This is a genomic window from Candidatus Pelagibacter sp. (genome assembly GCF_052049855.1).
Lineage (GTDB): Bacteria > Pseudomonadota > Alphaproteobacteria > Pelagibacterales > Pelagibacteraceae > Pelagibacter.
In genome coordinates this window covers 127,844-185,514 of sequence record NZ_JBNGZE010000003.1, presented here as the reverse complement: position 1 = coordinate 185,514, position 57,671 = coordinate 127,844, and the positions used below count along the sequence as shown (strand labels likewise).

Annotated in this window: 60 protein-coding genes (2 of these 60 running past the window's edge); 35 read left to right on the top strand and 25 right to left on the bottom strand. The window is 29.0% G+C overall.

Annotation, left to right across the window (positions count from 1 at the left end):
- The 5 genes from mnmE to ACTT9X_RS06465 all read left to right on the top strand — a co-directional run.
- Positions 1-166 carry the 3' end of a tRNA uridine-5-carboxymethylaminomethyl(34) synthesis GTPase MnmE gene (gene mnmE / locus ACTT9X_RS06485; RefSeq protein WP_440934822.1) on the top strand. It extends 1,166 nt beyond the left edge of the window, so 166 of the gene's 1,332 nt are visible here — the last part of the coding sequence; its start codon lies beyond the left edge, outside the window; its stop codon occupies positions 164-166.
- A 117-nt stretch (positions 167-283) separates the two neighbouring features.
- A complete protein-coding gene (gene mnmG / locus ACTT9X_RS06480) occupies positions 284-2,155 on the top strand; it encodes a tRNA uridine-5-carboxymethylaminomethyl(34) synthesis enzyme MnmG (RefSeq protein WP_440934821.1) in 1,872 nt (623 codons plus the stop codon).
- The gene (locus ACTT9X_RS06475; RefSeq protein WP_440934820.1) at positions 2,155-2,799 is read left to right on the top strand and encodes a 16S rRNA (guanine(527)-N(7))-methyltransferase RsmG; all 645 of its coding nucleotides are present in this window, start codon (positions 2,155-2,157) and stop codon (positions 2,797-2,799) included. The genes mnmG and ACTT9X_RS06475 overlap by 1 nt, the downstream gene beginning before the upstream one ends.
- 22 nt (positions 2,800-2,821) lie before the next feature.
- On the top strand, positions 2,822-3,616 hold the full coding sequence (locus ACTT9X_RS06470) for a ParA family protein (protein ID WP_440934819.1): 795 nt from the start codon (positions 2,822-2,824) through the stop codon (positions 3,614-3,616).
- A complete protein-coding gene (locus ACTT9X_RS06465) occupies positions 3,616-4,458 on the top strand; it encodes a ParB/RepB/Spo0J family partition protein (RefSeq protein ID WP_440934818.1) in 843 nt (280 codons plus the stop codon). Before ACTT9X_RS06470 ends, ACTT9X_RS06465 begins: the two co-directional genes overlap by 1 nt.
- Positions 4,459-4,463: 5 nt before the next feature.
- Here the strand turns inward: ACTT9X_RS06465 and holA are convergent, their stop codons facing one another.
- From holA to ACTT9X_RS06445, 4 genes are read right to left on the bottom strand one after another with little or no spacing between them, the layout of a single operon-like run.
- The gene (gene holA / locus ACTT9X_RS06460; RefSeq protein ID WP_440934817.1) at positions 4,464-5,447 is read right to left on the bottom strand and encodes a DNA polymerase III subunit delta; all 984 of its coding nucleotides are present in this window, start codon (positions 5,445-5,447) and stop codon (positions 4,464-4,466) included.
- Between the two features lie 2 nt (positions 5,448-5,449).
- Positions 5,450-5,899 (bottom strand): hypothetical protein, encoded by a 450-nt coding sequence (locus ACTT9X_RS06455; RefSeq protein ID WP_440934816.1) that lies wholly within the window; start codon positions 5,897-5,899, stop codon positions 5,450-5,452.
- The gene (gene leuS, locus ACTT9X_RS06450) at positions 5,900-8,434 is read right to left on the bottom strand and encodes a leucine--tRNA ligase (RefSeq protein ID WP_440934815.1); all 2,535 of its coding nucleotides are present in this window, start codon (positions 8,432-8,434) and stop codon (positions 5,900-5,902) included.
- 28 nt (positions 8,435-8,462) lie between these two features.
- Entirely contained in the window at positions 8,463-9,035 is a 573-nt protein-coding gene (locus ACTT9X_RS06445) for a DUF3576 domain-containing protein (protein ID WP_440934814.1), read from the bottom strand.
- A gap of 208 nt (positions 9,036-9,243) precedes the next feature.
- Here ACTT9X_RS06445 and ACTT9X_RS06440 point away from each other — a divergent pair, with 208 nt between their 5' ends.
- Positions 9,244-10,209 carry a porin gene (locus tag ACTT9X_RS06440; RefSeq protein WP_440934813.1) on the top strand — a complete coding sequence of 322 codons (966 nt, stop codon included), beginning with the start codon at positions 9,244-9,246 and terminating at the stop codon, positions 10,207-10,209.
- 49 nt (positions 10,210-10,258) lie between these two features.
- Here the strand turns inward: ACTT9X_RS06440 and ACTT9X_RS06435 are convergent, their stop codons facing one another.
- Positions 10,259-10,777 (bottom strand): thiamine phosphate synthase, encoded by a 519-nt coding sequence (locus tag ACTT9X_RS06435; RefSeq protein WP_440934812.1) that lies wholly within the window; start codon positions 10,775-10,777, stop codon positions 10,259-10,261.
- 6 nt (positions 10,778-10,783) lie between these two features.
- On the opposite strand from ACTT9X_RS06435, the gene ACTT9X_RS06430 reads away from it, so the two are divergent.
- On the top strand, positions 10,784-11,443 hold the full coding sequence (locus ACTT9X_RS06430; RefSeq protein ID WP_440934811.1) for a YggS family pyridoxal phosphate-dependent enzyme: 660 nt from the start codon (positions 10,784-10,786) through the stop codon (positions 11,441-11,443).
- Here ACTT9X_RS06430 and ACTT9X_RS06425 read toward each other — a convergent pair.
- On the bottom strand, positions 11,440-11,934 hold the full coding sequence (locus ACTT9X_RS06425; protein WP_440934810.1) for a L,D-transpeptidase family protein: 495 nt from the start codon (positions 11,932-11,934) through the stop codon (positions 11,440-11,442). The two genes, ACTT9X_RS06430 and ACTT9X_RS06425, sit on opposite strands and share 4 nt — an antisense overlap.
- An 11-nt stretch (positions 11,935-11,945) precedes the next feature.
- Between ACTT9X_RS06425 and ACTT9X_RS06420 the strand changes: the two genes are divergently transcribed.
- Complete coding sequence (locus ACTT9X_RS06420) at positions 11,946-12,509, top strand: winged helix-turn-helix domain-containing protein (RefSeq protein ID WP_440934809.1); 564 nt, start codon at positions 11,946-11,948, stop codon at positions 12,507-12,509.
- Between the two features lie 102 nt (positions 12,510-12,611).
- Here ACTT9X_RS06420 and ACTT9X_RS06415 read toward each other — a convergent pair whose 3' ends face one another.
- From ACTT9X_RS06415 to ACTT9X_RS06390, 6 genes are all read right to left on the bottom strand, one after another.
- On the bottom strand, positions 12,612-13,541 hold the full coding sequence (locus ACTT9X_RS06415) for an adenosine kinase (RefSeq protein WP_440934808.1): 930 nt from the start codon (positions 13,539-13,541) through the stop codon (positions 12,612-12,614).
- A gap of 1 nt (position 13,542) precedes the next feature.
- Positions 13,543-14,196, bottom strand: a complete 654-nt coding sequence (gene nth, locus ACTT9X_RS06410) for an endonuclease III (RefSeq protein WP_440934807.1) — start codon at positions 14,194-14,196, stop codon at positions 13,543-13,545.
- Positions 14,196-14,972 carry a 4-hydroxy-tetrahydrodipicolinate reductase gene (gene dapB / locus ACTT9X_RS06405; protein WP_440934806.1) on the bottom strand — a complete coding sequence of 259 codons (777 nt, stop codon included), beginning with the start codon at positions 14,970-14,972 and terminating at the stop codon, positions 14,196-14,198. The genes nth and dapB overlap by 1 nt, the downstream gene beginning before the upstream one ends.
- 36 nt (positions 14,973-15,008) lie before the next feature.
- Positions 15,009-16,136: a molecular chaperone DnaJ gene (dnaJ, locus tag ACTT9X_RS06400; RefSeq protein ID WP_440934805.1), complete on the bottom strand. Its 1,128-nt coding sequence runs from the start codon at positions 16,134-16,136 to the stop codon at positions 15,009-15,011.
- Positions 16,137-16,165: 29 nt separating this feature from the next.
- Entirely contained in the window at positions 16,166-18,091 is a 1,926-nt protein-coding gene (gene dnaK / locus ACTT9X_RS06395; RefSeq protein WP_440934804.1) for a molecular chaperone DnaK, read from the bottom strand.
- Between the two features lie 62 nt (positions 18,092-18,153).
- The gene (locus tag ACTT9X_RS06390) at positions 18,154-18,807 is read right to left on the bottom strand and encodes a nucleotide exchange factor GrpE (protein WP_440934803.1); all 654 of its coding nucleotides are present in this window, start codon (positions 18,805-18,807) and stop codon (positions 18,154-18,156) included.
- Positions 18,808-18,843: 36 nt separating this feature from the next.
- Here ACTT9X_RS06390 and rdgB point away from each other — a divergent pair, with 36 nt between their 5' ends.
- A complete protein-coding gene (gene rdgB, locus ACTT9X_RS06385) occupies positions 18,844-19,446 on the top strand; it encodes an RdgB/HAM1 family non-canonical purine NTP pyrophosphatase (RefSeq protein ID WP_440934802.1) in 603 nt (200 codons plus the stop codon).
- Here the strand turns inward: rdgB and ACTT9X_RS06380 are convergent.
- Positions 19,430-20,584, bottom strand: coding sequence for an ABC transporter substrate-binding protein (locus ACTT9X_RS06380; protein WP_440934801.1), 1,155 nt, complete (start codon positions 20,582-20,584; stop codon positions 19,430-19,432). The genes rdgB and ACTT9X_RS06380 overlap by 17 nt on opposite strands.
- A 34-nt stretch (positions 20,585-20,618) precedes the next feature.
- Here ACTT9X_RS06380 and rsmI point away from each other — a divergent pair, with 34 nt between their 5' ends.
- Both rsmI and ACTT9X_RS06370 read left to right on the top strand, forming a co-directional pair.
- On the top strand, positions 20,619-21,482 hold the full coding sequence (gene rsmI, locus ACTT9X_RS06375) for a 16S rRNA (cytidine(1402)-2'-O)-methyltransferase (RefSeq protein WP_440934800.1): 864 nt from the start codon (positions 20,619-20,621) through the stop codon (positions 21,480-21,482).
- A complete protein-coding gene (locus ACTT9X_RS06370; protein WP_440934799.1) occupies positions 21,472-22,065 on the top strand; it encodes a BON domain-containing protein in 594 nt (197 codons plus the stop codon). Before rsmI ends, ACTT9X_RS06370 begins: the two co-directional genes overlap by 11 nt.
- Here ACTT9X_RS06370 and ACTT9X_RS06365 read toward each other — a convergent pair whose 3' ends face one another.
- The gene (locus ACTT9X_RS06365; RefSeq protein ID WP_440934798.1) at positions 22,066-24,351 is read right to left on the bottom strand and encodes an NADP-dependent malic enzyme; all 2,286 of its coding nucleotides are present in this window, start codon (positions 24,349-24,351) and stop codon (positions 22,066-22,068) included. It lies immediately after the preceding gene.
- 52 nt (positions 24,352-24,403) lie between these two features.
- Here ACTT9X_RS06365 and murJ point away from each other — a divergent pair, with 52 nt between their 5' ends.
- The 4 genes from murJ to ACTT9X_RS06345 are packed head-to-tail and all read left to right on the top strand — an operon-like array spanning position 24,404 to position 28,605.
- Positions 24,404-25,933 carry a murein biosynthesis integral membrane protein MurJ gene (gene murJ, locus ACTT9X_RS06360; protein ID WP_440934797.1) on the top strand — a complete coding sequence of 510 codons (1,530 nt, stop codon included), beginning with the start codon at positions 24,404-24,406 and terminating at the stop codon, positions 25,931-25,933.
- Between the two features lie 4 nt (positions 25,934-25,937).
- Positions 25,938-26,939 carry a tryptophan--tRNA ligase gene (trpS, locus tag ACTT9X_RS06355; protein WP_440934796.1) on the top strand — a complete coding sequence of 334 codons (1,002 nt, stop codon included), beginning with the start codon at positions 25,938-25,940 and terminating at the stop codon, positions 26,937-26,939.
- Positions 26,940-26,991: 52 nt separating this feature from the next.
- Complete coding sequence (locus ACTT9X_RS06350; protein WP_440934795.1) at positions 26,992-27,534, top strand: NifU family protein; 543 nt, start codon at positions 26,992-26,994, stop codon at positions 27,532-27,534.
- 6 nt (positions 27,535-27,540) lie between these two features.
- Positions 27,541-28,605 carry a glucosaminidase domain-containing protein gene (locus ACTT9X_RS06345; protein ID WP_440934794.1) on the top strand — a complete coding sequence of 355 codons (1,065 nt, stop codon included), beginning with the start codon at positions 27,541-27,543 and terminating at the stop codon, positions 28,603-28,605.
- On the opposite strand, the gene ACTT9X_RS06340 is transcribed toward ACTT9X_RS06345, so the two are convergent.
- Entirely contained in the window at positions 28,602-29,663 is a 1,062-nt protein-coding gene (locus tag ACTT9X_RS06340) for a polysaccharide deacetylase family protein (protein ID WP_440934793.1), read from the bottom strand. The genes ACTT9X_RS06345 and ACTT9X_RS06340 overlap by 4 nt on opposite strands.
- Here ACTT9X_RS06340 and ACTT9X_RS06335 point away from each other — a divergent pair.
- From ACTT9X_RS06335 to pnp, 12 genes are all read left to right on the top strand, one after another.
- Positions 29,656-29,997 carry a peptidase M22 gene (locus ACTT9X_RS06335; protein ID WP_440934792.1) on the top strand — a complete coding sequence of 114 codons (342 nt, stop codon included), beginning with the start codon at positions 29,656-29,658 and terminating at the stop codon, positions 29,995-29,997. The two genes, ACTT9X_RS06340 and ACTT9X_RS06335, sit on opposite strands and share 8 nt — an antisense overlap.
- A gap of 9 nt (positions 29,998-30,006) precedes the next feature.
- Positions 30,007-30,420, top strand: coding sequence for a Fur family transcriptional regulator (locus ACTT9X_RS06330; protein ID WP_440934791.1), 414 nt, complete (start codon positions 30,007-30,009; stop codon positions 30,418-30,420).
- 1 nt (position 30,421) lies between these two features.
- The gene (gene miaB / locus ACTT9X_RS06325; protein WP_440934790.1) at positions 30,422-31,750 is read left to right on the top strand and encodes a tRNA (N6-isopentenyl adenosine(37)-C2)-methylthiotransferase MiaB; all 1,329 of its coding nucleotides are present in this window, start codon (positions 30,422-30,424) and stop codon (positions 31,748-31,750) included.
- A gap of 3 nt (positions 31,751-31,753) precedes the next feature.
- Positions 31,754-32,749 (top strand): PhoH family protein, encoded by a 996-nt coding sequence (locus ACTT9X_RS06320; RefSeq protein ID WP_440934789.1) that lies wholly within the window; start codon positions 31,754-31,756, stop codon positions 32,747-32,749.
- Positions 32,742-33,203: an rRNA maturation RNase YbeY gene (gene ybeY, locus ACTT9X_RS06315; protein ID WP_440934788.1), complete on the top strand. Its 462-nt coding sequence runs from the start codon at positions 32,742-32,744 to the stop codon at positions 33,201-33,203. Before ACTT9X_RS06320 ends, ybeY begins: the two co-directional genes overlap by 8 nt.
- Position 33,204: 1 nt before the next feature.
- Positions 33,205-34,749: an apolipoprotein N-acyltransferase gene (gene lnt, locus ACTT9X_RS06310; protein ID WP_440934787.1), complete on the top strand. Its 1,545-nt coding sequence runs from the start codon at positions 33,205-33,207 to the stop codon at positions 34,747-34,749.
- On the top strand, positions 34,742-35,911 hold the full coding sequence (gene metK, locus ACTT9X_RS06305) for a methionine adenosyltransferase (protein WP_440934786.1): 1,170 nt from the start codon (positions 34,742-34,744) through the stop codon (positions 35,909-35,911). The genes lnt and metK overlap by 8 nt, the downstream gene beginning before the upstream one ends.
- 99 nt (positions 35,912-36,010) lie before the next feature.
- On the top strand, positions 36,011-37,564 hold the full coding sequence (gene nusA, locus ACTT9X_RS06300) for a transcription termination factor NusA (RefSeq protein WP_440934785.1): 1,554 nt from the start codon (positions 36,011-36,013) through the stop codon (positions 37,562-37,564).
- A 10-nt stretch (positions 37,565-37,574) separates the two neighbouring features.
- On the top strand, positions 37,575-39,794 hold the full coding sequence (gene infB / locus ACTT9X_RS06295; RefSeq protein WP_440934784.1) for a translation initiation factor IF-2: 2,220 nt from the start codon (positions 37,575-37,577) through the stop codon (positions 39,792-39,794).
- Positions 39,794-40,162 (top strand): 30S ribosome-binding factor RbfA, encoded by a 369-nt coding sequence (gene rbfA, locus ACTT9X_RS06290; RefSeq protein WP_440934783.1) that lies wholly within the window; start codon positions 39,794-39,796, stop codon positions 40,160-40,162. The genes infB and rbfA overlap by 1 nt, the downstream gene beginning before the upstream one ends.
- Before the next feature lie 12 nt (positions 40,163-40,174).
- Positions 40,175-40,423: a 30S ribosomal protein S15 gene (rpsO, locus tag ACTT9X_RS06285; protein WP_440934782.1), complete on the top strand. Its 249-nt coding sequence runs from the start codon at positions 40,175-40,177 to the stop codon at positions 40,421-40,423.
- A 57-nt stretch (positions 40,424-40,480) separates the two neighbouring features.
- On the top strand, positions 40,481-42,553 hold the full coding sequence (gene pnp / locus ACTT9X_RS06280) for a polyribonucleotide nucleotidyltransferase (protein WP_440934781.1): 2,073 nt from the start codon (positions 40,481-40,483) through the stop codon (positions 42,551-42,553).
- Positions 42,554-42,603: 50 nt separating this feature from the next.
- Here pnp and ACTT9X_RS06275 read toward each other — a convergent pair whose 3' ends face one another.
- The 4 genes from ACTT9X_RS06275 to fabA all read right to left on the bottom strand — a co-directional run bounded on the left by ACTT9X_RS06275 (position 42,604) and on the right by fabA (position 46,238).
- Complete coding sequence (locus tag ACTT9X_RS06275; protein WP_440934780.1) at positions 42,604-43,674, bottom strand: hypothetical protein; 1,071 nt, start codon at positions 43,672-43,674, stop codon at positions 42,604-42,606.
- A 63-nt stretch (positions 43,675-43,737) separates the two neighbouring features.
- Positions 43,738-44,523: an enoyl-ACP reductase FabI gene (locus tag ACTT9X_RS06270; protein ID WP_440934779.1), complete on the bottom strand. Its 786-nt coding sequence runs from the start codon at positions 44,521-44,523 to the stop codon at positions 43,738-43,740.
- 3 nt (positions 44,524-44,526) lie between these two features.
- On the bottom strand, positions 44,527-45,738 hold the full coding sequence (gene fabB, locus ACTT9X_RS06265) for a beta-ketoacyl-ACP synthase I (RefSeq protein WP_440934778.1): 1,212 nt from the start codon (positions 45,736-45,738) through the stop codon (positions 44,527-44,529).
- Positions 45,738-46,238 carry a bifunctional 3-hydroxydecanoyl-ACP dehydratase/trans-2-decenoyl-ACP isomerase gene (gene fabA, locus ACTT9X_RS06260; protein WP_440934777.1) on the bottom strand — a complete coding sequence of 167 codons (501 nt, stop codon included), beginning with the start codon at positions 46,236-46,238 and terminating at the stop codon, positions 45,738-45,740. Before fabA ends, fabB begins: the two co-directional genes overlap by 1 nt.
- A 93-nt stretch (positions 46,239-46,331) precedes the next feature.
- Here fabA and ACTT9X_RS06255 point away from each other — a divergent pair, with 93 nt between their 5' ends.
- From ACTT9X_RS06255 to ACTT9X_RS06240, 4 genes are all read left to right on the top strand, one after another.
- Entirely contained in the window at positions 46,332-46,769 is a 438-nt protein-coding gene (locus ACTT9X_RS06255) for a Fur family transcriptional regulator (protein ID WP_440934776.1), read from the top strand.
- Positions 46,770-46,865: 96 nt separating this feature from the next.
- On the top strand, positions 46,866-47,282 hold the full coding sequence (locus ACTT9X_RS06250) for a rubrerythrin family protein (protein ID WP_075485664.1): 417 nt from the start codon (positions 46,866-46,868) through the stop codon (positions 47,280-47,282).
- A 64-nt stretch (positions 47,283-47,346) separates the two neighbouring features.
- Positions 47,347-48,678: a (Fe-S)-binding protein gene (locus ACTT9X_RS06245; protein ID WP_440934775.1), complete on the top strand. Its 1,332-nt coding sequence runs from the start codon at positions 47,347-47,349 to the stop codon at positions 48,676-48,678.
- A gap of 2 nt (positions 48,679-48,680) precedes the next feature.
- On the top strand, positions 48,681-49,274 hold the full coding sequence (locus tag ACTT9X_RS06240; protein ID WP_440934774.1) for a DUF3501 family protein: 594 nt from the start codon (positions 48,681-48,683) through the stop codon (positions 49,272-49,274).
- On the opposite strand, the gene ACTT9X_RS06235 is transcribed toward ACTT9X_RS06240, so the two are convergent.
- The 6 genes from ACTT9X_RS06235 to ubiE are packed head-to-tail and all read right to left on the bottom strand — an operon-like array spanning position 49,271 to position 54,388.
- Entirely contained in the window at positions 49,271-49,726 is a 456-nt protein-coding gene (locus ACTT9X_RS06235) for an SH3 domain-containing protein (RefSeq protein ID WP_440934773.1), read from the bottom strand. The two genes, ACTT9X_RS06240 and ACTT9X_RS06235, sit on opposite strands and share 4 nt — an antisense overlap.
- Positions 49,701-50,468, bottom strand: coding sequence for a HesA/MoeB/ThiF family protein (locus tag ACTT9X_RS06230; RefSeq protein ID WP_440934772.1), 768 nt, complete (start codon positions 50,466-50,468; stop codon positions 49,701-49,703). Before ACTT9X_RS06230 ends, ACTT9X_RS06235 begins: the two co-directional genes overlap by 26 nt.
- Positions 50,465-50,902 carry a dUTP diphosphatase gene (dut, locus tag ACTT9X_RS06225; protein WP_440934771.1) on the bottom strand — a complete coding sequence of 146 codons (438 nt, stop codon included), beginning with the start codon at positions 50,900-50,902 and terminating at the stop codon, positions 50,465-50,467. Before dut ends, ACTT9X_RS06230 begins: the two co-directional genes overlap by 4 nt.
- On the bottom strand, positions 50,902-52,107 hold the full coding sequence (coaBC, locus tag ACTT9X_RS06220; RefSeq protein WP_440934770.1) for a bifunctional phosphopantothenoylcysteine decarboxylase/phosphopantothenate--cysteine ligase CoaBC: 1,206 nt from the start codon (positions 52,105-52,107) through the stop codon (positions 50,902-50,904). Before coaBC ends, dut begins: the two co-directional genes overlap by 1 nt.
- A gap of 8 nt (positions 52,108-52,115) precedes the next feature.
- Positions 52,116-53,684 carry a 2-polyprenylphenol 6-hydroxylase gene (ubiB, locus tag ACTT9X_RS06215; RefSeq protein WP_440934769.1) on the bottom strand — a complete coding sequence of 523 codons (1,569 nt, stop codon included), beginning with the start codon at positions 53,682-53,684 and terminating at the stop codon, positions 52,116-52,118.
- The gene (ubiE, locus tag ACTT9X_RS06210; protein ID WP_440934768.1) at positions 53,684-54,388 is read right to left on the bottom strand and encodes a bifunctional demethylmenaquinone methyltransferase/2-methoxy-6-polyprenyl-1,4-benzoquinol methylase UbiE; all 705 of its coding nucleotides are present in this window, start codon (positions 54,386-54,388) and stop codon (positions 53,684-53,686) included. The genes ubiB and ubiE overlap by 1 nt, the downstream gene beginning before the upstream one ends.
- 29 nt (positions 54,389-54,417) lie before the next feature.
- Here ubiE and mutM point away from each other — a divergent pair, with 29 nt between their 5' ends.
- The 4 genes from mutM to dnaN form a co-directional block, all read left to right on the top strand.
- Positions 54,418-55,281 (top strand): bifunctional DNA-formamidopyrimidine glycosylase/DNA-(apurinic or apyrimidinic site) lyase, encoded by an 864-nt coding sequence (gene mutM, locus ACTT9X_RS06205; protein ID WP_440934767.1) that lies wholly within the window; start codon positions 54,418-54,420, stop codon positions 55,279-55,281.
- 50 nt (positions 55,282-55,331) lie between these two features.
- Complete coding sequence (rpsT, locus tag ACTT9X_RS06200; RefSeq protein ID WP_440934766.1) at positions 55,332-55,592, top strand: 30S ribosomal protein S20; 261 nt, start codon at positions 55,332-55,334, stop codon at positions 55,590-55,592.
- A 313-nt stretch (positions 55,593-55,905) separates the two neighbouring features.
- Positions 55,906-57,324 carry a chromosomal replication initiator protein DnaA gene (gene dnaA / locus ACTT9X_RS06195; RefSeq protein WP_440934765.1) on the top strand — a complete coding sequence of 473 codons (1,419 nt, stop codon included), beginning with the start codon at positions 55,906-55,908 and terminating at the stop codon, positions 57,322-57,324.
- A protein-coding gene (gene dnaN / locus ACTT9X_RS06190) for a DNA polymerase III subunit beta (protein ID WP_440934764.1) crosses the window boundary here: on the top strand, positions 57,314-57,671 show its 5' portion. Its footprint extends 755 nt past the window's final position; only the first 358 of its 1,113 coding nucleotides appear in the window; it begins with the start codon at positions 57,314-57,316; the stop codon falls past the right edge of the window. Before dnaA ends, dnaN begins: the two co-directional genes overlap by 11 nt.

Genomic DNA, 57,671 nt, shown 5'->3' with positions numbered 1-57,671 from the left:
CCTGGATCATCTAAATAACTTTAATCAAAAAAAAGAAATTGAAGACTTTGATAAAGCTGCAGAAGATTTAAGATTAGCTACAAGACATTTGGGTATGATAGTTGGAAAAGTTGATGTAGAGGAGATATTAGGTAGTATTTTCAACGATTTTTGTATCGGCAAGTAATACCCTATTTTGCTGGTTTTTTGCACTGTTTTTATCAAAAAACGTTGATAAATAAGGTTTATTTCCAAAAAATTAAACCTATCTTGTAAATTATATAATCACATATAGATTTGGATTATGAAAAATGATTTGTCATTTGATGTAGTTGTAATTGGAGGAGGACATGCTGGATGTGAGGCTGCAGCAGCTTCTGCTCGTCTTGGAGTGAACACTGCCCTATTTACTCATAAAATAGAAACTATCGGTGAGATGTCTTGCAACCCGGCAATCGGAGGTTTAGGTAAAGGTCATTTGGTTAGAGAAATAGATGCCCTTGATGGTGTTATGGGAGATGTAGCAGACAAATCGGGTATACAATTTAGATTATTAAATAGAAGCAGAGGTCCAGCAGTCAGAGGACCACGAACTCAATCAGACAGATCACTTTATCGTAAGTATATGCAAGAAAAATTGCTAAACTATTGTAATTTAAGTGTTTTTTCAGACCCTGTCATAAAGTTTATTTTTAATAAAAATTCAATAAGTGGGTTTCAAACTAAAGAAGGAAAGAAAGTTCTATCAAATAAGATAATACTCACTACAGGGACTTTTTTGAATGGTTTGATACATATAGGTGATCAAAGAACACCTGCTGGTAGGTACGATGAAAAACCTTCGACAGGTTTAAGTGAACAATTGGCTAAATATAATTTTAAAATTGGAAGATTAAAAACTGGAACACCACCAAGGTTAGATTCAAGAACAATTAATTTTGAAAACTTAGAAGAACAATTCGCAGATGACGATCCTTATTTTTTTTCATTCTTAACAAAAAAAAATTTAAATAAACAAGTGTCATGTAGAATGACATATACAAATGAAAAGGTTCATAAAATTATAGAAAAGAATTTATCAAAGAGTGCTATGTACTCAGGTAGTATAAAAGGAGTAGGCCCAAGATATTGTCCATCAATAGAAGATAAAATAGTAAAATTTGCAGATAAAGCTCGTCATCAGATATTTTTAGAACCAGAAGGTCTAAACGATCACACAATTTACCCAAATGGTATTTCCACGTCACTTCCAGCTGAAGTTCAACTAGAAATATGCAATAATATCAATGGTTTAGAAAATGCTACTATATTAAGACCAGGATACGCAATAGAATATGATTATATAGATCCACGTGAATTATTCTTAACTCTTGAAACTAAGAAGATAAGCAACCTTTATCTAGCCGGTCAGATTAACGGGACAACAGGATATGAGGAAGCTGCTGCACAAGGTCTTATAGCGGGAGTAAATGCTGCCTTGTCTGTTAAAAAATTAGAACCATTCATACTTGATAGATCTGACGCCTACATTGGAGTAATGATAGACGATTTGGTGACAAAAGGAGTAGCTGAGCCATATCGAATGTTTACATCAAGAGCAGAATATCGATTAACTTTGAGATCTGATAATGCTGATCAAAGATTAACTGCAAAGGGAATTGATATGGGTTTAATAGGTGATGAAAGAAAAGATGTATATTTGAGTAAATTTGAACAAATCAGTCAAATTAATATAAAAATGAGCGAGTCCAAGATTTCACCATCAAAAGCCGAAAAATTTGGAATAAAAATAGCAAAGGATGGAATATTGAGATCCTCAAGCGAAGTTTTAACCCAAAAAGGGGTAAATATGAGTAAAATTAGAGATATATGGTCTGATATACCTTTCTTTAGTAAAGAAATTGACGAACAGGTAGAAATAAATGCACATTATAGAGGGTATTTAAAGAAGCAAAAAGCTGATATTTTAGCATTTAAGAGGGATGAAAATCTAATTATTCCTGATAAAATTAATTATGATGGACTATCAGGTCTGTCTAATGAGGTAAAAGCAAAATTTAAAGAAATAAAGCCCAAAACAATGGGTCAAGCTCTAAGAATTGACGGAATAACTCCTGCGGCTGTATATATTTTGTTGTCACATGTAAAAAGAAAGTCTATTAAGCATATAGCTTAATGGATCAGGAAATTTTAAATTCTTATTCAAGAATCAATCACTTAAATGTTTCACGTGAAACGTTTTTGGACTTTGAAAACTATATATCTATGATTCTTGAAAAAAATAAAAAAATTAACGTAATCAGCCAAAATACAGCGTCGAAAAAAGGTATAATTGACCGTCATATTATCGATTCAGCACAAATAATTGATTTTGTTGATTTAAATAGTAATACAACCACAGATATAGGTTCAGGAGGGGGTATGCCAGGCATAATCGTGGCAATTATGTTAAAAAACATGAAAAATAATATGAATGTGCACCTTTATGAAAAAAGCTACCATAAAAGCCATTTTTTAAAGGAAGTTTCAAAAAAATTAAATTTAAACACAAAGGTTTTTCAAAAAAATATTTTTGAAATAAAAAATTTAGAAACAGGAACAATAATGTCCAGAGCATTTAAACCAATGCCAGTAGTTTTAGAATTAGTATATGAAAATTTTTCAAAATATAAAAATTTAATTTTTTTTATGGGGAGGAGTGGAAAAAAAATTTTTGAAAATTCTAAAAAAATTTGGGAGTTGGAGTATGTAGAAAAGAAAAGCTTAACAAGTAAAGATTCGTTTTTGATAAATATTAAAAAAATTAAAAAAAAAAATTAAAAGGATTGTAAAAAATATTTAAATGCAAATTATTTCAGTCATAAATCAAAAGGGTGGGGTTGGAAAAACTACTACTGTGATAAATCTTGCAGCAGGGTTATCTCAAATAGATAAAAAAATATTAGTTATTGACCTAGATCCACAAGGTAACGCTACAACAGGTTTAGGATTATCAAATATGGATAACTCAAGTGATACAATTTATGGAGTTTTGAATGGAACTAAAAAAATTAGTGAGGTAATTAAAAAAACACAGTTTGAAAATTTAGATATTATCACATCCAATGTAGATTTATCAGGCTTAGAAGTTGAGACGGCTGATGATAGTAATAGGGCTTTTATACTAAAAACCAAATTAGCCGCTTATTTAAACAATTCTAGAGGACAATACGATTATGTTCTGATCGATTGTCCGCCTTCGTTGAGCTTGTTGACAGTAATGGCTCTTGTAAGCTCAAACTCATTATTGGTACCACTTCAAACTGAATTTTTTGCTTTAGAGGGATTAACGCAGCTAATGAAAACAATCGAGAGGATTAAAGTAAGTTTAAATCCAGATTTGAAGATTAGGGGTATACTTCTAACTATGTATGACAAAAGAAATAAGCTTTCTTCACAAGTTGAGAAAGAAGCGAGAGATTACTTTAGTGATAAAGTTTATTCAACCGTGATACCAAGGAACGTCAGATTGTCAGAAGCACCTTCACACGGTATACCAGTATTAATTTATGACAAGACGTGTCCTGGTAGCAAATCTTATTTTAGTTTTACTGATGAGTTTATGAGTCAAGAGTCAAAAGTTGGGAGTGCTGCTTAATGGATAAGATCAAAAAGGGTTTAGGGAGAGGACTGTCATCATTAATTGGAGAAACAAAAGTCGAGATTCAAAAAAACCAATTAGCTATTAGTGAATTAATACCAAACAAGTATCAACCAAGAAAAATTTTTGATGAAACAAGTATGGAAGAGTTATCAAATTCAATCAAAGAACGTGGAATGATCCAGCCTATCATTGTCAGAAAATCAAATGAAAATAAATCTAAATTTGAGATTATTGCAGGCGAACGAAGATGGCTTGCTGCTCAAAGAGCAGGTCTCCATAAGGTTCCTGTTGTAGTTACAGAGGCTGACGATCTGAAATCTTTGGAATTTGCAATTGTTGAAAATGTCCAAAGGCATGACTTAAATCCACTCGAAGAAGCTCAAGGATATAAAAGATTAATTGAAGAATTTTCTTATGATCATGAAAAAGTATCAAAATTTATCGGAAAAAGTAGAAGTCATATAACAAATTCTTTAAGGATTTTAACATTACCAGAAGACGTAATAAAACTAATTGAAACTCAAAAATTAACTGCTGGTCATGCTAAAATTCTAGTTGGTCTCAATAATGCCAGCTTTGTAGCAACTAAAATTGTTGAGAAAAAACTTTCTGTTCGACAAGCTGAAAATTTTGTTAAAATTTTTAAAAATAAAAAACAGAAGTCAAATATATCCAAAGATACTAATATTATCGCACTTGAATTATCAGTTTCAAATATAATTGGGTTAAATGTCGAAATTAAAAATAACAAAAGAAATAAGGGAAAAATTAGTTTTGAATACAAGGATCTTGATCAACTAAATAAAATAATTGATATTATTAAATCGCATTATTAGTTGAGTTAGACAGATGACTTCTCTAATATAAAATCTATAACTATATTTACAGCATTGTCATAGTTTTTTTTAACCTGCAATTCAATTTCACTAATCTCATATATTAATTGATTGATTTGATTTATTTTCCATTTCTCTATTTGAGATTTCACTATATTTTTATCTTTCCAAAATATTGGAGGTCTTGCGTCTGAAATTGTTTTATTTAAATCTTTATTTTTAGCATAAGACTTAGATAAATTTTTAATTCTTTTCAATTTTTGTAAAAAAGTCCTTGAAATTATAACACAATCTTCGTTACTGAAATTATTCTCATTTAATATTAATATTGTTTTTTTATTATTCTTTGCCAAGCAATTATCCACCAATTCCGAGTAGCCATAGTTTTCAATTAAATTTGTTAACTTAGACAAATTCTCTGTATTAATTTTTTTACCACCTAATGAAAATAAATAAATTTTGTTTAACTCACTTTTTAGAAATCCTCTGTCTCCATTTGATCTATTTATAATTAAATTTATATTTGATTGAGAAATTATTAATTTTTTCTCTTTAACGTAATCACTAGCCAATTTAGATAACGTTTGATGGTCATCCGAATAAAAAGGTATACATAAATAATTTTTATTTTTTTCAAAAAAGTTGCGAAGTTTAGATTTCTTTTCCAAAATGGATGCTTCTAATATTATTAATATTCCATCCAATTCTTTGTTTTCTAGGTATTCAATTATTTTATATATTTTGTCTGTTGATCTACTAATAAGTATAATTTTTTCACTTTCAAAAAGTGATCTTGATAAAATATTGTCATACAAAATATTTGTGTTCTCTAATATATCTTTTTCATCATATTTCTTTAATGTTTGGGCTTTTCCAGCTATTATTTTTGAGATTATTTCCTCTTTTGCTCCTTGGTTTTGCCCATATAATAAAATTATTTTAGTTTTATTTAATTTAATTTTATTTATTTCGTAGGATTTAATTATCATTCTTATTTATATAATTTTAAAGATAATTTTCTAACAATTGATGTCACAAAATTTTCTTTAATAATATTTTCATAATTTGTTTGTTGGAATAGATCAGATATTTTTTTCATATTTTGTTTTTCTTTAAAGCTCATTGATTTATTAAGTTCCTCACCATTTATTTCGAAACTTATTTTAGCTGATAGTTCGAATTCTAATGGTGATCCTTTACTATCTTTAGAAATAATTATTTTATCAAATTTTGAATTAACTTTGATTTTATATTCATTCAAAGAATTATTGTTTGAAATTCTCTTTAGTTCTCTGTTAACTAAATTATTAAGAATTACGTCACCTTTATTTTCTAAAATAGTAATTTTATAATTTGATGTGTCTTTATTTGAATAAATAGGTTCGAAACCACATCCATTAAGTATAAAAATTAAAAAAAAAATTAGAAAACAATTTTTCATTTAAGTAATAATATTCATTAATTTATCTTTAATATAAATTTTTCTTTTTATAATTTTCTTCTTTAAAAATTTTGATAATTTTTCGTCTTTATTAATAATTTCGAGTAAAGTTTCCTCAAACATATTTGGTTTTGTTGTTATCAGTCCTCTTTTCTTCCCATTTATTTGTATAACTATATTAACTATATCATCTTTTATTAATGTCTCATTATAATCTGGCCAATTAATTTTTTTGGAATTGATTAAATTTAAGCATTCACTAGCAAAATGTGGAATTATAGGAAGCATTGTTATTAATATGTTTTCATAATTTTCTAAAATAATTTTTTTTTCATAATTTTTATTTATCTCTTTGATTAAAAAAGTGTACACTTCATGTAAGTTGGCTATAATTTTATTGTAACTAAAATCCTCAAGATTATCAGTTACTTTCTTTAAATATTTATTTGTGTATTTTGTCATTTCATCGATTTGATTTGTTTGATGATCTTTGTTTATTTCATCTAATATAATAGAATTTAAATTCCATAATCTTTGAATAAACTTAAAAGATGACGCTATACCTTCCTCAGACCACTGCACGTCTTTTTCTGGAGGACTGTCTGATAAGATAAATAATCTAGCTGCATCTGCACCATAATTTGAAATAATATCTTCAGGATCAATCGTATTTTTTTTTGATTTTGACATAGACTCAGATGAGCCAACGGTAATTAATTTAGATTTATCTTTTTTAAGATATTTTTTTCCGTCTATAGTTACTATTTCTTCTGGGGATACCCAATTATTTTCCGGATCTTTATATGTCTCATGACAAACCATCCCTTGTGTAAATAGACCTTTAAAAGGTTCTGAAATACTAAAATTTTCACTCTCATAAGAAAGGGCTCTCATAAAGAATCTTGAATATAAAAGGTGTAAAATAGCGTGCTCAACACCCCCGATATACTGGTCTACAGGCATCCAGTAATCAATTTCATCTTTATTAAATCCATAATTAATTTCTTTAGGCGAACAAAACCTTAGGTAATACCAAGAAGAACACACAAAAGTATCCAAGGTATCAGTTTCTCGTGTTAGAGTTTTTCCATTAATTATCACCTCACTCCATTTTTTTTGACTATCGAGAGGGTTTCCTTTTACGTTCAAATCAACATTATTTGGAAGTTTAACTGGCAACATTTTTTCAGGAATTGGATGAGCATCACCATTTTCATCATATGCGATTGGTATAGGACAGCCCCAATATCTTTGTCTAGATACACCCCAATCCTTTAGTCTATAATTAATTTTTCTCTTTCCTAATTTTTTTTCCTCTAAAATTTTAATTGTTTCCAATACTGAATTGTTTGGAGCTTTAAGCCCATTGAGAAAATCAGAGTTGATTAATATACCTGGTCCTGGATAAGCTTCGTTTATAACTTCATAAGTATTATCTTTATCATTAGGTCTTACAACTGTATTGATTTCCAGATTATATTTTTTTGCAAAATCAAAATCTCTTTGGTCATGTGCGGGACAACCAAATACTGCTCCAAATCCATAATCCATTAGAACAAAGTTAGCAAAATAAACTGGTACTTTCTGCTTTGGGTTCAATGGATTTGTTGCAAGAAGATTGGTTTTGAATCCAATTTTCTCTGCAATTGCAATTGCTTCTTCAGTTGTGCCTGTTTTTGAACATTCGTCTTTAAATTTTTGAAAATTTTTATCATCCTTGTAAAAATTTGATATTTCATGATCAATAGACAAAGCTAAAAAAGAAAAACCAAAAAGTGTATCTGGTCTAGTGGTAAAACATTTTATGTTATTAACTGGTAAGTCTCCTTCAATTTTAAAATCAATTTCACAGCCAAATGATTTTCCAATCCAGTTTTTTTGCATCGTTTTGACTTTATTTGGCCAATTATCTAAATTGTCTAGACCATTTAATAGATCTTGAGAAAATTTAGATATGTTGAAAAACCATTGACTTAATTTTTTTCTTTCTACTGTGGCTCCAGAGCGCCATCCTTTTCCATCAATAACCTGCTCGTTAGCAAGTACAGTTTCATCTACTGGATCCCAATTAACATAATTTTCTTTCCTATAGACTAGTTTTTTTTTAAATAATTCTAAAAAAAACTTTTGTTGATGTTTATAATAATCTTCTGAACAAGTTGAAATTTCACGATCCCAGTCAATAGAAAGACCAAGTTTCTTTAGCTGAGATTTCATTTTTGTAATATTGCTTTCAGTCCAAGTTTTTGGATCTAAATTATTTTGTTTAGCAGCATTTTCAGCTGGCATTCCAAACGAGTCCCACCCCATTGGATGGAGCACATTAAACCCTTTAAGAGCCTTATACCTTGCTAAAACGTCACCAATTGTATAATTTCTTACGTGACCCATGTGTATTCTTCCTGAAGGGTAAGGGAACATTTCTAAACAATAAAATTTCTTTTTATTTTTTTCTACTTTTGTTGAAAACGTTTTTTCTTTATCCCAAAAGTTTTGCCACTTTTCTTCTATTGATTTAAAATTATATCTTTGCACAGAACTAATTATTGAATTTTATTTAAAATTACTCAATGCCTAAACCTTTATTTGTGTAAGGTTTAAAATTTTCATCTTTTTTCTGCTGAGCATAAATTGCTGCTTTTTTTAAAATCTCTTTTTTTAATTCATTAATCAAAACTTTATCAGTTTGTAATATTTTACAATTCATAAAATTATCTAAGCATTTTTTTGTAAATATTTTTACATCTAAGGCATCTGATCTTATTTCGTTAGTTAAAAATCTTATTGAAATTTTAATACTTTCATTAGAATTGTTTCCATCAGAGTACCAATCTGTTATAATAATACCTCCACTATAATTTACAGAAGTTAAAGGCATAAAATCAATTACATCTAAGGATGCTCTCCATAATTCATTTGAACTAGCAAAATCAAATGTTCCGCCACGTGTTCCATTACCAAAAGCTTTATTAAGGGTAAATCCTCGACCTTGTTCGAGATTTTGTTTAACCCTTTCTTTAGGATCAGCAGGAAATTTTCTTGCATCAGCTCCAGGTATCTTACCATTGCAGCCATTTAAAAATAAGGAAATGACTATAAAAAAACTTAATATTTTAAAAAGTTTGATAAAACTCATACTGGTATTAATCTATTGGTTTGCTTATACAGCATAATCCCATATTTCATAAAATTTAAGTAAAAAAGGGCTAAAAAGTGATGTAAATATGCAACACTAGTGATTTTTTTAACAAAATTATAGAATTTTACGATTTAAATCACTCTAAAATGTTAAATATGCAATGTTTATTATTAATAATTAACAATTAATTTAAGGAGTAATTAATATGAACATTAAAAAAATAGGTCTAACTGCTTTAGCAGCTTCACTTGTTTCTGTATCAGCACATGCTGGTGAGATGTCAGTGTCTGGGGGAGCATCTATAGGTCTTAAAAACACGTCTAAGTCTTCTTCAGGTAAGTCTTGGACTATGGGTAACCAGTTAACTTTCACAGGTTCTGGTGAGTTAGATAATGGTATGAACGTATCACTATCTTTCGTAATTGATCAAAACGATGATTCAACTTTAGGAACTGGAGCACAACTTGACAACGCTCCGTTTGATAGTCACTCTGTGTCTGTTAGTTCAGATAGTTTAGGAACTTTAAAGTTCTCAGGTGAAGGTGGATCTTCTGCGCAATCAGCTATTGATACTACTGCAGCTGGTGATGCTTGGGATAATGGTTCAGGTATTACATCGCCAAGAGCATCGGAAGCTGGAAACAACAGCTTATTCTACACATTACCATCTATTATGGATGACTTGACGATTAACGCGTCATACTCTCCAGGATCAGCTGGTGGGTCATCTGCAACAGCATGGCACGTAGGATATTCAGGAGTTGAAGGATTATCTCTTGATTATGCTGTAGGTCAAACTGAAACTATTGGTTCAGAGCAAGAACATACTACTATGAAAGCTTCATACGCATATAGTTCTTTCACTGTAAGTTACTCAAACACTGAAAATGCATACGATGCTACTTCAGGTGTTGATGAAGAAATTTCTTCATGGAATGTAGCTTATACTGTTTCAGACGATCTATCGATTGCATATGGTACTGAAACTATCGAAACTGAAGGTTCAGCAGTAGATGAAGAAGTTGATAAATTCAATGTTTCATACACAACTGGTGGTGTAACATTATCTGCTTCTCAATTTAATGCATCTGGTGTTGGTAATACAACTACAGAAGCACACAATACTGGTGATAAAGACAGATGGTCTTTATCAGCTACATTTGCATTCTAATTTAGTTTAGATTAAAATTTTAAAGAGGCCCCTTTTTAGGGGCCTTTTTTTATTCGAAATAAGAAATTCCAGCAAATTCAAATTGATTTAAAAGAGCAAGTTTTTTTAAGTTTTTTTTTGAAACACCACCAAGAATAACAACATCTTTATTTGTCATTTTTGAGAGTAATTTAAATTTATTTATTCCCAGAAAATTTTTATTTTTTTTAAATAAAGAAGAAATAAAAATCTTTACTACCTTTTGTTTTTCTTTTGTTTTAATTTCTTTAAGATTATGGGCGGATCCAACAATCTTAAAGTTAGTTTTGTAAGAATAAGATAAATGATTAAAACTTTTATTAAAGGATGGTATATAGGCACCATCTAAATTAAGTTTAATTGCCAGTTTAATATTATTAGATAAATAAAATTTAATTGATTTTTTTTTACAATAGCTTTTAATTTTTAAAATAAGTGTTTGACTAGGTTTTTTTAATGAATAATCTCGAAATATGATTGTAGTTTCTTTATCTTGTTTATCAATATTATTTGCGTCGAATTTATTAATAAAGTAATATTTTTTCATCATATTTATATGCACAGTACAATACAAAATTTATTAGATATTGAGACTAATATCAAAAATCATCTTAATAAAATAAATATTCATAAAACCCCCAAAATTGTTGCAGTTTCCAAGACCTTCAAATTTGATAAAATTTTGCCTCTTATTAAATACGGTCATATTGACTATGGTGAAAATAAGGTTCAGGAGGCTGTCGAAAAATGGACAGAAATAAAGAAAAAAAATTCAAAAATAAAATTACATATGATTGGAAAATTACAAACAAACAAAGTTAAATTCGCAGTTCCATTATTTGATTATATTCATTCAGTAGACAGCGAAAAGCTTGCAAAAAAAATTGCCGATGAACAGAATAAAATAAATAAAAAAATTAAAATATTTTTGCAAGTAAATATTGGTAATGAAAATCAAAAATCAGGAATTGATAAAGACAACTTGAAGCAACTAATATCTTATTGTAAAGGTATTGGTTTAGATTTGGTAGGTCTAATGTGTATACCGCCTGTAAATATTGATCCAGAAAGTTACTTTGATGAGATGCAAAAAATAAATAAAAGTCTAGGTTTTTCAGAGTTAAGTATGGGAATGTCTTCTGACTTTCTCAAAGCTGCCGAATACTCATCAACCTATATAAGAATTGGTTCTAAAATTTTTGGTCAAAGACATTAAAAAATTTTTATTATTGAATTTTTTTTAATTAATTTAAGCATAATCAAAAAATCTTTTTCTTTTAAAGCTACACAGCCAGCTGTGGGCTTATAATTTTTGGTTAGATGAATAAAAATACAACTGCCTTTACCAATAATAGGTTTTTTATAATTATACTTAATTGGGATCAATAAATCATAAATATGATCTTTTCTCGTTAATTTTTCGTGACTGACTCTTTTATCTATTTTAATAAGCTTGTTATATTTTCTTGGAAAATTAATGTCATTACACCAACCCATATTTTTCTTTATTTCTATACATTTTAGTGAAGTGAATGGTTTTGCAATTCGATTTTTTCTAAAATAAAGATTTTCAATTTTAAAGGTTCCCTTGGGTGTTTTTTTATCTCCTTCTATTTTATTGAATGTTGAACCTTTTTTACCAATAGAACACCTAAATTTGAATTCATCAATTTGAAGAGTGTGTTTATTTTTTACAAAAATTGTCATATTCTCTCTCTGTGAGTGCTCAGATTTTAATAATATACAAATTTAAACCATTGTATCATATTCTTGAAGAACTTGACTTGAATTTAAATTTTAACATCCTTTTTGCAGATAATAAGGATTTATTAAATAATAAAGAAAAGGAGCATATTAATTATTTGATTTTGTCTAATAAAAAAAATTTGGAAATTGATAATCAATTTGTTTTAGATAATTTACCAATTAACATTTCTAAATTATTAGAAAAAATAAATATCGAATTTTTAAAACTACAATTTAATAGTCAATCTGAAGTTAAGGTAAGTAATTACATGATTAATCTTAATTCAAGAGAAATGTTTACAAAAAATGCCAAGCTTAAGCTGACCGAAAAAGAAATTAATACAATTACTTATTTATCTAAATCAAATAAACCAGTTAGTATTGATGAATTACAAGAAAAAGTTTGGAGCTATCAATCAAATATAGAAACCCATACTGTCGAGACGCATATTTATCGATTAAGAAAGAAAATTTTAGAAATTTTTAATGATAACGAATTTATAATTAGTAAAAAAAATGGTTATCAAATTAAATAAGAAAAATCCAATGGCTAAAGATTTGTATACTAAAAAGTACAAGCCAAAAATAGTTAAGCCCAAAAAAGGAAAGGGAAGTTTTAAACGAAAGAAAACTTAATTTTAGAGCCTTGCTCCAATTTGTTGGATTACCTTTGATGACATTTCTGTTCCTTTCTCAAGACATTTTTTTGTAGATAATTTATTTATGTACCCATGCAAATATCCAGCTGCAAAGAGATCGCCAGCACCTGTAAGGTCTATAATTTTAAGATTTTTTTGAATATTACTTTCAATAACTTCATCTCCATTAATTGCTACAGCTCCTTTCTCACCTCTAGTTACAACCACTAATTTATTAAGTTGTTTTGAAAAGTTTATGACTTCTTCAAAATTTTTAGCTTCAATTAATGAACTCATCTCTTGCTCGTTTGCAAAAGTTATATCTAGTTTGTTTTTAACTAAGTTTAAAAAATGAGGTTTGTGTCTATCTACACAAAATATATCAGAAAGAGACATAGCAACCTTTTTTGCATTGCTCATAGCCTTATCAAAGGCTTTCTTAGGTTCTCCCTCATCCCATAAGTACCCTTCCAAAAATATTATTTCACTATTTTTCACTACACTAGAATTAACATCGTTTTCGTTAATTTTTCCTGCAGTTCCTAAGAAAGTACACATTGTTCTTTCTGAGTCTGGAGTTACTAATATTAGACATGTTCCTGTCGGCAATTCTTCTTTCTTCTTAGAATAAAAGTACTCTACATTTTCTTTTTTCAATCCCTCTTCATAATTGGCACCAAATTCGTCATCAGAAACTTTACCTATGAAACCAACTTGATCACCAAGTTGGGATATACCAACAATAGAATTCGCAACAGATCCCCCAGAGACTGTTTTTTCAATTTTGATATTTTTTAGTAAATTTTTGAATTCATTTTCATCAAAAAATAATTTCATTGTACTCTTTGTAAGATTATTTTCGATAATAAAACTATCGTCAACTTTGCAAATAACATCTATAATTGCGTTTCCTATTCCTAAAATTTTCATATTAAGCTTTTTTGGTAATAACAGGTTTTTTTCTATTTGGGTAGCAAGTAGTACATATTTTGCAACTTAAACCATAACAATCTCTAGCTTTACAATATTCTCTACCATAAAAAATTATTTGCAAATGAAGCTTTGACCAGGTTTTTTTAGGAAATATTCTTTTTAAATCTTTTTCAGTTTGAATTACATTTTTCCCATTCGTTAAACCCCATCGTTGTGCAAGTCTATGAATATGAGTATCAACCGCAAAAGCTGGATATCCAAAGCCTTGAGACATTACTACGCTTGCTGTTTTGTGTCCTACACCAGGTAATTTTTCAAGTTCTTCAAAGGTTTTAGGTACTTTGCCCTTATGTTTTTCTAACACTTGTTTTGACATTAAATAAATACTTTTGGCTTTAATTCTAAAAATACCAATTTTCTTTATTAATTTTTCAATTTTTTTTCTTCCTAATCTCACAAAGTGTTCTGGTTTATAGTATTTAGGATAGATATCTTTTGTTACATTATTTACATTTACATCAGTACATTGTGCTGAAAGTAGTACAGAAATTAATAGTGTGAAAGTATTTTTACTTTTAAGTGGAACAGGTGCTTTGGGATAAATTTTATTTAGGGTTTTAACAATTATTTTTGCTTTCTGTTTTTCATTCATTACGAAAAATCAAGCAAATCTCTCATAGAATATAAACCTGGCTTTTTTTTCATCAACCATTTAGAAGCAGTCAAAGCCCCATCTGAGTAAAGTGCTCTATCAAAAGCCTCATGGTTTAATGTAATTATTTCTTTTCCACTTGAGAATTTAACTTCATGTTCACCAATAATTTCACCTTTTCTAATTGAGTTAAAATTAATTTTTTTTCCATAAGGAAAAGTTTTTTTATTTAAAAATTTTTTACCAATTAAACTATATAGATTTTGATTTTTTCCATCAGCTATTCCTTTACCAAGCATTAACGCGGTACCGGACGGATAATCTTTTTTATGTTTATGGTGTACTTCAAATATCTTACTCAAGTATTCATCATTCAATGATTTTGAGGCAATCTCAGTTAAATACATTAATAAATTTACTCCTAAACTCATGTTTCCAGCTTTTAAAATAGGTATTTTTTTTGAATATTTTTTAATTTGATTTTCTTGGTTTCTAGTAAAACCTGTAGTACCAATTACTACTTTTTTCTTTAGTTTTGATGCTATTTTAAGAATTTCAAGAGTACAATTTGGTACAGTAAAATCAATAATAACATCAGTTTTTTTAAAAGCTTTTTCGGAATTTAATTCAGGTTTAACTCCATTAAATTTTTTATTAATTAATCTATTTTCTGTAAGTGTAACTAATTTAAAGTTTTTATTTTTCTTTGAAGACTTGATTAATTGTTGGCCCATCCTGCCTATGCAACCAGAAATAGCTAAATTAATTTTTTTCATTTAGCTAATCTTAACCTTTTTTAGAAGATTAGTCTTTTAGTTTTTCCAGAAATCTTTTGCCCTCTGAAAAAATTTTTTAATACTTGGATTTGACTTATCGTTTTCAATTTCTCTAAATTGCTCTAGTAATTCTTTTTGTTTTTTATTTAAATATACAGGAACCTCTGTTTTAACTTGAACATATAAATCTCCAAAGTCCCCTCTTCTCATAAACGGCATTCCTTTACCCTTTAATCTGAATTGTTTTCCATTTTGAGTACCATCAGGAATTTTTATTTTTGCTTTACCCCCGTCAATAGTTGGTATTTCAATGGTTGTTCCCAAAGCAGCGTCTGCAAAAGAAATTGGAAATTCAAAAAATAAATTTTCGTCTGATCTTTTAAATAAGTTATGTGAATTAACATTAATAAACAAATAAAGATCTCCTGTTGCTCCACCTCGAGTTCCGGCTTCACCTTTTCCTGCAAGTCTAATTCTGGTTCCATCATCAACACCTTTTGGAATGGTTACAGAAATTTTCTTTGATGCTTGTTTTTTACCCTGGCCATTACAATCATTACATGGGTTTGTTATTTCTTCACCATTTCCATTACATTGAGGACAAGTTTGTTGTACAGTAAAGAAACCTTGATTGGATCTTATTCTACCATTACCACCGCAATATGAGCACCTGTCAGGAGAATAGCCTGGTTTAGATCCATTTCCTCTGCATGTACCACACTGTTCTGTTGTTGAAAATTTAATGTCTTGTTTTTTCCCATGGTAAGCTTCTTCTAATGAAATAGATAAATCGTATCTTAGGTCAGAACCTCTATTATTTGATTTTCTATTTCTTGATCTTCCACCTCCACCAAAATCTCCAAAAAAATCTTCAAAAATATCTGAAAAGTCTGCTCCACTAAAACCACCAAAACCTCCACCTCGTCCACCACCACCATTTTCAAAAGCTGCATGACCAAAGTTATCGTAGTTTTGCTTTTTCTCTTTGTCTGAAAGTATTCCGTAAGCCTCACTAGCCTCTTTGAATTTTTCTTCTGCTTTTGAGTCTCCAGGATTTTTATCAGGATGATACTTAACAGCTAACTTTCTATACGCGGATTTTAATTCTTCAGGACTTGCGCTTTTATTTACGCCCAGGACATCATAATAGTCTCTTTTAGCCATCAAATTACCCCAGACAATTAGATGTCAGTTTAAGCGCTTTTTTCTTTATTCTCGTCTTTTACTTCTTCGAAATCAGCATCGACAACATTCTCGTCTTTTTTTCCTGCATCATCTCCACCATCATCCTTTCCAGACTCTGGTTTTGCAGTTTGTTGTGATTTATAGATTGCTTCTCCAAGTTTCATTGAAGCTTGAACTAAAGCTTCAGTTTTCTTCTTGATATCATCAATATCTTCACCTTTTAGAGCTTCTTTTACAGCGCCTGATGCATCTTCAATTGCTTTTTTCTCTGCATCAGAAATCTTCGCTCCATGCTCTTTTAAATTCTTTTCAGTAGAGTGAATTAGAGTATCTGCTTGGTTTCTAACATCAACTGACTCTCTTTTCTTTTTATCAGCTTCTTTATTAGCTTCAGCATCTTTAACCATTTTTTCAATTTCTTCATCACTAAGTCCACCTGAAGCTTGGATTTGAATTTTTTGTTCTTTACCAGTTCCCTTATCTTTTGCTGAAACATTTACGATACCATTAGCATCAATATCAAATGTAACTTCAATTTGAGGCACTCCTCTCGGTGCTGGTGCAATACCTACTAATTCAAAATTTCCTAAAGCTTTATTGTCAGCAGCCATTTCTCTTTCACCTTGTAGAACTCTAATAGATACAGCTGGCTGATTATCTTCTGCAGTTGAAAACACCTGACTTTTTTTAGTTGGTATTGTTGTGTTTTTATCAATCAGTTTTGTAGAAACTCCACCAAGTGTTTCGATACCAAGTGATAGTGGAGTTACATCTAATAAAAGTACATCTTTAACATCACCTTGTAAAACTCCTGCCTGAATAGCAGCACCCATTGCAACTACTTCATCTGGGTTTACACTTTTGTTAGGATCTTTTCCAAAAAAGTTTTTTACTTCCTCGATTACTTTCGGCATTCTTGTCATACCACCAACCATAACAACTTCATCAATTTCACTAGCAGTTATTCCCGCATCTTTTAATGCAGTCTTACATGGAGGCATCGTTCTAGCAATTAAATCCTCAACTAAAGCTTCAAGTTTTGCCCTAGTCATCTTCAAATTAATATGTTTTGGACCTGTTTTATCTGCTGTAATGAATGGTAAATTTATATCGGTTTGTTCAGCAGAAGATAATTCTATTTTTGCTTTTTCTGCAGCTTCTTTTAATCTTTGTAAAGCAAGCTTATCTGATTTCAGATCAATTCCATTATCTTTCTTAAACTCAGAAACTAAGTAATCAACAACAGCATTATCAAAATCTTCACCACCTAAGAAAGTATCACCATTAGTTGATTTAACTTCAAATACACCATCACCTAATTCTAGGATAGAAACATCAAATGTTCCTCCACCTAAATCATATACGGCAATTTTTTTATTTTGTTTTTTATCTAAACCATACGCAAGTGATGCTGCGGTTGGTTCATTAATAATTCTTAAAACTTCTAACCCAGCAATTTTTCCAGCATCTTTAGTAGCTTGTCTTTGTGCATCGTTAAAGTACGCTGGGACTGTAATCACAGCTTTAGTTACAGCCTGACCTAAATATTTTTCTGCTGTTTCTTTCATTTTTTGTAAAATGAACGCTGATATTTGAGAAGGTGAATATTTCTCACCTTTAGCCTCAATCCAAGCATCACCTTTTTCAGAATTAACTATTTTAAAAGGTGCAGCTTCCACATCTTTTTTTACTGTTGGGTCATCAAAATTTCTTCCAATTAATCTTTTAACTGCAAAGATAGTGTTCTCTGGATTTGTAACAGCTTGTCTTTTTGCTGGTTGTCCGATTAATTTTTCGTTCTCATCTGTAAATGCTACAACAGATGGAGTAGTTCTTGCACCTTCAGCATTTTCTAAAACCTTAGCCTGTGTTCCTTCCATAATGGCAACACACGAATTTGTTGTTCCTAAGTCTATTCCAATAATTTTACTCATAATTTAATGTCTCTCTTTCGTCATATAGGGTTTAAATGTGAAACTACAAGTTGATCTCATAATTATTTATTTTCCTGATTTTCCTGATTTTCCTTAGTTTTTTCTTCTTTTATTGTAACTTTTTTTGACACCCCAACTAATGAGGGTCTAAGCAATCTGTCTTTTATAGTAAAGCCTTTTTGAATTTCCTGAATTATTGTTCCAGGTTCTTTCGTATCATCTTCAATTTCTATCATTGCTTGATGAAAGTTTGGATCTAGTTTTTTGTTAAGGCTTTCAATTGATTTAATATTATTCTTTTCGAATATTGAAATTAAATCTTTTTTAATAATGTCTAAATGTTCTAGTGTCTTCTTTAATGCCTCAGTTTCTTTTAACTTATCGTCACTTTCAAGAACATGTTTTGACCGATCCAAGTTATCAATCAAACTTAATGCTTCTTTAGCAAAACTATAACCACCATATTCAAAAGCATCCTCCTTTTCTTTTTCAAACCTTCTTCTTTGATTTTCCATTTCAGCGAAAGTTCTTGCTACTTTATCTTCAAGTTCAGCAATTTTTTCCTCTGGAGTTTGCTCTTTAATCTCTTCTTGGGGCTCTTGGTCTTTATCTTGCTTATTTTCTTCGACTAAATTTTCTTCAGGTTTCCCATTTTCTTTTGTTGCATCCTGGTTTTGATCCACAGAAGTACTATTTTGGTTTTCTTCTTTTTCCATAGTCTCTTATATGGTAAGGATTTTAGTAATTTCCAGATGTCTGAACAAAAAATTGATAAATTACTTATTGGCACTAATAACAAGGGTAAATTACGTGAAATTAAGAGTTTGTTGCCAAAGGATATCAAAATTTACTCTACTTCTGTATTTAATCTTAGTAGCCCAACTGAAAATGGCAAGACATTTAAGGAAAACTCATTAATTAAATCTAGATATTTTTCTCAAAAAACAGGATTAATTTGTCTGGCTGATGACTCTGGTTTAGAAATAGATTTTTTAGACAAAAGTCCTGGAATTTACTCTGCAAGGTGGGGTGGAAAGCATGGAGATTTTAATAAAGCTATAAGAAAAGTTTACAGAGAGCTAAATAAAAAAGATAAAAATTGGAAAGATAAAAAAATTAAAGCGAGATTTATTTGTGCTTTGTCTATTTCATATTTAAATAAAAAGATTGCTTGCGTATTGGGAAAAGTAGAGGGCTATATTTCAAATGAACCAAGAGGCAAGAATGGATTTGGCTATGATCCAATTTTTATTCCTTTAAAAAAAAGAAAGACTTTTGGAGAAATGAAACCATCTCAAAAATATAAGATGGATCATAGATACCAAGCTTTTAAAAAAATTAAAAAATTTCTATAAGTTTTTGATCCTCAATTTTATAAAAATTAAGTCTATGATTTATTTTGTTATTTTTTATATCAAAAATTCCTATTTTTCCTTTGAAAGAGCTTTTTCTTTTAAAAATTTTATTTAGGTTTTCTGCTTTTGAGTTCGTAGATAAATAATAAACCAATCCAACAAGATCATAACTTAATAGAGACAAGTGAGTAGGGTCTTCATTAAATGCGTTAAAGTATTTGATTTTGTAGCTATCAAAATTTTGTTTATTTATTGATGGATAATATAACGGCTGTATATTAGTTTCGTTAAATAAACTTTCATCAAACCATTGATTTAAAGTTATAAAATATTTATTTTTTGGAAGTACATCAGTATATAAAAGTGATGTAGACACACTTTTCAGACTTTCATCAAAATCTGCAATTACAACAGCATCAAAGTTTAAACCACCTAGAGTGTATCTTTTCTCAAGACTTTTTATTTTTTTTTCTTTATTAGGTTCATTAGAGTTTTTTATTCTCCTTATTTCATCTTCTAAATTTTGTTTTCTAATTTTATAATTTGTAATTTCTTCTATTTGTTTTGTTAGTTTTGTGGGTTCTGTATTATATTCATAATCTTTATAAATTTTAATTTTTGAATTTTTCATTCCTTTTTTAATCTCAAATTCATAATCTTGAATTGGTGTTAAAAAAATAGTTTTTTTTATTTGATTAGTTTCTAAAAATTTTTTTATCGTATTAAATTGTGATGTAGAATTAATTCCAGCTGAAATTACATTTTTTGGAAGATCTAAAGTTTTATTTGTTAATGATAAAAAAGTTAAATCTTTCATTTCATCTAAATAAGTTAAACTTTCATGGAAAATGGGACCTATAACAATTTTTATACCCATTTCACTTAATTCAAATGCTGATTTTAAAGTTTGATTAGCTTTAGTTGCCGTGTCTTTTGGATAGATTTCTATAAGATTATTATTAATATCCTTGACCGCTAATCCAACTGCTTTAATTATCGACTCTCCAATCTCCTTATTTTCTCCTGTCATAGGTACTAATAATCCTATTTTAATTTTTTCTGTAGCATTAACATTTGAAAAAGACAGAAAGTAAAAACTTAAAATAATAAAATAAATAATTTTAATTAATTTGATCATTTTGATGCTAGTATAATATTTTTTAAGCTAAATTATGATCATAAAACCACAATTTAAATTAAAAGAGTACGAAAATGGTCTTTATTTGGTATCAACTCCTTTAGGAAATCTAAAAGATATAACTTTAAGAGCAATTGAAGTTTTGCAGCAGTCTCATTATATTTTATGTGAAGATACTCGTGTTTCAAAAAACCTTTTAGATAAATATCAAATAAAATCAAAATTAATTTCAAATCATAAATTTAATGAAAAAAAAAATGTAGTAAAAATTATTGAGTATCTAAAATCTGGAAAAATAATTTCTTTGATATCAGATGCTGGGACGCCTAGCATTTCTGATCCTGGTTCAATTTTAGTTAACGAGTGTATTAATAACGAGATTAAAATATTTCCCATTCCCGGACCTTCAGCAGTTGCCGCAGCCGTTTCAATAAGTGGTTTTTCAGATACATTTTTGTTTTGTGGTTTTTTCCCAGATAAAAAACAGCAATTATCTAATGAATTAAAAAAATTTTCAAAATTTGAAAATTCTTTAGTTTTTTTTATTTCTCCAAAAAAAATTAATAAAATTATACCAGAAATAAAAAAAAATTTTCCAGGAAGAAAGATAGTTTTTTGTAGAGAAATAACAAAAATATATGAGGAATTTATTAGAAAAAACGTTGATGAATTAGAATTATTTGAAAAAGAACCAAAAGGTGAGCTAACAGTTGTTATTTCTGAAAAAAAAATAAATAAAAATTTATCTGAAAAATTAACTGAATCAGATATTAATATAATTAAAAAAATGATTAATAAATTATCTACAAAAGAAATTACAGAAATTTTAAGTTTGAGTACTAACGTGCCTAAAAAAGAAATATATAATTATTGTTTAGAATTAAAAAATGAAAAATAAATTACTAATTTTTATATTCGTAAGCTTTATTTTAATTGGATGTGCTGGAGTTGGTTCCAAAGGTCTTTTTGGAACTGGTGTTTCAGTTGCTTTAGACCCTAGATCAGTTGGTACACAAATAGATGACTCCATTATGCAAAAAAGCATAAGTGCTAAAATTTTAGCAAAAGATAGTAAATATCTTTTATCTGTAAAGACTAAAGTTTTAGATGGGAGAATTTTTGTTACTGGAAAAGTAGATAGCCCGGATGAAAAATTAATGATTACGAAATTAGCGTGGGAAACTAAGGGTGCTAGATCTGTTAGAAATGATATTAAAATTAAAGAAGAGTTTAATTTTAAACAATCTGCAAAAGACTTACTTATTACCTCCCAATTAAGAACAGCATTAATTGTAAATAAAAATATAAAAGCAACTAATTATCAAATAGATACTTACAAGAAGAAAATTTATATTTATGGAATTGCTCTAACTTCTGAAGAAAAAGATTTGGTAATAAGCGAGGCTAAAGAAATTCTTGATGTGGAAGATGTAATTGCCAGTATTATACTTTTAGAAGACTTAAGAGTTCAACGAGAATAATTATTTTTTATAATCAATAACTTCAGAGGAATAAGCTGCAATTGATGCTAAATTAATTATTTCAGATGTAGAGGTTCTAAGAGGTGCAATTTCTATTGGAAGGCCAAGTCCTATAAGTAAAGGACCAATAACTTTTGTGTCACCAAAAGTTTTCATTAACTTGTATGATATTGCTGCACTATGTTGTCCAGGCATTATTAAAATATTTGCCTTACCAACAATTTTTGCAAAAGGGTAAAGTTCCTTGTATTCTGAATTAAGAGCAACATCTGGCTGCATATCCCCATCAAATTCAAAATCTACTTTTTTTTCTTTGAGTATTTCAACTGCATTACGAATATGTTTTGTTCTGCTAGTAAGAGGTTGTCCAAACGTGGAATGAGATACAAAAGCAACTTTTGGCTCAAATCCAAAAAGCCTTACTACTCTTGCGGTGGATATTGCTATTTCAGCCATTTGTTCAGATGTTGGGTATTCATGAACGCTTGTATCGCCGACAAAAATAGTTCTTCCTTTATGAACTATCATGTTTAATCCAAACATAATTTCCCCTTTTCTCACATCTACAACTTGCTTAATTTTTTCTAAAGAAGCTCCAAATCTTCTAGTGTTTCCAGTAACTGCTCCGTCGGCATCACCACATGCTACCATGCTTGTAGCCCATACAACTCTGTCGTTTCTGATCATTCTATCACAATCTCTCTCCAATAACCCCTGTTCTCTTTGTAATTTTTCAAACAAATGCTTTACGTATTTTTTTCTTTTTTCTTCATCTTTTGAGTTAACAATTTCAATGTCAAAATTTCCACTGTAACCAATATTTTTTATTTGTTCTTTAATTCTACTTTCTTTTCCAACTAAAATTGGAATACCTAGTTTTGAGTTTTTGAACGCTATTGCTGCTTTTAAATTATTTTCATCTTCACCATCTGCGAACACAATTCTTTTCTGATTTTTTTTAATAAAGGAATTTATACCCTGCATTATGGTTACTGTTGGGTCCAGTCTTTGTTTTAGTTGATCTTTGTAAAGTTCGAAATCATCTATTTTTTTTCTAGCTGCCCCACTATCTATAGCTGCTTTTGCTACAGCAGCTGGTATTACACTAATCAATCTTGGATCAAATGTGGATGGAATTATATAATCTTTTCCATAGCGAGGTCTTTCACCGCCCATGGCTGCTACAACTTCATCAGGAACATCTTCTCTTGCTAACTTAGCTATTGCATTAGCTGCAGCAACTTTCATTTCTTCGTTTATAGTTTTGGATCTAACATCTAAAGCTCCTCTAAAGATATAAGGAAATCCAATTAAATTGTTTACTTGATTGGGGTAATCTGATCTCCCAGTCGCAATAATTGCATCATTTCTAACTTCATTAATTTCCTCTGGGGTAATTTCTGGATCAGGATTAGCGCAAGCAAATATAATTGGATTTTTTGCCATAGATTTAACCATATCTTTTTTTAGAACACCTTTTGCAGATAAACCTAAAAAAACATCTGCACCCTTTATAGCATCTGCTAAAGTTCTATGTTTAGTTTTGACTAAATATCTAGATTTCCATTGATCAATTCCCTCAGATCTTCCCTCATAAATAACACCTTTTCTGTCTAGCATAATTATATTTTCAGATTTTACTCCTGAGTTTTTAAATAGCTCAGTGCAAGCTTGTGCTGAAGCTCCAGCACCATTAACTACAACTTTAATTTTTTTTAATGATTTACCACAAATATCTAAGGCATTAATTAATGCTGCGGTTGTTATAATTGCTGTCCCATGTTGATCATCATGAAAAACTGGAATGTCCAAAATTTCTTTTAATTTCTGTTCTATTACAAAACAATCAGGAGCCGCTATATCTTCTAAATTTATTCCACCAAAGCTAGGTGCAAAATTTTTAATTGAATTTATAATTTCGTCTGAATCTTTACAATCAATCTCTAAATCAATCGAATCAATATCTGCAAATCTTTTAAATAATACGGCCTTTCCTTCCATCACAGGCTTTGATGCAAGGGCACCTAAATTTCCCATTCCTAATATTGCTGAACCATTACTAATCACAGCAACAAGGTTTCCTTTACTTGTGTAATCATAAGCTGCTTCTGGGTTTTCACTTATCTTTTTTACTGGAGCAGCAACTCCTGGAGAATATGCTAAAGCGAGATCACGCTTAGTTGTCATATTTTTTGAAGAAATAATCTCAATCTTGCCAGGTTTTTTGTCTTTATGAAAATCTAAAGCTTCTTTATCTGTGTAATGATCAATTTTTGTTTTTTTCATTTCTGATAACAATAAATGTACAATTGGGGTAAAATTAAGACTAATATGATTTATGAACTTACTTAAGTCAACAGGCACATTTGGTTTTTATACTATCATTAGTAGATTGCTTGGTTATTTAAGAGATATTTTAATAGCAATTTTTCTAGGCACAGGAATGTTAGCTGACGCATTTTTTGTAGCATTTAGAATCCCTAATACTTTTAGAAGATTGTTTGCTGAAGGCACCTTTAATGCAGCATTTGTTCCAAGTTATTCATCAGAAATAAACAAGGGAAAAAAACAATCAAACAAATTTGCTAACGATATTTTTAATCTCCTTTTTTTAGGGTTGTTATTTTTAACAATAATAATTGAAATTTTCATGCCAGCATTTGTTTCTATTATTGCCCCAGGATTTGTGGGTGATTTAAAAAAAATGGATGTAGCAATTAATTTAACAAGAATTACTTTTCCTTTTTTATTTTTTATATGTTTAGCCTCATTTTTTTCCGCAATCTTAAATTCACATAATAAATTTGCAGCTGCTGCAGCAGCACCAATAATATTGAATATTGTTTTAATTTTAGTATTAATTTTTTCAAAAAATCTAGGTGATCAGTTGGTATATTATTTATCTTATGGGGTTTCTCTAGCTGGTTTTTTACAATTAATATTTTTATATAAATATGTATCAAAATATTACTCACTTAAATTTAGTCTTGAATTAAAAGTAAGTAAAAAAGTTAAATTTTTTTTTAAAAAACTTTTACCAAGTATTTTTTCATCAGGTGTCACGCAAATTAATATTTTAATTGGGACAATAATTGCATCATTTCAAGCAAGTGCAGTTTCTTACTTATATTATGCTGATAGAATTTATCAAATTAACCTAGCTATAGCTGGTATCGCAATTGGAGTTGTAATTCTTCCACAGCTTTCAAAGCATATTCAATCTAAGAAAAAAAATAAGATTTTGCTTATACAAAATAAAGCTCTTGAATTAAGTTTATTCTTAAGTCTTCCAGCAACTATCGCTTTAATCATAGGATCAGAACAAATTATTTCAGCTTTATTTGGTTATGGGTCTTTCAATGAAAATTCTGTGAGCAACTCAAGCTTAGCTTTATATTATTTTGCTTTAGGTCTGCCTGCTTTTGCATTGATAAAAGTTTTTTCAAGTTTTTTCTTTGCAAACCATGATACCACAACTCCATTTTACATTTCTTTGATCTCAGTATTGGTTAACATTTTTATCAGTTTATATTTTTTTAATGAAATTGGTTTTATAATAATTCCAATAGCCACATCTATTTCATCTTGGTTTAATTCAATATTATTATTTTTATTTTTAAAAAATCAAAAATTATTTTATTTTAATCAAATATTTTTTGTCAAATTTATTAAAATAATTTTTGCATCAATTATGATGGGTTTATTTTTTAATTTTATATTAAATTATTTCCAAAACGAATTAGCATTTAATCAATCAATTAAATCTTTTTATTTAGTTTTATCTGTTATATTGGGATTATTGTTTTATTTAATTGTGTGTTATTTCATCAAAGCTTTTCAAATGAATGATATTAAATTAAAGTATTGATTTTATGGGTAAAAAAATATTCTCTGGTGTTCAGCCTACAGGTAATCTTCATCTTGGAAATTATTTAGGTGCCATAAAAAATTTTGTAGACTTAAATAACGATAAAGATAATAAATGTATTTTTTGTGTAGTTGATCTACATGCCATTACAGTAAGGCAAGATCCTAAAGAATTAAAAAATAATATACGGGAAACTGTTGCAACTTTTGTAGCAAGCGGAATAGATGCAAAAAAAAGTGTAATTTTTAATCAATCTAGTGTGGCTGCTCATGCGGAAGGAGCATGGATATTAAGCTGTGTTGCTAGAATGGGCTGGTTAAATAGGATGACTCAATTTAAGGAGAAAGCAGGTAAAGACAAAGAAAAGGCCAGCATTGGTTTATATTCTTATCCAGTTTTAATGGCTGCTGATATTCTTCTATATGATGCTACTCATGTTCCAGTAGGTGATGATCAAAAGCAACATTTGGAGCTATGTAGAGATATAGCTCAAAAATTTAATAACGATTTTGAAGTAGAAAATTTTCTTCAAGTTCCTGAACCTTTAATTCAAAAAGAATTTTCAAGAATAATGAGTTTAAAAGATGGTTCAAAAAAAATGAGTAAATCAGAGTTATCAGATTTAAGTAGGATAAATTTAACAGATAACAAAGATCAAATAATAAACAAAATCAAAAAGGCGAAAACTGATCCTTTGCCTATGCCACAAGATATAGAGGAACTTGATAAAAGATTAGAAGCGAAAAATCTTTTAGGAATATATTCAAGTTTAACTAATTCTAAATTAGAAAACACAGTAAAAAATTTTGCAGGTAAAAACTTTTCAGAATTTAAAGAACAATTAGCTGAAGAACTTGTGAATAAAATTGAACCTATTTCTAATGATATAAAAAAACTTTTAGGAGATAAAAGTTATTTGGATAAAATTCTTCTAGATGGAGTTGAAAAAGCTAATTTGATTGCATCTAAAAAGATTGAAAGAATTAAAGAAATAGTGGGTTTTTAAAAAAAATTTATTATCAAGTTTTATTTTTTAAAATATTAACTATATATAATTCATGTTCGTTCAAACAGAAGTAACACCAAATCCAAATTCCTTGAAATTTCTTCCTGGAAAGAAAGTTTCAAATAGTGGCCCATATGAAATTACAAACAAAGAAGATGTAAAAAATGAATTGGTGAGAAATATTTTGTCAATTAATGGTGTAGAGGGTATATTTTTAGGTCAAGATTTCATTTCAGTAAATAAGAATGAAAAGATTAAGTGGGAGGAAATTAAACATATAGTAATTTCTTTAATAAATGATTTTTACGCGGATGGTAAAGAGTTTGTTATTGACGAAAATATTAAAGATGAAGTTTCAGATTTTAACGAAATTGAGGAAAAAATAGTAAAAATTTTAGAACAAAAAATAAGGCCTGCTGTTGCTAAAGACGGAGGAGATATAAAATTTAAAGAGTTTAAAGATGGAGTTGTAAAGGTACAATTACAAGGAAGTTGTTCAGGTTGTCCTAGTTCAACCATGACTTTAAAACAAGGCGTTCAAAATCTTTTATGTCATTATATACCAGAGGTAAAAGAAGTTGTTGCCATACAATAATTAATTATGAGAAAATTAAAAAAATCAGGTTTTCTAAAAAATAAAAGCCTTAACATAGTTTCACGATTTTTTTTAAGTTCTTTTATCGTAATTTCATTCTTTTATGTGGCGCCGATAATTATCAATTTTACAGATAAAAATTTCAATAACAAAGAATACACTAACAATTCAAAAAATATTTTAAATCATACTTTAAATAAAGATAAATTAATTGAGGAAGACTCATCAGCAGATGTTGATGAAATAGATTTATTATATGATATTTTAGAGGATAATAATTCTGAAATTAATCTAGTTAGATACACAACATCTGAGATTGACTCATTATTTAAAGAAGTGAATTATAATTTAAAAGATGTGAGGGATACTAAATTAGTAAAACCAATAGATATCGGTCTTCTACCGAATGAAATTAAAAATATTGGAAACACTAAAAAAAGAAAAGAAATGTTTATAAAGATTATTTTACCTTTAATTGTTAAGGAAAACAATAAGATTAGAATTGACAGAAAAAGATTATTCACAATTTTAAATAAGAATAGCAACACTGATATTGAAAAAAAATGGTTAGAAAAAAAGTATAAACAATATGGTGCAAGAAAAAACGATTTATCTACATTGAAAGTAAGAATGGATGAAATACCAGTTTCACTAGCAATAGCTCAAGCTGCTAAAGAAACTGGATGGGGTACTTCAAGATTTGCTTTAAAGGGGAATGCGTTATTTGGACAATGGACATGGTCAGGAGAAGGATTAAAACCTAAAAATGCTGATGAGGGTAAAGATCATAAGGTTATGAAATTTCATAGTTTGCGGTTGTCTGTTAGAGCATATTTGAGAAATTTGAATACACATTCAACATATAGAAATTTTAGAAAAGCAAGAACAGAACTTAGAAATCAAAATAAACCTTTAGATAGTTTAATTTTATCAAAATATTTAGATAAATATGCTGAAACAGGAAGTCAATACATAGAGGTATTACAAAAAATTATTGAACAGAATAATTTAAAAGATTTTGACGAGGCTAGATTGCTACCATCAAGCAAAGATTTAGAAAGTTTGATTTAATTTTCTTTAATAGGAAATTGCACACCAAACCATCTCCATTTTCCATTATCATTTAGAGAGCAATTAATTCTACCTCTTCTTGGTTTGAACGGTTCTCTAAATTCAATTGTTAGAGAGTTATTGGCAAATCTTGTTTTAGATTTTTCCCAAAGATCTCCCTCATTAGAATAACAATTGATATAAGATAAATTTTTTTGTTCTTTGAAAAATTCAACTTTGAAATTTGGAGGATTAGTGTTTTCGAATAATTGTTTTTCTTCAGGAAGTATTTTTTTATATTCAAGGGGAAAATAATTTATTATCGATTTGAATCTTTTTAACTCTCCATATTTCTCATTAATTGGAAATCTAGGTAATTCAAATTTATCTTTATTTAAATCAATGACTCCAGAATGTTGGCCAAAAGCATATTTGAAATTTTTAGATATGTAATCTTTCATAAACTTAGAGTATTCACCAAATGGATATGAAAATAGACTAGGTACGTAACCAAGTTCTCTTAGAAAAATTTTATTTGCTGTTTCAATATCTAAAATAAAATCGTCATTACTTACATCAATAAGATATTCATGAGTATGAGAATGATGCCCTATATATGCAAAATTATTACTTTCAACTTCTTTAATTTGTTCCCAGGTCATATAGCCTCTTTTTCCTATAGGCTCAGTTGAAACAAATAAAATAAATGGAATTTTATTTTCTTTTAGATATGGCCATGCTTCATTATAAAAAGACTCAAAAGCATCGTCGATAGTTATGAGAATTTCTTTTTTTGATTTTGGTATATTAAATTGTTTATCAAAATTATTTGGATTATGAAAATCAAAGTTTGATTTTCTAATAATATCGATATGTTCTCTAAATATTTCCATTCTAATATTTGTTGAAGGGTATTTGTTTTCATTAAAACGGTGATACATTATTGATAGAATTCCTTCATCATTTGAATAATATTTGATATTATTCTCATCTGATTTAGAACTGATATTAGAAAATAAAATAATTATGAATAAACTGATAATTGATGTAGCCAGCGAAAAAATTTTTTTAATGATCATAACTAATAATGATATTTATAATATTACTAAAGAGAATACTAAAATTAATTACGAAAAATTAACTTTAATTATTAATGATTTTTTAAATTCCCATCAATTAAAGTTAAAAGATATAAATACAATCTACTTAAATAGGGGTCCCGGAAGCTTTGCAGGAATAAGAAATTCTCTATCTATAGTTAAAGCATTTAATTTAACTAATAAAATTGATTACTATTGTTATAGCATTCAAGATTTTAAAGGTGAAAAAGACATAAAATACGAAAATATCCCACATTTGTGCGATAAATTTAATGTTAAAAAAAATTTGATTAACCCTATTTATTTAAGTTAAAATTATTTTATGTCAGATACAATAGAGCAAAAATGTGTAGCAAAAGGAGTTAAATTAACTGATCAAAGAAGAGTTATTGCACAAGTAATGTCCGAGTCTTCTGACCATCCGGACGTAGATGAGCTTTATAATAGAGTGTCTAAAATTGATCCAAAAATAAGTATTGCAACTGTTTATAGAACAGTAAAATTATTTGAAGAGACAGGAATTTTAACAAAGCACGAGTTTAAAGGTGGAAAAGCTAGATATGAGGAATTAAATGAAGGTCATCATGACCATTTAATTGATGTGAAAACTGGCGAGATTATCGAATTTGTAGATGAAGAAATTGAAAAGCTTCAAAAAAAAGTTGCAGAGAAATATGGATATACTCTAGTGGACCATAAATTAGAATTATATGGGGTTAAGAAAAAATCCCAATAATATGAACCATAAAATATTTATTAAAACTTTTGGATGTCAAATGAATGAGTATGACTCAAATAGAATATATGATTCAGTTAAAAAAATTGGTTATGAAAAAACAGAAAAATATGAAGAAGCAAACTGTTATCTTTTAAATACATGCCATATTAGAGACAAAGCAAAAGAAAAAGTTTACTCCGAAATAGGTAGAGTAAAAAAAATTTTTAGATCTAAAAAAAAGCCATTGGTAATTATTGCAGGGTGTGTAGCTCAAGCAGAAAATCAGGAAATGCTTAAAAGAGAACCTTATATAGATTTGGTTATTGGTCCTCAAGCTTATCATAAAATTAATGATACAATTTTAAATTATACTGAAAAAAATAAAAAAATAGAAGAGACAGAGTTTGATGCAGTTTCTAAATTTAAATATTTAAGTAAAATAAAAAATGAAGCTGGAAAAGTTTCATCCTTCTTAACTATTCAGGAAGGGTGCGATAAGTTTTGTCATTTTTGTGTAGTCCCATATACAAGAGGACCAGAATATTCTCGTCCATTTAATCAAATTTTAGATGAAGCAAAATATTTAGCTGATAATGGCACAAGAGAAATAATTTTACTTGGTCAAAATGTAAATGCTTATGACAATGAGGGATACAGACTATCTGATTTGATTTTAAATATTGAAAAATTATCTGAAATTAAGAGAGTTAGATATACAACTTCTCACCCAAAAGATATGACAGAGGATTTGATTGAAGCGTATAAATCTTCTAAAAAGTTAATGCCACTTGTACATTTACCTGTTCAAAGTGGATCTAATAAAATTTTAGGATCAATGAATAGAAAACATAGCATTGAGGAATATTTAAGCACTTTTGATAAATTAAAAGAAATTAATCCAAATATAGAATTTTCAAGTGATTTTATTATAGGTTATCCTGGTGAAGAAGATCAGGATTTTAAGGATACCATCAGATTAATTGAAAGGATTAAATTTATAAACTCTTATTCATTTATCTTTAGTCCAAGACCTGGAACAGTGGCTGAAAATTTAGAATTAATTGAAAAAAAAATTTCTATTGAAAGATTAGAAAAAATTCAGACTATTTTATTCGAAAATCAAATACGAATGAATAAATCATTGGAGGGTAAAATTATTGATGTATTGGTTGAAAATTTAACTGAAGATAAAAGTAAAGCTTTTGGTAGATCTGAGTATATGACATCTGTAATATTTAATGGTAAAAAGAAAGATATTGGAAAAATAGTGCAAGTAAGAATTAAAGATAGTAATAGAAATACTTTATTCGGTGAAGCTACTACTAATTCAGACAAGAAGGTTGCATAGAATTTGACTGGAATAACAAAAAAAAATATCGATCAGTCTTTAAAATTTGTTTATTCAGATAACAATTATCTTAGTGTTATATTTCATGACAATAACTTGTTAATGGGTGTTGTTGGAGAATTTAATAAAAATTTACAAGAATTGGAAAGAATTACAAGTTGTAGTTTATATTCAAGGGGAAATTCAATTTTAATTAAATCAACACCTGAAAAAAATGAAAAGATTAAAAACGCTATTCAGTTTTTGGCCAATCAGTTTATTAATAATGGAAGTATAGAGAATAAAGATATAATTTCATCAGTTGATAACTTTATGATTAATGAAAAAGTAAAAAATAATAATATTACAGACATAATCAAAACTCCCAAGAAATCTATAATTCCTAGATCTGAAAAACAAAAAAGTTATGTGAGAGCTTTGAGGGAGAGTGATATTGTAATTTCAGCCGGACCAGCAGGAACAGGAAAAACTTTTTTGGCAGTTGCCGTAGGTTTAACAATGCTTTTAGAAAAAAAGATTGAGAGAATTATTCTTTCAAGACCCGCTGTAGAAGCAGGTGAGCGTCTAGGATTTTTACCTGGTGATATGAAGGAAAAAGTAGATCCTTATCTTAGACCTTTGTATGATTCTTTATATGATCTCTTTGACTTTGAAAAAATACAGAGAATGATTGAGATTGGAGATATAGAGATTGCACCTTTAGCTTTTATGAGAGGTAGAACTCTTAAAAATTCCTTTGCAATTTTAGACGAGGCACAAAATGCGACAGATACCCAAATTAAAATGTTTCTAACACGTATTGGAGAAAATTCAAAAATAGTAGTCAATGGAGATCCTTCTCAAATTGATTTACCAAATAAAAGTATGTCAGGATTAGTCCGATCAAAAAAGTTACTTGGACATTTAAAGGAAATATCCATAGTTGATTTTGATCACTCCGATGTAGTAAGACATCCACTTGTTTCAAAAATAGTTAAAGCATACTCAAATAATGATTAGTATTAATGTCTTCTCCGAGGAGAAGGCTTGGTCAAAAAGACTTAAAAATAAGGACATTTTTTTTAAAAAAATATGTAAAGCTTTTCCAAAAAAATACAAATTTTTGAATAAAAAAGTAACCTTAACACTATTACTTTCAAATAATCAGAATATTAAAAAATTAAATAAGGTTTTTAGAAAAAAAAATAAATCTACCGATATATTATCTTTTCCATTAGATAAAAAAATAAAAATTTCAAAAAATACTTATCTTGGAGACATTATCATTAGCTATAATTATCTAGATAAACCAAGATCACAAAATTTAAAATCTTTTAAAGAAAAAGTTACTAAATTATTCATACATGGTTTTCTTCATCTTTTAGGTTTTGATCATAAAAAAAATAAAGATTATTCCAAAATGTTAAAAGAGGAAAATCTATTATTTAAATCTGTACAATCAAAAATAAATTAAATTGAAAAATAAATTTTATATTGAATTAATTTATTTAATTTTATTAGGAGTGCTTACTTCCTTAAGTTTGCCTCCATTTAATTATGTTGTAATAAATTTTTTAACTTTTAGTTTATTCTATATATTTTTAATAAAAAAAATTGAGTTTTATAAAAATAAAAGAATATTTTTTCTTTATGGTTGGTTATTTGGCTTTGGTTATTTTGTAAGTAATTTATATTGGATCTCAATATCATTAACGTTTGATCAAAATTTTAAGTTTTTAATACCTTTTACAATAATATTAATACCTGGTTTCTTAGCCTTATTTTATGCTTTAGTTGCTTATCTATTTGTAGTTTTAAAACCAAATAATAATTTAAGCTCATTTTTTCTTTTTTCTTTAATATTTGGAATAGTAGAATTTGTGAGAGGATCAATACTCACTGGTTTCCCTTGGAATTTAATTGCTTATAGTTTCTCTAATCAAATCGAAATTTTAAACATTACATCAGTCATAGGCACATACAGCTTTAATCTTTTCTGTATTTCATTATTTACAAGCCCATCAATATTCATTTTAAGAAAGAATAAAAAAGATATTAGTATTTGTGTTGCATTTCTTATTACAACAATGTCATTTTATATACTTGGTTCACAAAATTTAGAAAAATTTAATAATCAAGAGTTAAAAAAACTTGATTATAAACTAAGAATTTTAAGTTCAAATATAAGCATAGATAGATTTTATAATAATATTGATCCAATAACTGCAATAGAAGAGCTAATTGAAATCAGCTCTCCTAAAAAAAATCAAAAAATAATTTTTATTTGGCCAGAAGGTATTATTCCAGGTATTTCACGAGAGCAACTAAAAGAATACAAATGGTTATTTGAAAATGAATTCAATGAAAATCATTTATTAGCAATTGGGATAAATAGCAAAGAAGATGAAAATAAAACTATTAAATATTTTAATTCATTATCTATTTTTGACTATGACCTTAATGTAATAAATTCATATAACAAAATTAATCTTGTTCCTTTTGGTGAATTTTTACCTCTTGAAAACTTGTTAAAAAGCATTGGTTTAAAAACAATTACTAATGACTATCAATCATATTCAAAAGGTGAACAAAGAAACATAATTAATCTGAAATATAATAATTTATCAGTTAAAATATTACCCCTTATTTGTTATGAGATAATTTATTCAGGTAAAATTTTCACAAATAGTAAGTTTGATTATATTGTAAATATTTCAGAAGATGGCTGGTTTGGTAAATCAATTGGACCAGAGCAACATTTAACTCATAGTATTTTTAGAGCGATAGAGAGTGGGAAATATGTTTTAAGGTCTGCAAATAATGGGACAACAGCAATTATTAATCCACTAGGAGTTATTGAGCAAAAAGTTGATATAAATAAATCAGGTTACATTGATTTAATTGAGTCAAGAAAAATTGAGACAACTCTATTTGCAAAATTTGGAAACAAAATTTTTGGATTTATAATTTTATTGTATATTTTTTTGATATTTTCATTTAAGAAACTTAGAAATGAGTAATTTAAAAAATTATCTTTTCACAAGCGAGTCTGTCTCAGAAGGTCATCCGGATAAAGTCTCTGATAGAATTTCAGATATGGTTGTTGATAGTTTTATTTCTGGAGATCCGTATTCTAGAGTTGCCTGCGAAACACTAACTACTACAAATAAAGTTGTTTTAGCTGGTGAAATAAGGGGACCAGAAATTAAAAAAGATGAATTAATTCAAAAAGTAAGGAATTGTATAAAAGATATTGGTTATGACCAAGAAGGATTTACCTGGAAAGAAGCCACAAAAATTGAAAGTCATTTACATTCCCAATCAGCTGATATTGCTATGGGAGTGGACTCATCAGGAAATAAAGATGAAGGAGCTGGAGATCAAGGTATCATGTTTGGATACGCATGTAATGAAACAGATGTTTTAATGCCAGCACCAATTCATTATTCTCATAAAATTTTAAGATTAATGGCGGAAGACAGAAAGTCAGGAAAGTTAAAAAATATTGAACCAGACTCAAAAAGCCAAGTAACATTTGAATATGTTGATGGAAAACCCTCAAAAGTCAAATCAGTGGTAATATCTTCACAACATTCAGCTGATGTTAATCAAGCACAAGTAAGAGATTTATTAAGACCTTATATGTTAAAATCCATTCCTGAGAATTTTCTTAATGGTTTCAATGAAGATGAGTTTTATGTAAATCCAACAGGTAATTTCGTGATTGGTGGTCCCGATGGAGATTGTGGTTTGACAGGTAGAAAAATTATTGTCGATACATATGGTGGTGCCGCACCTCATGGTGGTGGTGCTTTTTCAGGAAAAGATCCAACTAAAGTTGACAGATCGGCAGCTTACGCGGCAAGGTATATTGCTAAAAATGTTGTGGGTTCAAAAATTGCTGAAAAATGTTTAATTCAATTAGCTTATGCAATTGGTGTATCAAAACCACTTTCTATTTACGTTGATTTATTTGATAACGACATAGATAAAAATAAATTTGTTGTCGAAAAGATTAAAGAAAATTTTGATTTGAGCCCAAGAGGTATCAGAGAAATGTTAAATTTAAATAAACCAATATATGAAAAAACAGCCGCCTATGGTCATTTTGGTAGAGCGCCTGAAGAAAATGGTTCATTTTCATGGGAAAAAACTGATAAAACTAACATTTTTTCTAAATAGTTTCTGTTGAATTAAAAAAAAACTTTACTATATTGCAACTACATTATTGAATTTTACAAAATGGGCCTTAGCCCATTTTTTTTTGGAGCAAACAAAATTATGTTGAATAAAAGAGCAGACAAACTTGAATTATTAAGAATTGCTGAAGCTGTAGCTTTAGAAAAATCAATTGATAAAGAGCTAATTATAAGTTCCATGGAAACTGGTATTGCTAAAGCTGCAAAATCAAAATTTGGACAGGAAAATGAAATTAAAGTTTCTATCAATAGAGACAATGGAGATATTGAGCTTTTTAGAAAATTGATAATTGCTGAAAATCCTGAAAATGCAAATACAGAGATAAAATTGGAAGATGCAATCAATTTAAATGAATTAAACAAAGATAAGGCTATTGGTGACGAAGTATTACAGCCACTTCCTTCATTTGATTTTGGAAGAATAGCTGCACAAACTGCAAAGCAGGTAATTAGTTTTAATGTAAGAGAAGCTGAAAGAGAAAGGCAATTTAATGATTTTATTGATAAGAAAGACACTATTTTAAGTGGAATTGTAAAGAGATTAGAATTTGGAAATGTGATTGTTGATTTAGGAAGAACTGAAGCAATAATTCAAAAAAATGAATTAATACCTCGCGAAAATATTAAAGCAGGTGATCGAATAAAAGCTTATTGTTATGATGTTAGAAGAGAACCTAGAGGGCAACAAATATTTTTATCGAGAGCTCATCCTAAATTTATGGAAAAGCTTTTTGTTCAAGAAGTTCCCGAAATTTATGATGGACTAATAGAAATTAAATCCTCTTCAAGAGATCCTGGAAGTAGAGCTAAAATATGTGTTAAAGCAGTTGATACATCTTTAGATCCAGTAGGTGCCTGCGTAGGTATGAGAGGTTCAAGAGTGCAAGCAGTTGTAAATGAACTTCAAGGAGAGAAAATTGATATAGTTAATTGGTCAGAAGACCCTGCTATGCTGGTTTCAAATGCGTTATCCCCTGCTGAAGTACAAAGAGTAAACGTTGATAGTGAAAGAAAAAAGCTTGATGTAATTCTGACGGAAGAAAATTTAAGTAAAGCAATTGGAAGAAGAGGTCAAAATGTAAGACTTGCGACAAAACTCTTAAATTATGAAATTAATATAATGACAGATGCAGAAGACTCTGAACGAAGACAATTAGAATTTAAAGAAAAAACAGAGAACTTTGTAAAAAATTTAGAGTTAGATGAAACGTTGGGTCAGCTACTTGTTGCTGAAGGTTTTTCAACTATTGATGACATCAAAGATAGTTCAGCTGAAAATTTAATGAAGATAGAAGGTATAGAAGAAGACACCGCTAAAGCATTGATAGAAAGAGCTAAAGAGTTTCATGAAAAGGATCAAGAGGATATTTCTCAGAGAATTAAAGAATTAGGTCTGGAAGATGCCTTGATTAATTTAAAGGGATTAACACCAGGAATGTTAGTCACACTTGGTGAACAAAAAATTTTAAGTTTAGAAGATTTTGCAGACTTAGCATCAGATGAATTAACTGGTGGTTATGACGTTGTTAAAGGTGAGAGAGTGAAAATCCAAGGTTATCTGGAAGATTTTGCTTTATCTAAAGAAGAAGCGGATGAACTAATTATGTCTGCCAGAAACATTGTTTATAAAGATTGAGTGATGAGGTATGGAGAAAAAAACAAAATTAACAATTTCAGGCTCAGCCAAAAAATCAATCAAGAATATTGAGATTGCTAAATCTCAAGGAAAAAATTCTGTAGTAATTGAAAAACAAACTGGAAAATTCTCGAGTAGAGGAGGATCATTTAGATCTAATACGAATAAGCCAAGAACAACCTCAACTTTCAACAGAGGAACACCATTAAAACCTTCATTTAATCCTAAATCACCCCCTATAACAAATGATTTTGAAAAGAGAAAACTAGCTGAGCAAAGAGCCACTAAACGACTTAAAGGAGATAGTGAAAATAAAGATAAAAAGACTTTAAAAGCAGGAACAAAAAAGAGAGAGTTAAAGTTAACTGTATCAAGAGCACTAAGTGATGAGATTGATGCAAAACAAAGAAGTTTAGCATCAGTAAAAAGAGCAAGACAAAAAGAAATTAAAAATGCTACGAAAGATGATTCTCAAGAAAATTTAAAACCGATTAAAAGAGATGTTAATATTCCTGAAGCAATCACAGTAAGAGAACTTGCAAATAGAATGGCTGAACAATCAAGCAATGTAATTAAGCATTTATTTGGTATGGGTGTTACTGTGACTATCAATCAGACCTTAGCTGCAGATACTGCAGAATATTTAGTTAAAGAATTTGGTCACAATCCAATTAGGGAAGAGAAAGCAGAAGAAATAATTCAAAAAATAAAAGCTTCAAGAACAGAAAATTTAAAAAATCGACCACCAATAGTTACCGTTATGGGTCATGTGGATCATGGCAAAACATCAGTACTAGATGTGCTCAGAAGTGCGAACGTGGTTTCAGGAGAATTTGGTGGAATAACCCAACACATTGGAGCTTATCAAATTGAAAGTCAGGGTAATAAACTAACATTTATTGATACTCCAGGTCACGCTGCATTCACAGAAATGAGAGCAAGAGGATCAAAATTAACAGACGTGGTTGTTTTAGTAGTTGCTGCTGACGACGGAGTTAAACCTCAAACAGTCGAGTCTATCAAGCATGCTAAAGCCGCAAATGTTCCAATAGTTGTAGCAATAAATAAATGTGATTTACCAGAGGCAGATCCTCAGAAAATAAAAAATCAATTATTAGAGCATGAATTAATTGCTGAAGATTTATCTGGTGATACTTTAATGGTTGAGATTTCAACTAAAACAAAACAAAACTTAGATAAATTAGTAGAGTCAATAATATTACAAGCAGAGATTTTAGATCTTAAAACGGATTATGAAACTAAAGCTACAGGAATAGTTTTAGAGTCAAAAATTGATGTTGGCAGAGGTCCAGTTGCAAATATAATTGTAACAACTGGAACACTTAAGAGAGGTGATTTTTTTGTAAGTGGTTTAAAGTGGGGAAAAGTAAGAGCTATTATTAATGATAAAGGTAAAAATATTAATGAAGCATTACCCTCTACTCCTATTGAAATTTTAGGAATAAATGGTGCTGCCAAAGCTGGAGATGATTTTATTGTTCTTGATACAGAGAAAGAAGCTAAGACACTGAGTGAAAATAGAGCTCAAGAGAGTAAGGATGGAAAAAATCCATTAACTTTTGCAACTCAAGATTCTGCTTTTTCAGATAAATCTACTGAAGAACTAAATTTAATTATTAAATCTGATGTACATGGATCATCTGAAGCAATCAAAAATGCAATTAATCAAATCAAACATGATGAGGTTAAACCTAAAATAATTTTAGCAGATATTGGAATGGTAACAGAAACAGACGTTACATTAGCTAAAGCTTCAAATGCAGTATTAATAGCTTTCAATGTTAAACCAAGTAAAGAGGCAAAAAAACTTGCTGAAAATGAGAAGATAAAAATATCTTCTTACAATATTATTTATGAAGTTCTAGACTATATTAAACAAAGGATGTCAGGTTTGTTAGCACCAGATGTACAAGAAAAAATTACTGGTACTGCACAAATTTTAGAAATATTTAAAGTTTCAGGTGCAGGCAAAGTTGCTGGCTCAAAAGTAACTGAAGGAGAAATTAATAGTACTTCAGATATAAGAATTATTAGAGATGGTGCTATTATTTATACTGGAAAAGTTTCAACAATATTTAGAGAAAAAAACCAAGTTAAACAGGTAAGTGATGGTCAAGAATGTGGAATAACCGTTAAAGATTATATGGATTTCCAAAAAAATGACACAATAGAGGCATTTAGTGTTACATCTACAGAGAGGTCAATTTAATGGCAGATAGAATAGGAAAACCAGTGTCACAAAGACAGTTAAGAGTAGGTGAAATGATTAAGCAGTCTTTAAGCATGATTTTTATAAGGAATGAGGCTAAGGTGCCGAATTTAGAAACAAATACTATTACGGTTACTGAGGTTAGAATGAGTCCTGATTTAAAAATTGCTAAAGCATATGTTCTTCCATTGGGTGGAAAAAATGCTGAGGAAACAATTAATATTTTAAAGGAATACTCATTTTTAATTAGAAAAATTTTATCACAAAAAGTGGTTATGAAATTTTTACCAAAATTACTTTTTAGAAAAGACGAATCTTTTGAGTATGCGGAAAAAATAGAAAACTTAATAAAACAAACAAATAAATAGGAAGAAAGAGGCATGAGTAAAAAGGCACAAGAATTAGCAATACACGATAAAGACACTGGATCTTCAGAGATTCAAATCGCTTTGCTAACAGAGAAAATTGAAACTCTCTCTAAACATATTAAGCAATTCAAAAAAGATAAACATTCATCTGTTGGATTGTTGAGAGCGGTAAATAGAAGAAAGAAATTGTTAGAATACTTAAAGAAAAATAAAATGGATTCTTACAAAAATGTACTGTCGAAATTGAATTTAAGAAAATAGAAGTCAAGATAGATAGAACTGAATGGAACGAAACGAACGAAACGAAATGGAAATGAAATGTTTAAGGTATATAAGAAGGAAATTGAAGTAGCAGGAAAGAAGATAAGTTTAGAAACAGGTAAAGTAGCAAGACAGGCAGACGGTGCAATAATTGCAACATGTGGAGAGACAGTCGTACTAGCAACAGTGGTGGGAGCAAAAAAAGTAAATCCTGATATGGATTACTTTCCATTATCTGTAAATTACCAAGAAAAATATTATGCAGCTGGAAAAATTCCAGGTGGATATTTTAAAAGAGAAGCAAGACCAACTGAAAGTGAAACATTAATCTCTAGATTAATTGATAGACCAATCAGACCTTTGTTTCCTGATGAATTTAAAAATGAAGTACAGTTATTACCAACAGTAATTTCATATGATAAAGAAAATGAACCAGATATTTTATCTATTACTGCATCTTCAGCAGCATTAGCTATATCAGGAATGCCATTTATGGGTCCTGTAGGAGCATCAAGGGTTGGATTTATTGATGGAAAATATGTTTTAAACCCATCTAAAGCAGAGTTAGAAAAATCGAAATTAGATTTAGTTGTAGCAGGTACAAAAGATGCTGTGCTTATGGTTGAGTCTGAAGCAAGTGGTTTAACAGAGGAAGAAATGTTAAATGCAGTTAAATTTGGTCATGAGGGATTTGTTCCAGTAATTGAAATGATAGAGGAACTTGCAAAAGAATGCAGAAAACCTGAGTGGACAGTTGAGAAAAAAGATTTATCTGAGGTTAAGAAAAAACTTGAGGAAACTTTTACAGAAGATCTTAAAAAAGCTTTTGCTACAAGAGATAAACAAGACAGATCAAATCAAATTTCTGAAATCACTGATAAAGCTAAAAAACTTTATGAGGAAGATGAAAACTACACAGATCTTGATGTTAACAGTCAGTTAAAAAATCTTGAAAAATTAATTGTTAGAACTGATATTCTAAAAAATAAAAATAGAATTGATGGTAGAGGATTGTCAGATGTAAGACCAATTTCGTGTGAAGTGGGTGTTTTACCAAGAGCCCACGGTTCTGCATTATTTACTAGGGGGGAAACACAAGCAATTGTTGTAGCAACTTTAGGAACATCTGATGACGAGCAAAGAATTGAAAGTTTAGATGGATTACAAAGAGAGCGATTTATGCTTCACTACAATTTTCCTCCTTTTTCAGTTGGAGAAACTGGAAGAATTGGAACAGGTAGAAGAGAAATTGGTCATGGTAAATTAGCTTGGAGAGCAATTAACTCTTCATTACCTACAAAAGAGGCGTTTCCATATACTTTTAGAGTAGTTTCAGAGATTACAGAATCTAATGGATCTTCTTCAATGGCTACTGTTTGCGGAACATCTTTAGCATTAATGGATGCAGGGGTTCCAATTAAAGAGCCAGTTGCTGGTATTGCAATGGGATTAATTAAAGAAGGTGATGATTTTAGTGTCTTATCAGACATTTTAGGTGATGAAGATCACTTGGGTGACATGGACTTTAAAGTTGCTGGAACTAAAGATGGAATTACTTCTCTTCAAATGGATATCAAAATTACAGGTATTACATTTGAAATTATGGAGCAGGCGTTAAGCCAAGCTAAAGATGGAAGAGTTCATATCTTAGGTGAAATGAATAAAGCATTATCAGCTTCAAGAGAAGATGTTGGAAAACACACTCCAAAAATGGAACAAGTTAATGTTGATAAAAAAGACATTGCGGCTGTAATTGGAAAAGGTGGAGCAACAATCAGAGAGATTGTTGAAAAGTCAGGTGCTAAAGTAGATGTAAATGATGAAGGCGTAGTAACAGTTGCTGCTCCTGATGAGGAATCTAGAAACATCGCAATGCAAATGATTAAAGACATCACTGCAAAAGCTGAATTAAACAAAATTTATTCAGGTAAAGTAATGAAGATTATGGAGTTTGGTGCATTTGTTAATTTCTTAGGAAAACAAGATGGACTAGTTCATATCTCAGAACTTGCAGACAAAAGAGTTGCTAAAGTTACTGACGTTGTCAAAGAAGGTGACGAAGTAAAAGTTAAAGTGATTGGTTTTGACAGAGGTAAAGTAAAACTTTCTATTAAACAAGTCTCTGAATAATTAATTAAATATAAAATTTGATCCCCTTAAATAAAGTTTAGGGGGATTAATTATAAAATTTTATAAAAATTAATATAAACTTTATTTCTAATATAAAAGTAGTTTTTTTGTAAAAAGAAAAAAGAAATCATTATATAATCAATTATATTTAAGGATCTTCTTTCTTGTTTTTTATTTAAAAGAATTTCTTTAAAAATTTTAATAGTTTTTTTTTCTGATAAATCATTCTTAAGATTACCAGAATTATATTTTTTATTCTTGTTAAAATTTATTATTTTTGTATTTAAATCTCTATACGAGTAGTATGGAATAATATTATTTTTGCAGATTTCAAAATGCGCTCTTTGTCTACAATAACCATATGTTAGTATAGGTTTATTTTTTATTGCAAATTCAGCACAAGATAAGCCAAAACTTTCTCCTAAAGATCTTGCATGTAACATTGCATCACAAGTATTTATAAATTTAACTTTTTGAGTTTGATTAAATGTGCCCTTTAAAAATATAACTTTTTTGTGATTAAAAAATTTTTTAATATTCATAAATAAAAAATAGATATTCTTATTTTGTTGAACTACTTTTTTAATTGCATCTCTTACAAAAATTAGATCAAAACTTGTTTCTCCTCCATGATAACCAAATACTTTTGCATTCCTAGGTATCTTCAATTTATTTCTTAAATTTTGATTATTTTCTAAAAGTTGAACTGGTAAAGGGGCAAATGGAAATTTATTATTAGAGCATGTCATAGATAGCCATTTTGATATGAATGCATAGTTAGATCCATGATATTGAAAAGGATTTTGAGGAAATACCGCATGAATAATATTTTTAGAATTATTCACCAATTCATCTTTAGCACCATCTCTCTGGAAATAGATATAATCTAATTTTAAATTTTTATTTATTTTTTCTAACTCATTGAGGTTAGAGACTTTAATTGTTTTAAATTTTTTTTTAAATTCTTTTATTGCCTCTGGTTTATTATCTAGAGCAGTTGAGTTATAAAATATAATTGATTTATTTTTTAATACAGTTTGATTATTTTTAGCATAAATGAAAATAGAATTCGCTATTCCTCTGAAGTTTAATTCTCGAAGATAAAAACCGACTTTCAACATAACTTTTAGATATTGTATTTTTAAGCTAATTCAAAAAAATTTTAACTAAATTTAACTATATTTTTAAGAGATGTTTTTAGGATCTGGCATCCCAACCTTGTTATATCCTGCATCTACATAGTGAATTTCACCAGTAACACCGTTTGCTAGGTCACTTAAAAGATATAACGCAGAATTTCCAACATCATGGATATCTACATTTCTTCTTAAGAAAGAATGGTCTTCATTCCATTTGTATAGGAATTTTGCATCCCCAATTGCGGATGCAGCCAAGGTTTTTATAGGTCCAGCACTTATTGCATTTACTCTCATGCCTTTAGCCCCTAAATCTCGAGCTAAATATTTTACACTGGCCTCAAGAGCAGATTTGCAAACACCCATAACATTATAATTTGGAATGGCTTTAGTTGATTCGTAAGTTAAAGTTAAAAGGTTACCACCTTGCTTCATTACTTTTGAAGCTTCTTTTGCCACTTCAGTGAATGAAAAGCATGAGATTAACATACTTCTTAAAAAGTTTTCTCTAGTTGTATTTAAATATTCACCTGATAACTCTGATTTATCTGAAAAAGCAACTGCATGAACTACAAAATCAATTTCACCCCATTGAGATTTGATATCTTCAAATAATTTTACTATTTCTTCTTTTTTTTCAACGTCACAACTAAACGTGATATTTGAATTTAATTTTTCTGCCAAAGGGACTACTCTTTTTTTAAGAGCATCACCTAAATATGTAAATGCTAGTTCAGCTCCTGCTTCAGCAAGTTTTTGAGATATACCCCAGGCAATAGATCTTTCATTAGCTACACCCATGATTAATCCTTTTTTACCTTGCATTAAACTCATGAATTAAACCTTTTCAAAAATTAAAGCTGCATTAGTTCCGCCAAAACCAAAGCTATTTGACATTACTGTATTTAAAGTTGATCCTGTTTCAGTTGTTGAAACTATAGGAAATTTTTTAGCATCATCATCCATCTCAGTAATATTTGCAGAACCTGTAATGAAATTATTTTTCATCATTATCAAACAATAAATTGCTTCATGAACTGAAGCAGCACCCAATGGGTGGCCTGATAAAGATTTAGTTGAACTTATTTTTGGAATATCATCCCCAAATGTTTCTTTAATAGCATTAAGCTCAGTTATATCTCCAACTGGTGTTGATGTTCCATGAGTATTTATATAATCAATTTTATTTTTTGTAGTTGCCATTGCCATTTTCATACATCTAACAGCACCTTCACCTGATGGAGCTACCATATCATATCCATCTGAAGTTGCTCCATAACCAGTTAATTCTGCGTATATTTTAGCACCTCTCGCTTTAGCATGTTCGTACTCTTCTAGCACTAAAACACCTGCTCCACCAGCAATTACAAATCCATCTCTAGTTTTATCATAAGCTCTAGATGCAGATTGTGGAGTATCATTATATTTTGAAGATAAAGCAGTCATGGCATCAAACATTGCTGTCATTGCCCAATGAATTTCTTCACTACCACCTGCAAAAACAACATCCTGTTTACCCATTTGAATTAATTCCATAGAATTTCCTATGCAATGTCCGCTAGTTGCACATGCAGAACTCATTGTGTAGTTAGTTCCTTTAATTTTAAATGGTACGGCAAGTGTTGCAGAAGCAGTACTGGCCATAGTTCTTGGAACAATAAAAGGCCCCATTAATTTTGGTGTCTTTGCTCGAGTTTTATCTGCAGCTAAAATTACATTCTCTATAGAAGGTCCACCTGAGCCCATCACAATTCCAGTTTTAAAATTACTTACTTCATTTTCCTCTAATCCAGAGTCTTCAATAGCTTCTTTCATTGCAATATAATTATAAGCCGAGCCTGAACCCATAAATCTAATTGTTTTTCTATCTACGTGATCTTCAAGTTTAATATTTGGTTTACCATGAACATGACTTTTTAAATTATGCTCTTTGTATTCTTCTGCAAAAGAAATTCCAGATTTGGAATTTAATAAAGATTGATGAACTTCTTCTTGATTATTTCCTAAGCAAGAAACTACTCCTAAACCTGTAATAACCACTCTTCTCATTATTTAAATAACCCTACTTTTAAACTTTCTGCTGAATATATTTTTTTATTATCTGCAAGAACAATTCCATTTGCAAGCCCTACAGTTGTTCCACCAGGAGACATAATTTTCTTCATATCAATTTCATATCTTACATTTTTCACATTCTGTAAAACTTCACCTGTAAACTTTACAGTACCCACACCTAATGCTCTTCCTTTTCCAGGATTTCCAAGCCAACCTAGAAAAAACCCTACCAGTTGCCACATAGCATCTAAACCTAAGCACCCCGGCATAACGGGATCTTTTTTAAAATGACAATCAAAAAACCAAAGATCATCTTTAATGTCTAATTCAGCTTTTAATGAGCCTTTATTAAACGCACCATTATTTTCATTGATTTCTGTTATTCTGTCAAACATAAGCATTGGTGGAAGTGGTAATTTAGCATTACCAGGGCCAAAAAGATCACCATTTCCACAAGTAATTAGATCATCATAGGAGTATGAGTTTTTTTTCATAATTTTGAGCACCCTTAATACTTGATTTAATCCTAATATAATATAATAAAACAATATATTTTTATTCTTACTTTAGAATTATTATAAAAAACAATGCCAAAAACCTTTAATTTTATTGAAAAATTAAGAGAAGTGGGACTTAGACCTACCAAGCAAAGAGTGAATATGTGCGAAGTTTTGTTTAATAGAGAAAAAACTTTCCATTTCACAATTAACGATTTGGTTAAAATGATATCTGAGAAAATGAATCAAAAGATATCTTTAGCTACAGTTTATAACACCGTTCACGCACTTGAGAGAAAAGGATATTTAAAAGAAATTTCAATCGATAGTCACAAAAGTTATTTTGACACAAACACATCAGTACATCATCATTTTTTTGATGAAGACACAAATGTGCTAATCGATTGTGATGAGAATGATATAGATCCAGTAAATATTAAGAAAAATATTACAGGGAAAAAAATAAATTCAGTGGAAGTTTTGATTAAGGTTGCGAGTGATAATCAAAATCAAAAAAAATTTAAATAAATCATACACTTAAAAACTACATTATAACAATTCTAAACTGTTGACATACTATTAAGATGCATTATATGATCTGTATATCATTAAAAAGGAGAAAAAATGTCTTTAAAAGGAAGTAAAACAGAAGAAAATTTAAAAGAAGCTTTTGCTGGTGAAAGTCAAGCGAACAGAAGATATCTTTATTTTGCACAAAAAGCTGACATAGAAGGTTACAATGATGTGGCTGCAGTTTTTAGATCAACAGCCGAAGGTGAGACTGGTCACGCACATGGTCATTTGGAGTATCTAGAGGAAGTTGGTGATCCGGGAACTGGTATGCCTATTGGCGAGACAAAAGCTAACCTGGCTTCTGCTGTACAAGGTGAAACGCATGAATACACTGATATGTACCCAGGTATGGCTAAAACTGCAAGAGAAGAAGGTTTTGAAGAAATTGCTGACTGGTTTGAAACTTTAGCTAAAGCTGAAAAATCACACGCTGGTAAATTTCAAAAAACTTTAGAATCTATTAGCTAATCAAATTTTTTAGTGGGCGTTTGTGGCCCACTAAAAACAATTCAAATTTAAAATAACTAATTACATGAGTAAAGAAGGAAGTTTAGGTGCACCTATAAGACACCCTATAGATTTTGAGCATCCTGATTTTTTAAATGCTGAAAAATTAGATGCTGAAATGAGAAGAGTGTTTGATATTTGTCATGGATGTCGAAGATGTTTTAATCTCTGTGACTCATTTCCAAAACTATTTGACATGATTGATGAGTCTAAAAATGAGGATGTTGAAAGCTTATCTAGTGACCAATTTGCTCCTGTTGTTGATGCATGTACTTTGTGTGATATGTGTTTTATGACTAAATGCCCATATGTTCCACCTCATGATTTTGATCTAGATTTTCCACATTTAATGCTGCGATATAGATCAGCTCAAAAAAAATTAGGTAAATTACCAAGTGTACCAACACAACTAGCTCAAATAGACCGAAATGCTAAAATTGGTGTATTTTTCTCAAAAATAGTAAATTGGGCATCAAATATTAAAAATAAATTAATAAGAAAAATCTTAGAACTTATTGCTGGAATAGATAAAAGAGTACAGCTGCCAAAATATAACTCAGAAACTTTTTCAAGTTTTTTCAAAAAAAATAGAGATAAAATAAATTATCAAACAACTTCTAAAGATAGAAAGGTTGTAATCTATTCAACCTGTTTTGTAAATTTTAATAAAAAAAACACAGGTGTTGCTGCTTTAAAAGTTTTGAAAAAAAATGGTGTAGAGGTCCAGGAGGCTTATCCTGGTTGTTGTGGAATGCCATTTTTAGAGCAAGCAGATCTTCCAAAAGTTGTTGAACAAGCAAAGAAAGTCTCTAAGGATTTAATCGAATGGATTGATAAAGGTTATAAAGTATTAACCCTTACAGCGAGTTGTGGATTGATGTTAAAATTTGAATGGCCTTTGTTATTACCAAACGATGAAAAAATAAAAAAATTATCTTCCAATGTTATGGATATTGATGAGTATGTGGTTGATATAGCAAACAATGAGGGATTAGCAGAAGGATTAAATGAGATTGATGGAGGAGTAACAGTACATCATGCTTGTCATGCCAGAGCACAGAACATGGGTATCAAAGCAAGAGATATGCTAAAATTAATACCAAACGTTAAAATCGATGTTGTTGAAAGATGTGCGGGTCATGGAGGAACTTTTGGAGTAATGAAAGAAACGCATAATTTAGCAAATAAAGTTGGAAGACCAACAGCTAGACAAATTAAAACTAAAAATAATAAGTATATGGCTTCGGATTGTCCTCTAGCTGGTAAACATTTAAAACAGTTAGAAGTTGATACTAATATATCTAATGATGAGGCACTACATCCTATCGAACTAATGGCAAAAAGTTATAACTTATGATTATGTCTAAAGAAAAAAGAGTAATCGAAAAAAAAGACATCATGCCCCTGGATGTTTATACAGGGAAGAGACGTGAACTAAGAAAAAATATTGTTGATTATAAAAAAAATAGAAGAGTTGCTTTGGGTCCTTATGCTACTTTTTATTTTGAAAGTTATGAAACAATGTTAGCTCAGGTTCAAGAAATGCTATACATTGAAAAAGGTGGTGATGAACAACTTCAGGATGAGCTTTCTGCATATAATCCTCTAATACCTAACGGAAAAGAGCTTACAGCAACTCTGATGTTCGAAATAGATAATCCTATTTCAAGAGCGGCGTTTCTTGGAAAAGTTGGTGGAATAGAGGAAACAGTATTTATGAAAATAAATGGTGAAAAAATTAAAGCGGTTCCAGAGGAAGATGTAGATAGAACTTCTACTGAAGGAAAAGCTTCTTCAGTACAGTTTATTCATTTTAATTTTACTGATGATCAAATAGAAAAATTTAAATCTAGTAGTTCAGAAATTGAGCTTGGTATAGACCACAAAGAATATTCTCATAGCACAAAATTATCTAAAGAAAATATAGTCTCCTTATCTGATGATTTTAGTTAATTTAGTCCCCAAATATTATCTGTTTTAATCCAACCTTCAAACTCTTCTGATGTAATTCTGCACCAATTTTGTTCACATTTTTCTATAATTAATAATCTGCCTTCTTTTATTTGAGCAACTGGTTTAGCAAAAGATGTAGGTTTCTTGAATAAAACTTTATCTTTCGTGGCTATTACTGAATTACTTTTTTTTAATTGTGAAATATGTATCCATCCGCTGTTATTTTTAAAATCAATAATTCGTCTAAAATTTTCTTTCTTATCAATTTGTTTTAAGGGTAAATTTATTTTTTTATAAACATACTTAATATCAGACTCAAAACTTGGTCCATAACGCACGTTCACCTTATTTTTTTTAAGGGAAACAAATATTTCTCCTGCATTACTTGAGGTAATAAATAATATTAAAAGAGAGAATATAAAAATATTATTTATTAAATTTTTTATTTTCACTTTTTTTTGTTTTATTTAATTTAACTTTTCTAAAGCTTAAATTTAATAAATCTATAATAAGAATAAATCCATTTAAATTTTGGCCAACTTTTAATATTTTTTTCAAAACTTCATTAGCTAGCATTGTCCCAATTGTTCCTGCTACCGGTCCCAATATTCCTTCATATTCACAGTTTAATATTTCATCAGTAATAACTTCCTCTTGGTAGAAGTCTCGCAAAGAAGGAGTATCTTTATCTACAAAATCAAAAGTAAAAATATGACCATCAAATTTACTAATTGCTCCAGTTACAAGATATTTTTTATATTTCAAACTTAAATCATTAATTAAAAATTTACTTTCAAAATTGTCAGTACCATCAATAATGAAGTCATAATTTTTTATTATTTTTTCAAATTTTACTCTATCCATTTTAAAGTTATAAAGATTTATTTTTGTTTTTGGGTTTGTTCTATTTAGTTTTTTTTTGGCAATTTTAACTTTTGAGTGATTTAAATCTTTTTCATCATATAAACTTTGTCTATGAATATTAGATAGGCTAACGATGTCATGATCAGCAATTCCTAATTTTCCAATACCAGATCGGGTTAAAAAATCAGCTGCTGGACATCCTAGACCACCCATTCCAATTATTAAAACCTTTGAGTCTAGAATTTTTTTTTGTCCTAATGGACCTATATTTTTTAAAATTATTTGTCTAGAAAATTTATCTATTTCTTTTTTGCTTAAATTTTTGCTCATTTTCCAGTAGAGCCAAAACCACCCTCTCCTCTAATTGTTTCTGGTAGATCATCAGTTTCCTCAAGATCCATTTTAATTACAGGAGTTAAAATCATTTGCGCTATTCTATCTTTATTATTTATCAAGAAATTATTTTTCCCGTGATTAAAAAGAATTACTTTAATTTCTCCTCTGTAATCACTATCAATAGTTCCAGGTGTATTTAATACACTTATACTGTTTTTTGCAGCTAAACCAGATCTTGGTCTGATTTGGATTTCGAAATCACTAGAAAATGCTACTGTAAGCCCAGTTGGAACTAAACAGGAAGAGTTTGGTTTGAGATTAATGGGTTCTTTTATAAATGCCATTATATCCATTCCTGATGCACCTTCTGTTTTGTAAGCAGGTAATTCAACTGTAGGGTCTAACTTTTTGATAAGAACTTTTGCCATTAATTTAATTGATCAATTATTCTATCAACTATTTCATCAGAAATTCCAGATTTTTTTTTGTAAGAAAGTTTTTCTTTTTTAACGTCTCTGTTTTTATAATGAATTGTTACCTCATTATAATCAGAATTAAATCCTATATCTTTATTTGATACATCATTAGAAATTATCCAGTCACAATTTTTCTTATTTAATTTTACTTCTGCATTTTTATCGATCTCATTGGTTTCTGCTGCAAATCCTATTACAAGTTTAGGTCTCATAGAGTTATGGTTAGACACATAATGAAGTATATCTACATTCTTTTCTAAATTTAAGTTTAAGTTCTCTTGTTTTTTAATTTTATTTTCATACTTTTTGTTAATCTTAAAATCAGCTACCGCAGCAGAAAAAATTGCTACATCAACAGGTAAATTTTCTTGAGTAGCAACTAACATTTCATCTGCTGTTTCAACTCTTATAAGATTAATATCTTTAGTTATTTCAAGATTAGTTGGACCTGATATTAATGTTGTATCAAAACCTTTTTTGGATAATGATTTTGCTAATTCATATCCTTGTTTGCCACTTGATTTATTTGTAATAAAACGAACTGGATCTATGTACTCATTAGTCGGACCTGCTGTAACTAATGCTCTAAATTTTTTATTATTTTTTTGAGTTAAGAAATATTTATCAATTTCTTCAGCAATTACTGATGGGTCTGACATTTTACCCTCTCCATATTCACCACAAGCCATATCACCAACATCTGGACCTATTAGTTTATATCCAAACCCTTTTAATTTTTTTATATTTGTTTTAGTAGTTGGATGCTCCCACATTCTTACATTCATTGCTGGTGCTAAAATAATGTCTTTATCTGATGCCAAAACAACAGTGGATGCTAAATCATTAGTTGTTCCTTGAGCCAGTTTCGAAATTGTATTTGCCGTTGCAGGTGCAATTACTATTATATCTGCCCATCTTGAAAGTGAAATATGATCCATTTCAGCTTCATTTTCTAGACTAAATAAATCACTATAAACTTTACCTTGAGAAAGTGATGTTATTGAAAGCGGAGTTACAAACTCTCTTGCACTTGTTGTAAGAATTGTTTTTATTTCTGCACCATTCTTTTTAAAAAGTCTAATTGTTTCAAGACTTTTATAAGCGGATATTCCTCCACAGATAATAAATAGTATTTTTTTATTTAACAAATTTTCCATTTGCAGAATTAAAATACTATAAGGCCAAAAATTACAAGAAGTAATAAACCAATAATAGATTGATTTCTAAATGCTATCATTTCTGATTTTTTATCATTCAGAGCGGTGTAAGAATTTGAATTTTGTGGAATTTGACCACTAGCTAAAAACGTTAATGCTTGATTTGCTTTATCCATAATCTCAGGAAATTCTGGTAAACGTTTAATTACTTCAGATGTATTTTTTAAAGTTTCATTTAAATTATTAATTGGATCTTTGGTTTCTTTAAGCCAATTTTCTAGTACAGGCTTTGACGTTGTCCAAATATTTGTGTTTGGATTTAATTTTCTTGCCACACCTTCAACAACAACCATAGTTTTTTGCAACATTAATAATTGAGGTTGAGTTTGCATATTAAACTTTTCTGTTACATCAAACAATTGTTTGAGTAATTTACCTCCTGAAATATCTTTTACTTCTTGACCAAATATAGGTTCACCAATAGACCTCAAAGCTTGAGCTAGATCATCGATTGGTACTTCTTTAGGAACTAATCCAGCAACCAAGTGAACTTCAGCTACTTTGCGATAATCTCTTTGAATAAATCCAAATAAAATTTCTGCTAAAAACCTTTTACTAAGTTTATCTAATCTACCCATAATCCCAAAATCTATAGGAACAATCTGTCCACTATTATCAACAAAAATATTTCCTTGATGCATGTCTGCATGAAAAAAACCATCTCTTACAGCATGTCTCAAAAAATGTTGGATAATATCTTCAGCTATTTTATTAGTATCTAAATTTCTTTTCTTAAGCTCCTCAGCTTCTCTTATTGAAATTCCATCTATCCAATCCAAAGTCATTACATTTTCACTAGTAAAATTCCAATAAATCTCAGGAACTTTAAATCCAGCATCATTTTTTGTATTTTCTGCATATTCATTTGCTGCAGCAGCTTCGAATCTTAAATCCATTTCAAGATTAGTTATCTCTTTAAGTAAAAAAACAACTTCAACAAGTTTTAATCTTTTTGTTTTTTTTACAAATGACTCAATAATAAATGCAAATAACATCATCGCATCTATTTCTTCATTGAATATTTTTTTTATATTTGGTCTTAAAATTTTTATTGCTACATCTTTAATAGTTCCATTGTCATTTATTTTTGCCTTATGAACTTGTGCAATCGAAGCAGCAGCGACTGGTTGACTTAAATCTATTATAGAATTAAACGCATCGATACCGAGATCTTCTTTAATAATTTCTTTTGCTTCATGAATTGAAAAAGGGGGCAATCGATCTTGAAGTTTTTCTAGCTTTAAAGATAATTCTTCTCCAATTATATCAGGTCTAGTAGCAAGAAATTGTCCAAGTTTGATGAAAGTTGTACCCATAGACTCTAATGACCTAGATAGTCTTTCTCCATCATCTTCAATTAAATTATTTTGTTCCTTTTTTTTTAATGAAATAGATAAAATTTGGAACAATATTGTTATAGCTAAAGGAGGTTTTTTAAATTTTGATGCAATTTTTAAAATATCTGATTTTGCAATTTTTCTTCCCAATTTAAATAAAGTAATAAGTTTTTTAATCATCAAATTTTCCAACCACTATGAATTGAAACAATACCACCAGAAAGATTTCTATAAGAACATTTATGAAAATTATTTTTTTCCATCAACTCTATTAATTCATCTTGATTAATAAATTGTTCAATACTTTTGATTAAATATTCGTAAGGTTCTTTTTCTCCAACTACAAACTGACCAATAATAGGAATGAGTTTTGAATAATTTTTATATACAAAATCAAGATTTGAGTTTTGAATCTTAGAAAATTCTAGACATAGATAGCGTCCGCCAGGCTTTAAAACTCTATAGGCTTCTGAAAGTGCTTTATTTAAATTTTTTGTATTTCTTAGCCCAAAGCTAATAGTGTAATAATCAAATGAATTGTCTGCTATTGGCAATTTCTCTGCTGGAGAAATAACCCATTTTACATTTTTGTAATTAGTTAATTTTTGCTTTCCTTGACTAACCATTCCCTTATTAGGGTCTACACAAGTAATTTCTGCTTCTTTATTTGTGTTATCTAAAAATAACTTTCCAACATCCCCCGTCCCACATGCAACATCTATTAATTTTCTACTAACTCTCGGATTCATCATATTGATTAAACTTTTTTTCCAATACCTATGAACCCCCATAGACATAAAGTCATTCATCAAGTCATATTTGTTGTAGACCTGATTAAATACATTTTCTACAAGTCCTTTTTTATTTTGAAGATTTTGTTGCATAAAAAAATATATATTGAATATAGTATCAAATGCCAGAATTACCAGAAGTAGAAATTGTAAGACAATCCCTTCATAAAAAGATCAAAAAAAAAAGCATAAAAAAAGTAATAATTAGAAATAGGAATTTAAGGTTTAAAATACCAAGTTATTTTGAAAGTTTTCTTAAAAATAAAAAAATAATTGAAGTTAATAGATTTTCTAAATATTTGATTATCCATTTTCAAAATGAAAATTATTGTATAATTCATTTAGGAATGTCAGGAACTATTCATATTCTTGATAACAAAAAGCCTCAAAAATTTACGAATACTAGTTTTTATCATTCACCTTTTTTACCTAAAAAACATAACCACGCAGAGTTTGTATTTGATAGCTTGAAAGTAATTTATAATGATCCAAGACGTTTTGGATTTTTCGAAATAATCAAAAATCATCAAGATTTAAAAAAAAGATTTAAATTAATGGGACCCGAACCTTTTAGCGATAAATTTAACTTAAATTATTTAGTTAATTATTTTAAGAATAAAAATAAGGATATAAAAAGTTTCTTACTTGACCAGAGATTTGTGTCTGGGATAGGTAATATTTATGCAAGCGAAATTCTTTTTGCTAGTAAAATAAATCCATTTAAAAAGGCAAAAAGACTTAATAAAAATGAATGTTTAAATATTATTTTAAATTCTAAGAAAATACTTCAACAGGCGATTAATAAGGGAGGTTCAAGCATAAGAGATTTTAAAGATATCTTAGGTAATAAAGGTAATTTTCAAAAGGAGTTTAAAGTTTATCAGCAAGACGGAGCTAATTGTAAGCGCACGAAGTGCAAAGGTATTATAAAAAAAAAAATAACTTCAAATAGATCAACCTTTTTTTGTGTTTCCTGTCAAAAATAGTTAAATATTTAGTTGACCACTATAAATTCTCAAGCTATACCCCTGCGCAGATGGCAAACACAAAATCAGCAATTAAGAGGATTAGAAGAATTTCTAAACAAACAGCGGTAAATAAAGCTAGAAAGAGTAGGTTTAGAAACGCTCTTAAGAAAATAAACCTTCTAATTGATAGTAAGAAGAAAGATGAAGCTCTAAAATTTTTACCAAAGTTAAACTCTGAGTTGATGAAAATTGCTAAAACAGGAATAATAAAAAAACAAAATGCCTCTAGAAACGTTTCTAGAATTACCAAAAAAATAGCTGCAATCTAAACGTTAGTTTAAATTTTCAAACAACTTCTGATATCCACAGTATATATTTAAGTTTTGTATTAAGTTACTATATTTAGATTTAGTAAATATTTGGATTATCGTCATTCAATCTATATTTGATTTAATTTTAATTCAATCAATTTATCGATTCAATCTATATTTGATTCAATTTTAAATTTTAATTTTAAATTTAAAATAAAATTTATCTGCAAAATTATAAATCACAATCCTAGATTTTATTTTTTTTTAAATTTCTTTATTAACTTGTTGCAAATTTTTTTAAATAGTTCTAACTGAGATTCCTCCTTAATTTATGAATAAATTAATAAATACAAAAAATATTAATAATTTTTCTTCTGAGAGTTTTGAATGGAAGCAAGTACAGAATGAAATGAAAAATAAACTAGGCTTAGAAGTTTATGAGAGCTGGTTAAAAAAGATTTCTTTTGTTGAGGAATTCAATAATTACTTATTATTATCAGTTCCAACAAGATTTATTAGAGATTGGATTACATCAAGGTATTTAGACCAAATATTAAAGATAATTAAGGTATTTAAAAAAGACATTATTAGAATTGAGTTCAAAATAGTTGAAAAAGCTCAAGATATCACTTTAAATGAAAATAATATTAAAGAGAATAATACTAATGAAAATGTTTCATTTATAAAAGACTCTTACCTTCAGTATAATCGAATTGATCCAAATAAAAGATTTGATAATTTTATTACAGGTTCAAGTAACAAATTAGCTTACGAAGCATCTTTAAAAGTTTCAGAAAATATATCTCATTATAATCCACTTTATATTTATGGCGGTGTTGGAATGGGAAAAACTCACTTACTAAATTCAATAGGTTTAGAGCTTAAAAAAAATAATAAAGTAATGTTTATTTCTGCTGAACGTTTCATGTATCAGTTTGTAAAATCAATTAAATCAAACGAAATGGTTAAGTTTAAAGAATATTTTAGAAATACAGATATTTTATTAATTGATGATATTCAGTTTATAAGTGGAAAAGAGGCTATGCAAGAGGAGTTCTTTCATACATTTAATGCATTACTTGATAAGGGATCTCAAATAATAGTATCAGCTGATCGAGCACCAAATAAATTATCAAGGATTCAAGAAAGAATAAAATCAAGATTTTCTGGCGGATTAGTTGTTGATATTCAAAAGCCAGACCAAGAGCTAAGAAAAAAAATAGTTGGAAAAAAAACTGAGGAATTGAATGCTTTGTATTCCGAACAATTACAAGTTTCTAAAGAAATTCAAGATTTTATAAGTAATGAAATAACTGGAAGTGTAAGAGAATTAGTTGGTGCAATAAACAGAGTTGTTTCATTTTCAAGAATTTACAACAAAGTCCCAAATCTTGCTGAAACTAAAGTAGTTTTAAAGGATTTATTAAATTTAGCAGAAAATAAGGTTACAATAGATCTAATTCAGACAATTGTTTGTAAGTTTTTCAAAATAAGCAAAAATGAAATGCTATCATCAAGAAGATCAAGATATTTAGTAAGACCTAGACAAACGGCAATTTATTTAACTAAAATATTGACTTCTAAATCATTACCTGAAATTGGAAGGGAATTTTCTAACCGAGACCATACAACAATAATTCATTCAGTAAAAACAATTGAAAAGATAAAAGAAAAAGATCCTGAGATGGTCGATAATATAAATAAATTAAAAAATCAGATTTTATATAATAATAAAGAAAATGAAATTTAATGTAAATCAACAAGACCTTCAGCAAGCTTTAAATTATTGCCAAGGTGTTATTGAGAAAAGAAGCACACTACCAATTCTTTCAAACATTCTGTTAGATGCAAGTAATTCAAAACTTACTATTACAGCAACTGATCTAGATTTAATATTTATACACCAGTTAAATAATGTAGAAATATTAGAGGAGGGAAAAACAACTACAACCTCCTCAATAATGTATGATATTATAAGAAAGTTTAATTCAGGAAAAAAAATAAATCTTTCTCTAACAGATATTAGTAAATTACAAGTAGAGTCTGAAAAATCCATTTTTAATTTGAATTGTATAAGTGCAACAGAATTTCCACTGA

Coding starts and splice junctions, on each gene's coding strand:
- fabB (WP_440934778.1), bottom strand. CDS start 45,738: ATGAGAAGAGTGGTTATTACAGGTTTAGGAGTAGTTTCTTGCTTAGGA.
- nth (WP_440934807.1), bottom strand. CDS start 14,196: ATGAATGAAAAACAGAAAGCAAAAATAATTGTTAAAACCCTAAATAAA.
- pnp (WP_440934781.1), top strand. CDS start 40,481: ATGTTTAAGGTATATAAGAAGGAAATTGAAGTAGCAGGAAAGAAGATA.
- metK (WP_440934786.1), top strand. CDS start 34,742: ATGAGTAATTTAAAAAATTATCTTTTCACAAGCGAGTCTGTCTCAGAA.
- ybeY (WP_440934788.1), top strand. CDS start 32,742: ATGATTAGTATTAATGTCTTCTCCGAGGAGAAGGCTTGGTCAAAAAGA.
- ACTT9X_RS06390 (WP_440934803.1), bottom strand. CDS start 18,807: ATGGAAAAAGAAGAAAACCAAAATAGTACTTCTGTGGATCAAAACCAG.
- ACTT9X_RS06330 (WP_440934791.1), top strand. CDS start 30,007: ATGTCAGATACAATAGAGCAAAAATGTGTAGCAAAAGGAGTTAAATTA.
- mutM (WP_440934767.1), top strand. CDS start 54,418: ATGCCAGAATTACCAGAAGTAGAAATTGTAAGACAATCCCTTCATAAA.
- ACTT9X_RS06455 (WP_440934816.1), bottom strand. CDS start 5,899: ATGAAAAATTGTTTTCTAATTTTTTTTTTAATTTTTATACTTAATGGA.
- ACTT9X_RS06380 (WP_440934801.1), bottom strand. CDS start 20,584: ATGATCAAATTAATTAAAATTATTTATTTTATTATTTTAAGTTTTTAC.
- dnaA (WP_440934765.1), top strand. CDS start 55,906: ATGAATAAATTAATAAATACAAAAAATATTAATAATTTTTCTTCTGAG.
- trpS (WP_440934796.1), top strand. CDS start 25,938: ATGGGTAAAAAAATATTCTCTGGTGTTCAGCCTACAGGTAATCTTCAT.
- ACTT9X_RS06335 (WP_440934792.1), top strand. CDS start 29,656: ATGATCATAACTAATAATGATATTTATAATATTACTAAAGAGAATACT.
- ACTT9X_RS06340 (WP_440934793.1), bottom strand. CDS start 29,663: ATGATCATTAAAAAAATTTTTTCGCTGGCTACATCAATTATCAGTTTA.
- ACTT9X_RS06425 (WP_440934810.1), bottom strand. CDS start 11,934: ATGACAATTTTTGTAAAAAATAAACACACTCTTCAAATTGATGAATTC.
- ACTT9X_RS06270 (WP_440934779.1), bottom strand. CDS start 44,523: ATGAGTTTAATGCAAGGTAAAAAAGGATTAATCATGGGTGTAGCTAAT.
- ACTT9X_RS06435 (WP_440934812.1), bottom strand. CDS start 10,777: ATGATGAAAAAATATTACTTTATTAATAAATTCGACGCAAATAATATT.
- ACTT9X_RS06445 (WP_440934814.1), bottom strand. CDS start 9,035: ATGAGTTTTATCAAACTTTTTAAAATATTAAGTTTTTTTATAGTCATT.
- ACTT9X_RS06370 (WP_440934799.1), top strand. CDS start 21,472: ATGAAAAATAAATTACTAATTTTTATATTCGTAAGCTTTATTTTAATT.
- ubiE (WP_440934768.1), bottom strand. CDS start 54,388: ATGCAACAAAATCTTCAAAATAAAAAAGGACTTGTAGAAAATGTATTT.
- ACTT9X_RS06230 (WP_440934772.1), bottom strand. CDS start 50,468: ATGAGCAAAAATTTAAGCAAAAAAGAAATAGATAAATTTTCTAGACAA.
- dut (WP_440934771.1), bottom strand. CDS start 50,902: ATGGCAAAAGTTCTTATCAAAAAGTTAGACCCTACAGTTGAATTACCT.
- rpsT (WP_440934766.1), top strand. CDS start 55,332: ATGGCAAACACAAAATCAGCAATTAAGAGGATTAGAAGAATTTCTAAA.
- rsmI (WP_440934800.1), top strand. CDS start 20,619: ATGATCATAAAACCACAATTTAAATTAAAAGAGTACGAAAATGGTCTT.
- ACTT9X_RS06245 (WP_440934775.1), top strand. CDS start 47,347: ATGAGTAAAGAAGGAAGTTTAGGTGCACCTATAAGACACCCTATAGAT.
- ACTT9X_RS06465 (WP_440934818.1), top strand. CDS start 3,616: ATGGATAAGATCAAAAAGGGTTTAGGGAGAGGACTGTCATCATTAATT.
- nusA (WP_440934785.1), top strand. CDS start 36,011: ATGTTGAATAAAAGAGCAGACAAACTTGAATTATTAAGAATTGCTGAA.
- ACTT9X_RS06240 (WP_440934774.1), top strand. CDS start 48,681: ATGTCTAAAGAAAAAAGAGTAATCGAAAAAAAAGACATCATGCCCCTG.
- ACTT9X_RS06430 (WP_440934811.1), top strand. CDS start 10,784: ATGCACAGTACAATACAAAATTTATTAGATATTGAGACTAATATCAAA.
- holA (WP_440934817.1), bottom strand. CDS start 5,447: ATGATAATTAAATCCTACGAAATAAATAAAATTAAATTAAATAAAACT.
- rdgB (WP_440934802.1), top strand. CDS start 18,844: ATGTCTGAACAAAAAATTGATAAATTACTTATTGGCACTAATAACAAG.
- ACTT9X_RS06345 (WP_440934794.1), top strand. CDS start 27,541: ATGAGAAAATTAAAAAAATCAGGTTTTCTAAAAAATAAAAGCCTTAAC.
- coaBC (WP_440934770.1), bottom strand. CDS start 52,107: ATGGAAAATTTGTTAAATAAAAAAATACTATTTATTATCTGTGGAGGA.
- ACTT9X_RS06415 (WP_440934808.1), bottom strand. CDS start 13,541: ATGAAAATTTTAGGAATAGGAAACGCAATTATAGATGTTATTTGCAAA.
- dnaK (WP_440934804.1), bottom strand. CDS start 18,091: ATGAGTAAAATTATTGGAATAGACTTAGGAACAACAAATTCGTGTGTT.
- fabA (WP_440934777.1), bottom strand. CDS start 46,238: ATGAAAAAAAACTCATACTCCTATGATGATCTAATTACTTGTGGAAAT.
- ACTT9X_RS06350 (WP_440934795.1), top strand. CDS start 26,992: ATGTTCGTTCAAACAGAAGTAACACCAAATCCAAATTCCTTGAAATTT.
- rpsO (WP_440934782.1), top strand. CDS start 40,175: ATGAGTAAAAAGGCACAAGAATTAGCAATACACGATAAAGACACTGGA.
- mnmG (WP_440934821.1), top strand. CDS start 284: ATGAAAAATGATTTGTCATTTGATGTAGTTGTAATTGGAGGAGGACAT.
- ubiB (WP_440934769.1), bottom strand. CDS start 53,684: ATGATTAAAAAACTTATTACTTTATTTAAATTGGGAAGAAAAATTGCA.
- miaB (WP_440934790.1), top strand. CDS start 30,422: ATGAACCATAAAATATTTATTAAAACTTTTGGATGTCAAATGAATGAG.
- ACTT9X_RS06255 (WP_440934776.1), top strand. CDS start 46,332: ATGCCAAAAACCTTTAATTTTATTGAAAAATTAAGAGAAGTGGGACTT.
- ACTT9X_RS06250 (WP_075485664.1), top strand. CDS start 46,866: ATGTCTTTAAAAGGAAGTAAAACAGAAGAAAATTTAAAAGAAGCTTTT.
- rbfA (WP_440934783.1), top strand. CDS start 39,794: ATGGCAGATAGAATAGGAAAACCAGTGTCACAAAGACAGTTAAGAGTA.
- dnaJ (WP_440934805.1), bottom strand. CDS start 16,136: ATGGCTAAAAGAGACTATTATGATGTCCTGGGCGTAAATAAAAGCGCA.
- ACTT9X_RS06275 (WP_440934780.1), bottom strand. CDS start 43,674: ATGTTGAAAGTCGGTTTTTATCTTCGAGAATTAAACTTCAGAGGAATA.
- infB (WP_440934784.1), top strand. CDS start 37,575: ATGGAGAAAAAAACAAAATTAACAATTTCAGGCTCAGCCAAAAAATCA.
- ACTT9X_RS06475 (WP_440934820.1), top strand. CDS start 2,155: ATGGATCAGGAAATTTTAAATTCTTATTCAAGAATCAATCACTTAAAT.
- murJ (WP_440934797.1), top strand. CDS start 24,404: ATGAACTTACTTAAGTCAACAGGCACATTTGGTTTTTATACTATCATT.
- ACTT9X_RS06440 (WP_440934813.1), top strand. CDS start 9,244: ATGAACATTAAAAAAATAGGTCTAACTGCTTTAGCAGCTTCACTTGTT.
- ACTT9X_RS06470 (WP_440934819.1), top strand. CDS start 2,822: ATGCAAATTATTTCAGTCATAAATCAAAAGGGTGGGGTTGGAAAAACT.
- ACTT9X_RS06365 (WP_440934798.1), bottom strand. CDS start 24,351: ATGAAAAAAACAAAAATTGATCATTACACAGATAAAGAAGCTTTAGAT.
- dapB (WP_440934806.1), bottom strand. CDS start 14,972: ATGAAAAAAATTAATTTAGCTATTTCTGGTTGCATAGGCAGGATGGGC.